Raw genomic sequence first — 57,671 nt, 5'->3', positions numbered from 1 at the left:
CAAACCATTCCAGTAAGCGGTCTGCCCAGCGCGGCGGTTGATTTTGATTCATAGTTTATGAGGCTAAAGTGTAGAGTTGAAAGTAAAATGGTACTTTGCACTCTACACTTTCAACTTTACACTTCTTTCTATTCGCTGCGAAGGCTTTTTACGGGGTTTAATAAAGCTGCTTTGATACTTTGATAACTCACTGTCATTAAAGTGATTATCAATGCACCTAAACCTGCCAAGGCAAATATCCACCACGACAGCTCTGTACGAAACTCGTATTTGGTCAACCAATCCTGAAGAAAATAATAGGCAATAGGCGTAGCAATGACGAAGGCGATAAGTACTAAATACACAAATTCCTTCGATAATAAACCCCAAACATTGAGCACCGATGCTCCCAAGACTTTGCGTACGCCGATTTCTTTGGTGCGTTGTTCGGCCGTAAACGTAGCCAAGCCAAACAATCCGAAACAGGCAATCAAGACGGCCAGAAATGTGGAAACCTGAATGAGCTTTGCGGTTCGTGTTTCGGATTCATACGCCTGCGCCAGAGTTTCATCCAGAAAATTGTACTCAAATACGTGATCCGGATACGTGGCAGTCCAAGCCTTTTCAATGTGCGCCAACGCCGCCTGCATGGTTTCGAGTTTTTCACTTGGCAATTTGATCCCTGCCTGATAAAAATTATTGGGCACCACCTGAAGGATTGTCGGGTCAATTTTCTGGTGTAAGGAGTTCACATTAAAGTTTTTCATCACACCGACAATCGTAGCAAACTGCTGACCGTCACCGTAATATACTTTCTGTCCGATGGCGTCTGCCGGTCGGTTGATCCCCATTCGATTCAGAAATATTTCGTTGGCAATGACTTTGAAGGAAGTTGATGAAGTGTCACTGTCACGAAGGCCTTCCCCGGCCAATAATTGAATACCGTAAGTAGCCAGATAGTGAGAATCGGCCATTTTCATTTGTGTTTTGATCGGAATGGCTTTCTCACTTTTTCGGTATTCCATGGCCTGCATCCAATTGCTTTCTGCCGACGCGCTGTTGAAGGAAAAACTGACGTCCTTAATTTGCGGAGATTGCGAGAGACGATGGCGCAGCATTTGCAGTTTTGCCGGGCTGTTGTCCGGCAGTCCTACCGTAACGATGGCCGATTTATTAAAACCCAAATCTGCATTTCGGAAGAAAACCAGTTGGCGATTAATGAGTAAAGCGCTGCTGATAAGAACCAATGAGATGGTAAACTGCACCACCACCAACCCCTGACGTAATGTAAAGAGCGGTTTTCCCTGTGCAAACGGATTGTTTTTCAGCGCCCAGATAGGGGCCATGCCTGATAAGCGAAAAGCGGGATAAACACCCGACAATAACGTTGTCATTCCCATCAGTCCCGCCACAAACACGCCCGTTTGCCAAGTAAATAAATCCGATACCGTGAGGGGAATCGCCAGTGTATCACTGACCAACGGCAGAGAAAGTTGAGCCAACAATACAGCGATGAGTACCGCAAAAAAGGTAATCAGCCCTGCTTCTGTTAAAAATTGATAGACCAACGAGAGGCGATTGCTGCCCACGGCCTTGCGAATACCTACCTCTTTTGCTCGTTTAAAGGCCTGAGCAGTAGTTAGATTGATGAAATTAAAACAGGCAATGAGCAACACAAATAAGCCAATGAATGACAGCGTTTTGAGTAATTCTATATTGGCCGTTCGCCCGCTCATGTTACCGGTGTAATGGAACTTAGCCAAAGGATTCAGGAAAAAGCGTTTATCAGGCAGCGCTTCTTTTCCTATGTACTTTACCACGATGTTTGAAAACCGTTTGGTTAATTGCTCGGGGCGAAGTCCGTTCTTCAGCAGTACATACACTTGGAAATTATCGCCCCAGCCATTCCACTTATTGAGGTCAAAATTCGGATCTGAATTTTTAATGGTCGGGAATGAAACCAACATATTAAAAGGGAAACTTGTGGTAGTGGGGTAGTTTTCCAGCACACCGGCCACTTGCAGGTCTTGCTTACTGTCCAGTTGGAGAGTTTTGCCGATCACATCGGTGGTGCCAAAATACTTTTCGGCGTAGGCTCGGGTCAGCACAACGGTATTCGGTTGCGACAGAGCCGTGCGGGCATCACCCGCTACCCATTGATAGTCAAGCAGATGAAACAGGCCATTGTCGGCAAATACAAACGACTCTTTGAATCGTTTGTCGGAAGCAGGAACGGCAACCGTCTTTCCCCAAACCTTAAACAGCGGAACTACTGATTCAATCTCGGGAACGTCATTGTGCAGGGCGTTGACCATGCCGGTATACGTGCCGGGGTAGGTCTGTTTTTCCTTCGTATTTTCAGTTTCTACCCGATAAATACGACTGCCATTGGCGTGATTTTGGTCATAACTCGTTTCGTGTTTGATGACTAAAAACAGCACAACGGTACACGCCATACCTGCTGCCAGACCGGCAACATTAATGAAAGAATACCCCTTGCTTTTGGAGAGGTTTCGGAAAGCGATTTTTAAATAATTACGTATCATGGCCGGAGTTAAAAAAAAAGGTTGAGGATATTCAGTATTGCGGCGAACCACAGGTTTTCGTTTGAAAAAGAAAGGCGTCAGATAATGAAGCACCGCCCAAATGTACTCCCGTTTAGCACGGGAAAGGCCGACCTCCGACACCCGTTTTTGAAAGATTTCGTACAAATCGCCCTGCAAATCTTCCCGCAGGTGAGTCGTCACGAACCATTCCAAGAGTCGGTCAGCCCAACGCGGCGGCTTGTGTTTCTCTTTATGGGTAGCCATGCGCTTTATAGGGGTTGATTATTGACCGATCAACTGCAATTTTCCCTGTGGAATGGCTTGCCATAACTGGTCGCGCAGCACCTGAATTTCCTGCAAAGCTCGACTGCCCAAGGCAGTGACGGTAAAGAATCGCTTGCGTCGCCCGCCGCGTTCGGCCGTGGCACCGCCCATTTGGGAACTTAAAAACCCCTTTTCTTCCAATCGGTACAACGTGGCATGTACCGCACTGATGGTAATGCTGCGGCCCGTTTGCTGCTGCAACTGTTCCCAAATAACAACCCCGTATGCCTCATCGGAACAGCCGGCCACCACCAGCAAAACAATTTCTTCAAACTCACCCAGAAAAGTTCTTTTCATTGGATTAACGGAGGGAAATGATTAGTTATAATTATGCAAATCAAATCCTGTGCCAAGGGCAAAAAAATACATTTCTACGCTGTTTAGGCACATTTGAGAAAGTGTAGGTGTCCAAAAACGGACAATAGATGTACTATACCGTACAAGGTATAAGCGAAAATGGTTACCTTTAGTCGGTTACTTCATAGGTCAGAAATGCTCTCCAAAGCCTCGCAGACAATCCGGCAAAGTCTGTCTGTGCCACGCTGTTGAAACGATGTGAGTAATTTAGGCCTGTAAGTATGCTTTATGAACTGAGAAACCACCGAAATTGTATGAAAAACTTCTTTTTTACCCTGTTTATTTCCCTGCTCTCAGGCGCTTTTGTTACGCTTACGGCACAGGAATTGGTCAGCAACGGTCAACGCGAAATCGTTTTCAAATCGGTGAATGTTATCCCGATGGATCAGGAACGAGTGATCGAAAACCAGACAGTGGTGGTTAAAAACGGAAGGATAACAGCATTGGGCGATGATGCCAAAGTGAAATTCAATAAAGACGCTTTGGTGATCAATGCAAAGGGAAAATACCTTACTCCGGGTTGGGCTGAGATCCACGCGCATGTTCCTCCCATCGACGACATTGAGCCCATGAAAGAGGTATTAATTCTTTACTTAGTTAACGGAATTACCACGATTCGAGGCATGCTGGGGCATCCAAAACACCTTGAATTACGCAGTAAGATCAACAGCGGAGCCATTCTCGGACCCCATTTTTATACCACCGGCCCATCCTTCAACGGCCAAACCGTCAAGAATGCAGAGCGCGGCGCAGAAATGGTACGCGAGCAGAAAGCAGCAGGGTACGATTACCTCAAATTACACCCCGGCCTGACAAAAGAGACATTTCCCGCCATTGCCAAAACGGCGCACGAAGTGGGCATTCCCTTCGTCGGTCACGTCTCCTTTAACGTGGGTGTGTGGCGGGCCATTGATGCCAAGTATTCGACCATTGACCATATGGATGGTTTTGTGGAAGCCCTTACGCCCGGCATTGATACGTTGGTTGAACAGGAAACCGGTTTGTTTGGCAGTTGGATCGGCGCGCGCGCGGAGACGACGCTCATTCCAAAACTGATGGAAGGCTTACGCAAAAATAATATTCGCGTAGTAGCTACGCAGGCATTGGCCGAACGGTGGCTTTCTCCCTTACCGGCCGAGGAATATACCGACGACCCTGAAATGAAGTACATGAAGCCGGAGCAGGTGCAGGGTTGGACAAATACGAAAAATACGTACCTCAGCAATCCTAACTTTTCGAAAGTGGGAGCCGAAAAACTGATTCAAATCCGTCGGAAATTGATCTATGAATGCCAGAAAAACGGGGTTGAACTGTTGTTAGGTTCTGATGCTCCCCAAATCTTCAATGTGCCGGGTTTCTCTATTCATCACGAAATGAAATACATGGTCGATGCCGGCTTGACGCCTTACCAAACCCTTCGTACAGGAACAGTCAATGTGGCTTCCTATTTGAATAAAACGGACTCGGGAACCATCAAGACCGGAAACGTTTCGGACTTGGTTCTGTTAAGCGGCAACCCCCTGAAAGACATCAATCAAACCCGCAACATTGAAGGCGTAATGATCGGTACAAACTGGCTTTCGAAGGACTATTTGGCAAATGAATTAAAAAAACTTGAAAAAAAATGACCCAATATTTCCCCATTCTTCGGGGAGAATGTTGCTTAGGTTGATTTTCAGAATCACAATGCGAACGGAGTAGTGCGTCAATGCATGATTTCGTTCGCATTATTATTTTCATTCTTATGGTATTCGCGAGTATTACTGTCCTGTAAATCTACTTACCTCTTACCGAAATAGGTTATTTTTTTTAGTTTTATTATGTTGAAAATCAAATAGTTAAAAATACATCCTCTTCATTTCAAGCACTCAAATAAAGCGCTTTTACGTATCACTACCGGCATAATTTTTTAAGATTTTCCTTCTTTCACTCATCTTCCTCAGCGATCAACATCACTGTAAAGAAGATTGTGTGGACTCGCTTACCATTCCATTATTTGTTTTTCATCAATCCGACTACCCATTATGATTGACCATGAACAACCCGAAAATCAGGGCAAAACGCCAAGTTCCTCCCGCCGTGATTTCCTCAAACAGTCGTCGGTAATAGCCGCTATGGCGGTAGCTCCTCCCGCCACGGTAGACGCTGTAGAAAAAGGATTAAAAGAGAAAATTGTAAGATTTGAGCAAATGCCGCTTCAGGTTGAGATCAACGGCACATTGCAACGCTTGAAGATCGAACCGCGCGTAACGTTGCTGGACCTGCTTCGTGAACAACTCCATTTGACCGGTACTAAAAAAGGATGCGATCACGGTCAATGCGGAGCCTGTACCGTACACGTTGATGGGCAGCGCGTAAATGCCTGTCTGACATTGGCAATGACCACCGAAGGCGCCAAAGTAACGACCATTGAAGGATTGGCCGAGGGGGAAAAACTGCATCCGATGCAGGAAGCCTTTATAAAGTACGACGGCTTTCAATGCGGCTACTGCACGCCCGGGCAGATCATGTCGGCGGTAGCGTGCATCCGCGAAGGCCACGCCAATACACCCGATGAAATTCGGGAATACATGAGTGGTAACATTTGCCGTTGCGGGGCTTACTCAAACATTGTGGAAGCGATCACGGAAGTAAAACAGAAAGGAGCCAAGGTATGAACCAGTTTCAGTACGTACGGGTCACGACCCCGAAAGCAGCCGTAGCGGCCGTAACGAAGGACAATTCCACCGTATTTTTGGCGGGCGGAACCAACCTCATTGATCTCATGAAGCGTGAGGTAACAGTTCCTGAAAAGTTGGTTGATATTACGAAGATTCCTCTCAACACCATTGAGAAAACCGATAAAGGGCTGCGCATCGGAGCATTGGCTAAAAATACGGCTGTTGCAGAACATGAACTCGTCAGGAAGCATTTTCCGCTGCTGTCAATGGCCATTAATGCCGGTGCTTCGCCGCAATTGCGCAACATGGCAACGGTGGGCGGCAACATGATGCAGCGAACCAGATGCTCTTATTTTTATGATACAGCCATGCCCTGCAACAAGCGGGAAGCGGCAACGGGTTGCGGCGCTATTGGTGGATACAATCGAATGCACGCCATTTTTGGGGCGAACGATCAATGCATTGCCGTTCATCCCAGCGATATGTGCATTGCCATGGCTGCGCTTGATGCAGCGGTGACGGTCGCCGGGCCGAAAGGCGAGCGCAAAATACTTTTTGCTGATTTTCACCGCCTTCCCGGAGATACCCCTTGGAAAGACAATACGCTGCAACCGGGCGAGCTGATTCTGTCAGTAGAGTTACCGATGAATAATTTTGCTACTAATTCACATTACCTGAAAGTCCGTGATCGCGCTTCGTATGCCTTTGCGTTGGTATCGGTCGGCGCGGCTTTGAGTATGAATGGCAGTACGATCCAAGACGTTCGATTGGCGATGGGCGGAGTAGCGCACAAACCTTGGCGGTTGATGGAAACGGAGCAGTTTCTGCGCGGCAAATCGGCTACAGAAGCTACGTTTCGACAAGCTGCCGAATTGGCAATGAAACAGGCAAAAGGGTACGGTGAAAACGACTTTAAGTTGACATTGGCTCCGAATACGATTGTTGAAGCACTCAAATCGGCGGCAAAAATCGCCTAATTCCTGAACATGGAGAATAATACAAAAAATCCCCCCATTGACCGGGTCGATGGAAGGATGAAAGTGACCGGTGGTGCCAAGTATTTTGCGGAGTTCGAACTGCCGAATGTAGCTCACTGCGTGGTGGTTACCGCTGATATTGCCAAAGGCACCATTGCCGGACTTGATACTAAAAAAGCCGAAGGCGCTTCGGGAGTATTGGGCGTTTTTACGCATTTAACTATGCCCTCGGTTCCGGGTTGGGATGCTCCTCCAAGCGGCAATGCCCCGACCGGACCGCCCTCAGGAGGGCAAAAATACCGGATCTTGGGCAGCGATCAGGTCTTGTTTGCAGGACAGCCTATTGCGTTAGTAGTGGCGGATTCACTTGAGCGGGCACAATATGCGGCTACCCTTGTGAAAGCAACTTACAAAAAACAAACGCACCGCACCGACTTGACAAAAAACCGTGACAAAGGGGTTACGCCAACCAATGAGCGATTCAAAGATTATACGCGGGGCGAAGCAGACGGATATAAATCAGCCCCAATAACGCTGGAAGCCGATTATACAATTCCGGTAGAAGTACATCATCCAATGGAGTTACACGGTGTTTTGGTTCATTGGACCGAGGCTGATAAGGTGATGGTCTATGCCAAAACGCAGGGTGTGAAAACGACCCAAAAAGCAATCGCACAGGCATTTAAACTGGATGAGAAAAATGTCCACGTTCATACCGAATTCATGGGCGGAGGTTTTGGGATGGCACTGCGTACTTGGCCGCAGGAAATCGCCGTGGCAGCGATCGCCAAAAAAATAGGCCGCCCGATAAAGATGGTCATCACTCGTAATCAGATGTTTACGATGGTGGGTTATCGACCAAATACGCTCCAAACTATTGGAATGGGGGCTACGAATGAGGGAAAATTGGTTGGCATTGCTCACAATGCCATTGCCGAGACCGCCAGCTACGAGGATTTTACCGAAGGCACCGTCAGCATGACCAAATTTATGTACGATTGTCCTAACATAAGTACTCGCTATAAAATCGTGCCGCTTGATCGATCTGTACCCATTTGGATGCGCGGCCCCGGCGAAGCCACCGGTGCGTTTGCTCTGGAATCAGCGATGGACGAAATGGCCCATAAACTGAAACTTGACCCTATCGAATTTAGGCTCCGAAACTATGCCGAAACAGACCCCGAACGCAATCGCCCTTTTTCGAGCAAAAACTTAAAAGAAGCCTATCAAAAAGGAGCCGATGCCATCGGTTGGGCAAATCGCAAATCCGAACCCGGCAGCGTGCGCGAAGGAAATTGGTTAATTGGCTACGGCATGAGTTCCGGTACTTTCAACGCCAGTCGTGGGCAGGCTACGGCGCGGGCCGTTGTTTCTAACGATGGTAAACTCTTGATCCAAAGCGCGGTTACGGACATTGGTCCCGGCACGGGCACCGCTATGGTCGCCATCGCCCATCAGGTATTGGGCATTCCGCTCAAACAAATCAACTATGAACTTGGTGATTCATTGCTACCTAATGCTCCCAATCAGGGTGGTTCTACCATCACTTCTACCGTAGGTTCGGCAATACATGATGTTTGCAGTAGCTTAAAAAATGCATTGGCTGAATTGGCTCTTAAACCGGATGCGCCGTTGTCCGGCAGCCGGCAGGACGAACTGGTATTTGACGGCGGGTTCGTTTATGATAATACACGTAGTAAGAAAGTAGCCATCGTCGACCTGCTGAAAGCAAACAATATGCCTTTGCTGGAAAAAACGCAGGAATCAAAAGGCGGAGCTGAGCAACAACAATATTCAATGTACTCGTTTTCGGTGCACTTTGTGCAGGTGCGGGTAAATCCTGCGACGGGCAGTGTACGGGTATCGAAAGCCGTAAGCGTTGCCGATTCCGGACGGATTGTCAGCCCAAAAACGGCGGCAAGTCAGATGATCGGCGGTGTGGCAGGTGGAATTGGTATGGCATTAACCGAAGAAGCGGTCATGGATCACCGTTTTGGACGCTTCGTTAACAACAATCTGGCGGATTACCACGTAGCCGTGAGCGCTGATGTGCCGCACGTTGAAACGATCTTTATTGATAAGCCCGATCCTTACATCAATCCCATGGGGTCAAAAGGAATGGGTGAAATCGCGTTGATCGGTTTTGCGGCAGCCGTTGCCAATGCCGTTTTTAACGCCACCGGCAAGCGTGTTCGGGATTTACCCATTACGCCGGACAAGCTGTTGAACAAAGCCGTCTGAGTGTTACATTTTGGTGAATTTCGTTAGTAATATTCGACAGTTTGCTTCCCCTAAAAATGGGGAAGCAAACTGTCATTTTCAACTACTTCACTCACACTATCTCTCCATATCCTATGTTTAAGTAACGCCCGGTTTACACCATCTATTTATCAGGTGGGGGTCATTACGTCCTTTGAACTTTACTTTAATGGTGACCTGTTGTAGCCGCATCAAACACGCGACAGAAGTTGCCACCGCCTATCTTACTGATCTCATCCGCCGTAAAGCCGGTCTTTAACATTGCGTCCACAACGGTATAATAAAAGCCCAACTTCTGATCCTGCCAAGCTTGGTTGGTGCGCTCGCCGATTCTGCCGCCGGATTGGGGAGCGGATTCACCGGGTTTAGGAGCACCTCTGTAAGCCGGGGTCAACTTGGTATCTGTGCCAATACAGACATGATCAATGCCAATAATATCGACCAAGGCCCGAATATTTTGGGCATATTCCAACGATGTATCAGATAAGTGCCTCCACACGCCAATGATCCCCCCTGCGTCGGCGACAACTTTAGCTTGCTCATTACTGATGAGCCTTGGTCGCATGATGCGAGCCATGGCCGGATTCTGACCCGTGCGAGAATCCAGACCGGTATGCGAGAAAACCATCGGCTTAGTGGATGTCTTGAGCGCAGCGGCCACCGTCTCTGCGTTGGCGTGCGTCAGGTCGATGAGAATACCCAGTCTATTACATTCCTTAATGACCTCCGTCCCAAAAGCGGTCATTCCGCCCCATTGTGGAGGTTTCGTATAAATATCGCCCAACGGCACAGATGCATCATTATCGTGTAGCAGCCCGAGGTGTCGCAAGCCTCGCTTGTAGGCCTCCGTGAGTCGCTCCAACCGCCCTTCCAGAAAGTGACCGCCCTCCACCGATTGGATAACAGTCGGCTGATGCTTCTTATGGGCTGCTTTGAGGTCTTTCAGATCCAATGAACGCTTCATGCCGTTATTAATCAACTGTTGATCCATGGCAGCCAACCCGTTAATGAACCGTTCGTAGGCGTCTCCGGGATTGCGTAGTGGTTGATAGTCAACGGCAAAGGTCATACAGATGGCCGATAAGCCCGACTTTTTCATCTCGCCAATTAAATCAATGTTCGGACCCGGAACTTCTGCGGCGATAATGGGAACATCGATATGATTATGCGTGTCGATGCCGATTGTGTCGGCTACGATCTTGGCTACCTTTGGGTCAATTTCGTCATCCATAGCCCACGCCGCCATTGGGTTCAGCATTATTGCTGCACCGGCAACGGCGGTAAGGAGTTCACGACGGGAGTATTTTGTTTGAGATTGAATCATGAATTTACAATTAAGGGGAAATTTAGCAGGCGATCATTGCCATTTACTTACGCGTAGATGCAATGCTATGTTTCACTCATCCATTAAATCTTTACTTAAGGAAGTCGTCAAGTAAAAAATGCTTTGCTCATGACCATAAAGGAAATCGGATTGTTTTATTTTTATAATCCCCTGAAAGAAATTACATTTATAAAACAATATGTCACTTTATGGCACTACATTACGGCATTCCAAAAGTGATGCGATGAAAGATCAGCATTTTATATGATAATAGGACCGGTCATTGATTCCGTAGCGACCTTTACAGGAGCAATTTTGGGGGCAACTTTCAGCACAAAAATTCCTGAACGTTTAAAAACAATGCTCCCGCTTACGTTTGGTGCGGTATCTATGGCGATGGGAGTCGTAATGATTGCCAAAGTAAATCTTCTTCCACCCGTCGTTTTGTCTTTATTGATCGGCAGTACAATTGGTGAACTTTTAAAAATTGAACAGGGGATTGAACGCATTGCCCTAAACGTAAACAATCAGGTATCCCCCCTTTTTCCTGCCAAATTAAGCCAAAAAAACGACAAAAATTTTCTTACGGGTTTCGTAAGTGTACTCGTTTTGTTCAGTGCCAGTGGTACCGGGATTTTCGGAGCGATGAATGAAGGCATCACGCACAACAACTCCATTTTGATCTCAAAGGCTTTTCTTGATTTTTTTACCGCGATCATTTTTGCCACTTCTTTAGGTATCATGGTTGCCACAACGGTTATACCTCAGTTTATAATCCTTATCAGCCTATACTTTTTGGGAGGGGTCATTATGCCCTATACAACTCCTGAATTAACAGCAGACTTTTCTGCCTGCGGCGGCGTGATCATGTTGGCAACGGGTTTGAGAATTACCAATATAAAAGTATTCCCCATTGCTAATATGTTACCTGCCTTATTGATTGTAATGACGATATCCCACTATTGGCGGATCATTTTTCTTTGATACTAATTCACCAACTTCCGGGCTCCACTCCTATCCCGTTCCGTTTATAGCGTAAAGCAACCCTACTCCCTCTTTTATAAAAGGACTGAAATGTACGATCAAACTATAGGAATAATTTTAAAAGAAGGCAATTGGAATCCCGGCATTGATGTAGGTCGTTAGGCAAAGCACGCCCCCAAAGTTATCGGCGCCAAAAGCACCAGCAATGGCACCAAGTGTTCCCGAAGAAATTTGACCGACTTATATACCAGATTGACCACCGCCTGGTAAGTCAGTTTCATAATTTCTGCAATTTCATCGTAACTCAGTTGAGCATAAAACCGGAGATAGATGGCTTCCTGTTGTCTTCCGGTAAGCTGTCCCATAAAGTGAGTCAATCGCTCTTTCTGTTCTGAATCCGTTTGTTGCTCTATCAACCAGCTTTCATGGCTTACTTCAAACCATTCGTTAGGCTCCTCTTCTATTTCACCAAAACGATTTTCTTTTCTTACTTCTCGGGTTAGCTTGAATTTAAGGGCTTTGAACAGATAGCCTTTAACCGAAGTAACTTCACCCAGACGCTCTTTGTTAGTCCAGAGATCCAAAAAAAGATCCTGAATACAGTCGTCCAAAAGCTGCCTGTTACGGACAATTTTGTACCCGTACAGATATAACAGCTTATAGTACTTCCTAAAAAGAGCTTCGAACGCTTTTTGATCGGCATTTAGAAAACCCTTCCACAATTGAGCTTCATCCATCTAACCGAAAATTATCTCTACCATTATACAAAAGCAAAGCAAAATTAGACTATTCAAAGTCTATACAAAGTGAAATTTTAATTAATAAAAAAAAAAGAAGAAAAAAAATGATTATCCCGTGACGGTTTGGTGCACTTGTCTACGAAAGGATCAAAAACTTGCTATGAAGCCGGAACAATTGCTTACTGACGAAACTTTTCTGGCCTGGTATTTCAGGACCGATGAAGTCTCGATGAATAAATGGGAGCGCCTAATCAGTGAAGAGCCCAATTTGAAAGCCAACGTTGAAGAAGCCATTTACTTACTGCAATTAATGCAGAGCGAAGAAGAGCTGACAATGGATGAGCACCAAGTAGACGATGCAGCCAATCGACTGATGGCTGAAGTGAGAAATCGGGAAGAAGTACTGCCTTTGAAGTCCTCATTTCAGAGGATCATTGTACGGTGGCTGTTGCCGGTAGCTGCGTGTCTTTTGGTCGCGGTGGGGATTGTTTGGCAGGTGCGCCAAGCACCGGGCAATAATGTGTATGTAGCTGCGGACCAAATGCAGGAACTGAAGTTGGCCGACGGAACAACCGTCAAACTCAACAAAGGCTCAGAACTCAAAGTGGCCGGCATGGAGAAAGAAGAAACCGGCAACCGGGAAGTGTGGCTCAAAGGCGAAGCATTTTTCGACGTGAGCCATCTGCCGAATAACCGAGGGTTTGTGGTGCATTCGGGTGATGTCACGGTGGCGGTTTTGGGAACACGCTTCAATGTCCGGAATTCATCCGGTAAAACGGCGGTAGCGCTCGAATCCGGCAAAGTAGAGTTGTCACTAAATACTGCACGCTCTCAAAAACTGGTAATGAAGCCCGGTGAATTAGTGGAATATTCGCCCTCTTCGGGAGATCCGGTAAAAACGGAAATAAACGTTCGCAACTACTCTGCTTGGCAGTCGGGTAAAGTTATTTTCGAAAATGCCGGATTGTCGGAAATTCAAAAAGTGCTTGAGGAGCGCTTTGGGCTGAAAATAGAAGTAGAACAGGGCAGTGAACTCGGTGAATTCAACGGAGCATTTCCCTCTGATGACCCGACAGTACTTATTCAGGCGCTGGAAAAAGCGTATCCGGGTCAGATAATCCGCGTTGAGGATGGACTGCGCTTTAGAAAAACTGACAATAATTGATGAACACTTTTTGAATACCAAACCTTAATTTATATGAAAAAACTCTGCATCCAGAAATCACGGTATCAGGTAATATGCCTGCTGTTTTGCTGCTTTGCTTATCAGGCGTCGGGGCAATTGTTTGCTTCACGTGCGGCAACCGGGTTTCAAAAACGGCATCAGCTGTCCGGCACAACCAAATCCCTTAAAAGCGCTTTACAGGACCTTCAGAGCCGGTACAAGGTCTCCTTTTCTTATGACCGACGAACCATTGAGAATAAAAGCATTGATTATGGTTTGCAAAAATTCGGCTCGTTGGAAAAAGAATTGGAGTTCATTTCATCTTCTCTTGATCTGCAATACGAAAAACTTGATAAGAATCTGTATTTATTGACCCCCATCATGAAGCGGACCGGTCTTGTACAGGAACCCTTGCCGACGACGGCTCCTGCACCCATAACCCGAATCTCTGAAGTGCAAACGCTAAGCACGCCGCAAAATTTGGCAAAGCCGATTTCGGGAAAGATCACCTCAAAGGTCGACGGAAGTGCTTTGCCCGGCGTCAACGTGATCATTAAAGGAACTCAAACAGGTACCATTTCAAAAAATGACGGATCATTCAGCATTGATGTGCCAACGTCAGCCACAGTGTTGGTGTTCTCGTTTATCGGTTATCAGACCAAAGAAATTCAATTGGGTGACAGAACATCCATTCAGGTCGAACTGGAGGAAAGTGCCATTATGCTGAACGAAGCAGTAGTTACCGCCTTGGGTATCAAGCGGGAAAAACGCTCGTTGGGTTATTCTGTCGGCAACGTAGAAGGAACGGCACTTACGCAAACACCCCAAAACAACGTGCTGAATACGCTGGCCGGTAAAGTAGCCGGTGTTCAGATCTCGCAAATGGGAGGAACGGTAGGCTCTTCGGTGAGTATGGTTATTCGCGGTGCTAACTCACTCAACAGCGAAAATCAGCCCTTGTTCGTCATTGACGGTGTGCCGGTGGCTAATAAGATGACCAACTCTTTTGCGGGTGCAGACATGGGAAATCCGATTTCTGACATCAACCCCAACGACATTGCCAATATCTCCATTTTGAAGGGGCCGAGTGCCGCCGCATTGTACGGCTCTCGGGCGGGTAGCGGCGTTGTTTTGATCACCACCAAATCAGGGGCAGGTGGAAAAAAAGGCATTGGTGTTTCGTTGAATACGTCGGTGGTAATGGATAAGCCATTGGAATATGTTCAGGTTCAGAATAAATTCGGCTCGGGAAAAACAGGGGCGCACGTATTGGAAGAAGCGGAAAATGAGAGCTGGGGAGCTGCATTGGATGCCGGCGAAAACTGGGTTTTGTGGAATAGCAATGGACAAAAAGCGCCATTGGTCTCATACCCAAATCGCTTTAAAGATTTCTTTCAGACCGGCGTCACCAATACCAATAACGTGTCGGTAAGTGGGAACTATGAAAAAGGCAACTTCCGTTTGTCGGCAGGAAATATGACCAATAGTGGAATTATCCCCAATACCGACCTCTCCCGTTTCACCATCGCGTTGAATTCTGCCTATAATATTACGGACAAGTTTCGCACTTCCGTCAGTTTGAATATAACGCAATCCGGCTCAAACAATCGCCCATTGATCGATGCCAGCCGGAATGATCCTGTTAGAAGTGTCTATGAGATCGGCTCTCAGGTGAATATCAATGATTTGCGGGATTACTGGTTGCCGGGACAGGAAGGAATTGCCCAACGCAAGTACAAAGACAAACAAAATAACCCGTTCTTTTTGGTCTATGAAAACCTGACGGGTTTTACCAGAGACCGTACTGTTGCCAAAATTCAGATGGATTATGATTTCACCAAGGAACTGACGTTGACCGGAAAATATGCCCGGGATTCCTACAGTGAAATATTTGAGTCGAAGAAAGCGTACAGCAATTATGAAGCGTTAAAAGGTGGCTATACGATCTCCAATGACTATCGGAAGGAGCAGAATTTCGACTTGATGCTCAATTATAAAAAGAGTTTCAATACCGATTGGAGCCTCAATGCCATGGTAGGGGCGAACCGTTTGCAACAATATTACCGGTCATTCTATAATGCAACGACCGAGTTGGTGATTCCCGGACTGTACACCATCGCCAACGGCGCTCCCGGAACCTTCAATCCGCTCAGTGCTTTGTCGCAAAAATTGCTTTATGGGGTTTACGGCTCGGCGTCCATCGGATACAAGGATATGATCTATCTTGATCTGACCGCTCGGAACGACTGGACCAGCACGCTGAAAAAAGGCAACAACTCTTATTTCTATCCGTCAGCGTCGTTGAGTGTACTTGTGTCTGAAATGGTAAAAATGCCTTCTTGGGTTGATTACGCGAAAGTGCGGGCCGGTTTCGCACAGGTGGGTAACGATGTAGACCCCTACAGCCGCTCACAAACCTACAGCACTGCGTTGGATTGGGGCTCTGCCAAACGCATGTACATGGCCGGAATTCTCCGAAATCCTGATTTAAAACCCGAAATATCAACCTCTTACGAAATTGGCGCTGATTTCAAGTTCTTTAAGAACAGACTCGGATTGGAAGCTACGTATTATAAGCGAGGCAATAAAAACCAAGTGCTTTCCATTACAACTCCTATCGAATCAGGAGCGAGCAACAAGCAAATCAACGCCGGTTTGGTTGAAAGTCAGGGTTTTGAACTTGGCATAACTACTACGCCGATAAAAACGAAGGATTTTTCGTGGGACATGAACTTTACGCTGACGCGCAACCGCACCTACATTCGTAGGCTTGCCGAAGGAATCAAATATTTCTCATTTACATCCTACAGCGGTGCCGAAGTGCGTACTTACGAAGGAGGCCAGATCGGTGATATTTACATGGCTCCCATGTTGAGAGTCAAAGACAAAGCGTCGCCTTATTACAACTACCCCATCGTGACCAGCGGCGGTCTTTACCAAACCGATAATGACCCGAACAATCTGGTGAAGATCGGTAATTTCAATCATGCCTTCCTGATGGGTATACAACCCACGATCCGATACAAGAATCTTAGCCTGTTTGCCAATATCGACTGGCGCCAGGGTGGACAGTTTTATTCCAATACTATGATGTTCCTTGGCAATAACGGGATGTTGGATGAGACGTTATCCGGTGTACCTTATGATCCTTCACGAAGCCTTGCCGAGCAGATCAAAGCGAATCCGGATATGTATTTGGGTGATTGGGTCGGCGGAAGAAATGCCGCTTACGGTGGTTTTGCCTGGCCGGAAGGAAGCGCAGAAGCCGCTAAACGCCTAAAAGATGCCAGCCTAAACCCGGGCGTACTTGCTACCAAAGATGCTGCCGGTAATACCGTTTATACAGAAAACCTGGGCGGAGCCGGAAGCAAGTGGATCGACCCATTCAGCGCTTATCGGTACGCGAACCGACCATTCCCCGACCGCAACCTATATAGCGCTACCTACGTTAAGTTACGGGAAATCTCCATCACCTATTTCCTTCCCAAAAGCTTTATCAACCGTTTCGGAGTACAGAACGCTTCCCTGTCAGTGGTTGGAAACAATTTGTACACTTGGACGCGCCACGGAATCAAAGGTTTAGATCCTGAAAGAGCGTTTCGCCCTACCGGAACCAGTTGGTCGCAGGGAGTTGAATATTACAACGTGATGCCAATGACCGGTTCTATAGGTTTCAAATTGAATGTTGACTTTTAAAATTGAGTAATCATGAAATTCATACAAAATAAAAATTGGATACTTGCCTTAACCTTGGGCTGTTTACTCTTTTCCTGCCAAGATCTGACCGAAATTGACAAGAACCCCAACAGTCCGGAAGATGTTTCTTCCAACTATATCATGACGTACGTGCTTTCCAATACCGGTAAAACCTTCTTTAGTTTGGGGAGAGACGGGTCTAAGATCGGAGCGGCGATGCAGTACATGCAGGCCGGTACCAACGAAGGTGCGGCGGTAATCAACCAATATGCCTGGACGCAGGAAGCGTGGGACGGCTACTACGACATCCTTCGCAACAATCAGTTGATCTATGACAAAGGAATAAGAGACAACAACCGCTTTTTTCAGGCCATTTCCCTTACCATGAAGTCGTTGATCTGGGGGTTGTTGACCGATCTGTACGGAGACGTTCCTTATTCGGATGCCCTCAAAGCTTCATCCGGAACATTTTTTCCGAAATACGATGAACAAGCCACCGTATACAAAGGAATCATGACCGATCTGAAGCAGGCGGTGACGTTGCTGAACAGTTTGGAAACCAAAGATGCTGTAAGCGCCACCTCAGATATTTTATACAAAGGAGACGGAGCCAAATGGAGAAAATTTGCCAACTCCCTTCGTTTGCGCTATGCACTGCGTTTGGCCGACAAACGTTCAGAGATGAGTACTTTGGGAGTCAATATTCAAACCGAATTTACCGAAGCTGCGGCAGATGCATTTACCGCCATCGGCGACGATGCTTCCATGGCGTTTCCGGGCATTAATGCCGACAATTCCGCTCCGGGCGGTCCACTTAATGCCTCTAATCCAAACTATTTGCTCAAACCCGGCAAACCCTTTGTGGACAAATTGATCGCTTTAAATGACCCTCGTCTTCAGCGTTGGATTCAGCCTGTGTTGCGTAAATGGGATACCAAAGTGACCAAAGAAACGACCGTTACGGTAAAGAATATTTATGGCGAAAGTTATTCGGTGGTATATGTCCCCACTACGGCAACCAATCTGGATACTTCGCTCTATGTTGGCTTGCCTATCGGGTTGCCTATTACTCAGGCGGTTACCTATAATAAAGGAAACGACGCAACGGCATATAACAACGAACGCAGCCCCTACATTTCCTTTCTTCACGAAAGGTACCGTAAGAATACCGATACCTATGTTCCAATGAACTTTATTACCTACAATGAGGTAGAGTTTATCTTGGCGGAAGCCGCTTTGGCCGGTAATTTTGGTGCCACCGATGCCGAAGGACATTACAAAAAAGCGATCAGGGGATCAATGGACAAGGCCGGAGTATTTACTGTAACGTATGATTTTGACAAATACTATGCACAGCCAACGGTAAGTTATGCTTCTGCGACCAACAAATTGGAGCGTATCATGGAGCAAAAATGGCTTTCGTCGTGGTTCAGTATTCAATCATGGTTCGACTGGAGACGCACCGGATTCCCTGCCTTGAAAGCGGGAGAAGTGGCGCAGTACGGCAAAGCATTGCCTATCCGTTTTATGTACCCCGTTCCTAATCAGGACCCATCGTACCTAACCAATTACAATTCAGCCGTCGAGCGATTGACAAGTACCAATTTTATCCCGACGGGCCAAAGTAAAGATCACCCTTACGCCAAAATGTGGTTAATACAAGGCACAGGTAAACCTTGGAATTAAGAATAGACTTTCCAAGTTTCGATAGTCAGAACTTGGAAAGTCCAGTATATACTGTAGAGACGCAACATCTTCGGTCCGCCGATGCGGCGTCTCTACTAATTTAAAGAGCAATGAAGATTATTTTAAAGGCACTTTTTTTTTGTATAGTTTCCAATAGTTGTTTTGCTACGGCATGGGTGGATCTCGCTCATGCCGGCATTTATCGCCGACAGGCCGATGCCAATGAGTTTAAAGAAACCGTCACTGTTTTGCAGGAAGAAATAGTCAAACGCTCCGGGATTTTGCCCCAAGTTTCTTCGAATCTTGAGAAAGCATCAGGCGCGGCTATTTATTTGGTGTTGGACAAAAACATGGGTGAATTACCGGCAGAGTTTAAAGCCGCCGTCCTTCGTTTACCACAACCTTCACAGGAAGGGTTTCGGTTGGTTTCGATAGCCGAAAAGAATGCCGTAATCATTGTTGGAAAAGATGTGAGAGGGCTATTTTACGGGGTAGGCCGATTGCTCAGAAAAGCCGAAATAACCAAGGGACAAATTCGTTTTCCGGCAGATTTTCGTATTTCTACAAGTCCCAAATACCCAATAAGGGGCCATCAACTCGGTTATCGGCCGAAGACCAATTCTTACGATGCCTTTACAGTAGCTCAATTCGATCAATATATCAGGGAGTTAGCACTGTTTGGGGCCAACAGCATCGAAATAATGCCCTCCGGTACAGACGACGATTCCATTAGCCGTCACATGAAAATGCCGACGATGGACATGGTCAGGGAGCAGTCGCGTATCTGTCAACGTTACGGATTGGATGCGTGGATGTGGTACCCCAATATCGGAAAAGACTTTTCCAATCCGGATAAAATAAAAAGAGAATTGCTCGTCCGGGAGCAGGTGTTTAAAACCGTCCCTAAAATAGATGCCGTTTTTATTCCGGGAGGTGATCCGGGCGACTTGGAGCCGGATGAACTCTTTGAATGGCTGGGAAAGATGGCGGTGGTTTTAAAAAAATATCACCCCAAAGCCAAGCTCTGGGTTTCTCCGCAATCCTTCAAGCCTGAAAATGCGTGGTTCGATGCTTTTTTCCGCCATGTAAACAAAGGTTATCCTTGGTTGGGTGGAATTGTTTTCGGGCCTTGGGTAAAAGTGCCTATTGAGGAGATCCGAAAAATTGTAAAACCCTCTATTCCCATCCGAAACTACCCTGATATTACGCACTCCATTGCGAGTCAATATCCTGAAACGGACTGGGATCCGACTTGGGCTGTTACCCTCGGAAGAGAGGCCGTCAACCCTCGGCCGAAAGACCAAAAGCTTTTCCACAATGCGGTAGCCCCTTATTGCATCGGCAGTATAAGTTATTCGGAAGGGACAAACGACGACGTGAATAAATTTATCTGGAGCGATCAGGATTGGGATCCTAAAACAAATGTTTGGGAAACCCTGAAAGATTACAGCCGCTTGTTTTTTGGTGCGGATGCGGCAGTGGATGGTGCGCTGGGGTTGGCCGAGCTTGAGAATAATATAAAAGGTCCGGCGATTGCGGCCACACAAATTGATCGAACCTTGCTCAGGTGGCAAAAACTGGAACAATCGGCTTCACCGACTCTTTTAGCTAACCCACGTTTTCAGATGGGACTGATCCGGGCGTATTTTGATGCGTATATCAGGGAAAGAAGTATTTATGAAACCCAACTGGAAAGACAGGCGTATGAAATCCTGAACGATACAGAAGCAACTCCGAAAAAGAAAGTACAGAAAGCAATGGAAGTGTTAAGCAAGGCTTGGAAGGAACCAATTGCCAATCATTTGAAAGATAAATGCCTCGCCTTGGCGGATTCTTTGTTTCGGAGCATCGGTGCACAATTGACCGTGGCTAAGCATGGAGCTATGCCGGGACGCGGCAATTTTATTGATAATCTGGACTATCCGGTCAATGATGCCCCTTGGTTGTTGAATGAACTCAAAAAAATCGAAAAGATGGATGACGTTCAGGGAAAGCAGGCTTTAACTAAGTTGCTCAGCAGAGGCTACGCGGGTAAAGGCGGAATCTATGATCACTTTTCAGATCCCGTAAGTCGTGCAAGGATTGTGAGTAAATTCTCTTGGACAAAAGATCCGGGCAGTCTTCGATCGCCGCGCATTGGCTACGGAATGAATCTTCCCGGAAAAGAATATTACGGAGAGTTTCCCGGTGTAAGTACACCGGTGCCGCTGGTGCCTAAGGCTTGGAACAGCCAGATCGAAGTTTTATACGAAACTCCTTTGCAAATCAAGTATGATCAACTGGAGCCGGGAACAAAATACAAGGTCAGGGTTGTCTACAGTGGCAGGTTCAAGTCGAACATTCGAATGATGACGGTAGAAGGAATTTTGATCCACGATTACATCAAAACCGGCCAACAACCGGAATATGAATTTGAAATACCGGCCAATGCCATTAAAAACGGTGAAGTAGTGTTTCAGTGGAATTGTAAGGAAGGTGAACGGGGGCTGCAAGTTTCCGAAATATCACTGATCTGTGTGAAATAGCTGTTTGACCCCATCCGGGGTCACATGTATATAGCTAATGATCCAATTCTACAAATATGTGACCCCGGATGGGGTCAAACTTCCCGGCAGAGCAATTGTACCCAGAAATTTACTCAACGTTATCCTATACCGGTTACAAGAAAAGCCCCTAAAAAGGGGCTTTTCTATTTATGAGTCAAGCCGATTATTGTTTTCTTTGAATCATAACCGGCTATAGTACCCATTACTTCATCGTGTAGCGTTTGATACTGATTTTAGCGCTCTTTCCGGTATTATCAATCGAATTTATGTATATATAGGCTCTGTATTTACCGTCGGCAGTTTCAACCCATACGCCGGATTCCGCTTTCAAATTGATGGCATAATCGGGAAACCCAGTTAGATCAAGTTGTTGAAAATCAACATCGTCGATGTAAATACCGTACTGCAATCGTGCCAGATGAAAATCCCGCAAAGCCCAAACCTTATTGAGTTTCGCACTTCGGTTAACTCCTGCGGGGAGCGTTACGCCGGGAAGGTAGGTCTTTGCAGAAGGAGCCACCAGCGCATGAAGGAACGTTGTGTTCGGAATAACACGGTACAGATACACCAAGTCAATTTTAGCGGCATTGGCAGCGGCGGCAGTGGGCCCGTACACAGCCATATCCTCTATGGAAATATAGGCTGCATCGTTATCCTTCACTGCAAGGTCAAGCACCATGTCCATCTCAGCGATTTTATAAGGCCCCATCATGTAGGATACCGTTTGGCCGTTGCTGGCAGTGGCCGAAAATTTAAAACTCACTTCCTTACCTTTTGCTGCGGCCGGAATCCGATAAAAATACCGCAGTGTAGCAGCGATTGTATCTTTGGTAAAAGTTACGGTGGTTTTATTTCCGCTGTTGACGGATTTGCTTCCCACTTCAACCCCTACGTCCTGACCACTGCCGTTGGTAGAATAGGATTTATTATCCAGATAGGTCGCTTCAGCGCCACCAATGGAAGCCTCCACCTCGGCCGACACAAGTTTGCCCAATGATTTTGGAATGGCAATACCATACGCAAACTCAATATTTAAACCAACCAAGTTAGGGCCGAGCGTCCTTTTTATGACGTCGTTCCGAAGTTCTTGCGGCAAAGTAGGGATTGCGTATTTCTCATCTTCACATGCTGAAAACAAAAGCACCGGCAATAGAAGCGTAAGGCAAGACAATAATTTATGTTTCATGATATTCATTGAATTAAAGGATTACGGTTTCTGAACAGTCACATTTACTGTGTATTCTTTCCTGATCTTACGATTCCCTGACACGACCGTAAATTTTTTCGGATTTGCCAAATCTGAAAAATCCACTCTGCCGGTAATTTTCGGGTCAAGTTTCGCATCCGTTACGAGAGAGAACTGAGGATACAGGTTTTTAAGGTCTGTACCGTAGAACAGCTCCACGTTTACTGTTTGGGCTACAGTATCTATCACCGCGGCTTTGGTTCTTACCGTTTGAAAATCAGAACCAAGCATTTCAAAACTACTCACATAGCATTGTGTTCTGGTCGTGATGATCAGCCCGTCTTCGTCAATGGGGAAGTCTTCCTTACAGGCTACCAATGCCACTGTAAGAAGGATAGTGCTCATTATTTTGATATATCTTACCATTGTATTTCTTATTATTGGTTTTAAAATCCAAGGTTTGAATTATAACCAAGGTTTATTTTGGCTCAGGTTCGGGTTACGATCACGCTCAGCCGTCGGAATTCGGAAAATGTATGCCTGCTGATAAGCCAACTCCGAAGCATTCTGAAAGTATTGGCTGATATTCGCCCCGTGGGTATCAATGGTCCATACACCTAAGCCCTGAGGAGGTCCCCATACTCTTTCCAACGCTCTCCAGCGACGAAGATCAAATCCGCGTTGTCCTTCTGCCAAGAGTTCAACAATCCGTTCCTGCTCAATAGCTGCAAAAAAGGCAGTGGCATTGGCTGTTTTGTCGGCCTTCAACGGCGGAAGATTACCGCGACGGCGAACCCGATTAACAAGAGCAATAGCATCTGCCTGCGGTCCTTTTGCAAAATTTGTGGCTTCAGCATACATTAAAAATACATCTGCAAGGCGCATAACGGGATAATTATAATCTCCGTCGCTTCTTCCCTGTCCGGCATAGTTTCTCAGAAATTTACGGAACACGTATCCGGAATTACTGCCGTCTGTATTATAGGTTATATAAGATACACCGTCAATGACCACGGGTACGTTCCAGGTCTTGTAAATAAAAGGACACCATCCCGTCGATTTCAGAGAGGTCATACCCACACTCACCTCATAATCCCACATGATGGAAGATTTCATTCTGAAGTCCCGGTTTTTGTAACTGTTGGGGTTTACGGCAGAGTTCAACGTTGTTCTGGCTCCGGCATTGGCCGCATTGATCGGAATCAATTTAGGCGCAAAATCTCCGGTGATCGTAGACTGGTATCGGTCGGCAATTTCGTATCGTGGTGATACCCAGCACTGCGAGCCTTCGTGAGAGCGCCCGGCCACATCGCGCATCAGTTCTTCTCCCTGACCGGTACCTGTTCCTCCATGGGTAAAGCCCATGATTATTTCCGGGTCATTATTGGCAATAGGCGTAAACAGGTAATAATAGTTAGGCAGTTTATCTGCTTTTCCTAAAGAATCAATTTCTCCGGGATCGCCGTTACGGAAAAGAGTCAATCCGTAATTGTTTATTACAGCCTTGAAATCATCAGCCGCCGCATTATAGGCAGTAATGGCAGCATTTGGATCCGGCTTGAACGTATCCAACTCCGGCCACCCGAATTTATTCCAACTGGCCCAGTAAAGTTGTAATTTACCACGAAATGCCAAAGCAGCCGGTTTGCCCGCACGGCCGGTTGCGGAAGCTTTCACGGGAAGTTTTTCGAACGCATATGTAAAATCAGCCATGATAGAATCCTTCACCTGCGCAATCGGCAACCGTGATAACGTAGAAACTTCCGAATTATCGTTAATGACCTTGCTGATGTAAGGCACATCTCCCCACATAGAGATAAGTCTGAAATAGACCATTCCGCGCAGAAGTTTCGCTTCGCCTACAATGGTTTCCAGTTTAGGTTTAGAAGCCGGACTCGCAGTGAGGAGCATTTTATTTACGTTTTCGATCACGTAGTTGGCGCGGTTAACACCGCCGTACAGATAGCGCCACATTTTAACGAAGGCACCGCCATAACCTGATGGATTGAAGTTGCCATCCTGATAAGCATCTCCCAAGCGTAAGTTTCCGCTGGTAGCACTTGTTCCTCTTGTCCGGACGTATTCACCATGGCCGTCCATGTAATAATCACGGTCAAATACGGGGCGAATGGAGGAATAGGCACCCTGCAAAGCGAACGTAGCGTCGTCTTCTGTTTTCCAGAAAACATTTGCGCCCAATTCTGTGGTCGGCTCCAGTTCAAGCAAATCTGTGGTACATGAGCTTGCAATTGTCATTACAACCGCAAGCGCCGACACAGTAGCTATTTTTGAGATCATTTTTTTCATCTTCATAAAGTTTTAAATACCAATATTGACACCGGCTGAATAAGATTTGGTCAAAGGATATGCATCGCTTTTATTGCCCTGCATTTCAGGATCCAAACCACGGTATTTCGTGAAGGTTTTCAGGTTTTCAGTTGAGAGGTAGAAACGGAAACTACTCAAACCGATTTTTCTAAGCAGCGATGGCGGCAGTGTATAACCTACCTGAAGGTTTTTTACGCGCAGATAATTCAGGTTGTCCAGCCAGTAAGTAGTTTCTTCCCGGTTGCCGCCACTTCCGTTCAATCGGGGCCAGCCTCCGGTACGATTCTCCGGCGACCAGGGATTGGTTATGTGCAACTCGTTGAAAGCATAGCGTTGCGCACCGATACTGGTGTTGTTGTAGGCATTGATCCAGAAATCTTTTCTTCCGGCGGCACCTTGCAGCAACAATGAAAGGTCAAATCCTCTCCACGCCACATTCGCGTTCAACGAGAAGTTGGTCGTAGGTCTGAGGCGTTGAATGTTTGGATAGGCTACTTTGTCATTGTCATCAATTCTGCCGTCACCGTTAATGTCTTTCCGAAGAATATCGCCCGGAGAAGCGCCCTGAGGCGTTGCATTGTATACATCCTGCCAAGTCTGGGCTATGCCAATGTCCTGATAGGTATATAAAAACCCATAAGGCATACCAATAAAAGCCTGATTTCCTGAGTTTTGTGATGTTCTGCTCAGAAACTCATTCCATTCTTCGAGTTTGGTGCGGTTATACGACGCATTGACACTCACGGCATAATTGATATCTCCTCTTCTGTCTCTCCAGGTAAGGTTACCCTCAATACCTTTGTTGCGAAGATTACCGATGTTTTTACGAGGGGCATCGTAAGCTCCGGTAAGCAGAAGCGACATATCAGAAGGTCGGTTCATACCGGTTGTTAAGCGATTGTAATAATCAATTTCAGCACTTAACCGATTGTTAAGAAATGCCAGATCAAGCCCTAAGTTAAAGACGCTGGTGTTTTCCCACGAGAGATTTTTGTTAACCAGTTTTCGGTTGACAAAACCTTTCACAATGCTTCCGCCGATCATGTAATTACTGGCACCCAATGTAGATTGTTGCTCGTATCTCCCAACACCGCTGTTGTTACCGAGGCTTCCGTAAGATAAACGAAGTTTACCGCTGTTGAGGAACCGGCTTGTGAAAGTACTGATGGCGGCTTCTTCCGTAAAGCGCCATCCGATGGCTGCGGAGGGGAAAAATCCAAACTGGTTGCCCGGAAGGAATTTCGAAGAACCGTCAGAACGGAAGTTAAGTTCTAACAGGTATTTATCGTAAGCGGTATAATTAACGCGTCCAATGAACGACTTAAGTCCTTCCGTACTGGAATTTCCACCGGTCGACTGAATATCCGTTAGGGCAGCATCAATTTCATGCAGTGAAGGATACAGGCGGTCGTTTCTTGAAGAACTTTGTGAGCGATCATACCAGAACTCCTCGCTGTAAACAAACATCGCACCCAACTCATGATTCTTAGCGATTGTTTTAGTGTAGTTCAACCGTCCGTTTAACATCGTTTTGTAACCGGTTTCCGTAAAGTTACCAACCCCTGCGTTTGCACCCACAAACACCCGGCTACCGAACGATTTGGTCTGGAAGTTGTACGACTGGTTCGGGGTATTTGCGTTCCAACGGAATTGGTTATAATAATTCAAGGCATAATCAACCCTCGCCGTCAAACCCGGGATCGGTGACCAGTCCAGGTACAAACTGGTGTTTGCTTCCTGCCGGTCCATGCGGTTCAGGTTATTCTGGTAAACCGTGTATGGGTTATACGCCTGAGGGTCTTCATTATACGCCATTACACCGCCATAATAGCCGGTGACCGGGTCAAATGGAAGAATCCCCGAAATAGCATATTGCATATCAAAGCCTGCGGTGTTCGCCGGATCGTCATCGGTAAATCCATCTTCCAACGCATACGTCAGCTTAGACCAGTTACCGTTGAATTTGATACCCGTATTTATATTTTTACGGATCTTATAATCGTAGTTGAAGCGGGCGTTGTAGCGTTTAAAATCATTGTTGATCTGAAGTCCTTTCTCGTTCATCATCCCGATAGATACGAAGAAATTTGACTTCTCACCGCCACCGGATGCCGACAAATTGTGATTTTGAATGGCTCCGTTCCGCATGATGATGTCCCACCAATCGGTATTTGGATAGGCCACCGGATCGATCAAACCCATGGCAAGCCATTGGTCAATGGTACCATCTTTGAAGGTGGAGTTTGACCGAAGCGTATTCACGGCGGCCGCTTGCTGGTGCAGCGTCAGCGCACGCGGATAATCCGCCAAAAAGTCAAATGCCTTGGTAGGTACCTGAACCGCATAGTTGCTTGAGAAATTGATGCTGGCTTTTTCCTGTCCTTTACCTGATTTGGTGGTGATCAGAATTACCCCGTTTGCCGCTCTGGAACCGTATACGGAAGAAGAAGTGGCATCTTTAAGCACCGAGATCGTTTCGATATCATTGATGTTGATACGGTTGATATCTACGTCGGGCATTCCATCAACGACCACCAAAGGACTGGCGTTGTTTACGGTACCCAAACCACGAATGATCAATGCGGCACCGTTGCGTCCGGCCATCCCCGTACCTTGCGTTACGGCGAGGCCCGGAACAAGCCCTGATAATCCGGAAGAAACGTTGGAAAGAGAACGTCCGGTAATTTTGTCATCAATTTTGATGGCCGAAACCGCGCCGGTCAGGTTTACCTTTTTCTGCGTGCCGTATCCTACAACAACCACTTCTTCCAATACTTTGTTGTCGGCACCCAATTGAACGACTATATCGGTTTGATTACCAACCGCAACTTCCTTCTGGAGATACCCTACATAACTGAAAACCAGTATTGCTGACTTGTCCGGAACATTAAAATTAAATGCACCATTGGCATCGGTGACCGTACCGCGCTGTGTTCCTTTGAGGATAATGCTTACCCCGGGCAGGCTCTCTCCTTTTTCGTCAGTAACTTTACCGGTAACGGTTATATCCGTTATCTTCTGAACATTGCTTTTTAACTCTAACATTGACGATTTTGGTGCCGCGTCAAGTTTTTTAAGAATTATAAACTCCCCATTTGTTTGATAACCAATGCCGTATGGAGCCAAAAGTTGTTGAAGAACGTTTGCCAGCGGTTCGTTCTTAAATTTAAGAGAAACTTTGGTCTCGGGCGGGAATATGCCCGGCAAATACGTGAATCGTACATTCGCCTTATGCTCTACGGTAGTCAGTACTTTTGCAATCTCTTTATTACTAAATTGAATTGTAACCGTACGTTTCATTAACTCCGGAGCATCTCCTTCTCTTGCAAAGGTCTGTGTTGCAAGCACGCAAATGCTGATAACAGAAACACATAAGAGTTTCATTATCAGCATTATTTTAGGGCTGTTGTTGAAAATTTTTTTCATATTTTACACTTTTTTTAAGGGTTCTGAAATAGAACATGCATCTCCCGCTTTCTTTTTCTGTTGAAGTATCGTAACTCAATTTTTGTGGGAGAATTTTAGGCCGTGCGCAGTATGCGCTTCCGATGGTTTGTTTGTAGGGTCAACTTTTTATCATATTTTTTTAGGGGGTTTTAGGTTAATAGATTGGTTAGTTAGAGATTACATCCTCCTCCGGAGATCACGATTTCTGTTCCGAACACCTCATAGGTTGCGCCGATGGTTTGGCATATAATATCAAGTTTTCGAAATAAAGGCAGATCGCCCAATGGCGCAGTGATCCTGCAGGATTCAAATAAGGCAGTATTCCGGCGAATGCTGACACCATAGGCCGTTTCGAGATCGTTTAGAATGTTGTTTACCGAGGTATTGCTATAATAAAACTCCTTTGGATTTTCGGTTTCTGTAAGCAGAGCAGGTTGTGTCACAAGGCCTTTTTCAAAGATTTTGGTAGTGGCGTCGAAAACAACTTTTTGATTAGGATATAGGTAGATCGCCTGATTTGCCTTTTGATCTTCCGAATTATCGGTAGCGTATACCATCACTTTTCCGGAAGTGACCGAGACATTACCTGTAGCTTTTCCGGTAGTTGACACTACGTTAAATTTGGTCCCAATTACCCGCACGATGATGTGGCCGGCATACACCATGAAAGGCCTTGTGCTGTCTTTTGCAACATCGAAATATCCCTCTCCTTTGAGGTAAACAATCCTTTTGTTTGCAGAAAAGTCAGAATAACTTAATTTACTTCCGGGCTTTAACTTTACAGTAGTACCGTCTTTCAACAAAATCGTTTGCTGTGTTTTCGTAGTATTCACCTTTTCGTTCAGGGAAATTTCAGCCCGACTTACCTGCTTTTCGTACTCTAACGGTACGTCATTAAACGTTGATCGACCACTCCAAACTAATCCACCAACAAGGAGCAACGTTGCCGCTGCCAGCCACCACCGGTACAAAGTCCACGGCGCACGGTAGAATTCAGCTTCCGGATCGGTGTCATCAACCGCTTCCTGCACTTGTGTCCAGATTTTATCTTTTATCTTCTTATCGCCCTGAACCTGAAGCCGGTGCAAAGACATGAACAGACTACGGGCAAGGGTAAGATCATTGATCTTTTCCGGAAATTGTTCCTTAAAGTCTTCCCAGAACAACGACTCTTCCCGGCCCTCGGACAGCATCCATTTTCGGAAGCGCTCATCAGTAAGAAAATCTTCCGGTTTATAATTGTTGTAATTTTTCAAAGTCTAAATAAATATACCCAATGTTTATTGCATTATATATATACAAAGGAGGATTTATTTAGTTTGACCCAAAGAAATTTTATATTTTTTTTTGAAAAACTTACAAATGATCTTTTGGCAGAGTGAAGTGTTATGTTATTGCCAGAGATAAACCAGAACCAGCTGAATAAACGAGTAAAGCAGGTTTGAATTTTTACGAAGTAAGGTGAGCGAATTGTGCAATGTATTTCGGACTGTTTTTTCGGAAACATCCATGATGGAAGCAATTTCAGGAATGCTGAAATTTTCATAATACCGAAGCGTAATAGCTTCCAATTGACGTTTGGGGAGGTTTTTAAGAATGGCGACCAATTTATGGGTTAATTCCTTATCGGTCTCATCCGTACTGTATTCATAAGCCGGATGGTTGTCTGTGATCAAAAAAGACTCAAAATCTATTTTATCAACTGCCTTTTCCTTTTCATTAATACGACGAATATCTCTTCTAAGACTGAGAAAGAGGTAGAACTTGATATTGTCGACTGCTGAGAGCCTTTCACGGGTACGCCACAGCCTGATAAACAAATCCTGAATAACATCCTCTACCTGTGTTTGATCCACCATAAATTTCTTTCCGTAGGAATACAACGAATCGAAGTATAGCTCATATATCTCGGCATAGGCACTTTTATCCCCTAGCCGAAAGGCATTCCATATTGCTATATCATGAAGTGAATCCTGTATCACACTAGCCGGGGGTTTGACTTAATAAAAGTAGCACTTTTCAGTAAATAATACATTCCGGGCCTTGTTTCATCTTTTCTATTTATCATAAAATATATCTCTCCTTGTTTAATTAAGTTCACCATTTGCATGTACTCAGTTCCGTGGTGGCCTATCGGTGGGAGGGGTATTTCAAAGATGGCAGTTTACCAATAAATATACCTTATTTGTATATTATTTTTGTAATTGACTACTAAGATTAGATTACTGAGGAAAGCTCAAAACTGTTGCAGTTTTGAGCTTTGATTATAAAAAACCCATTCTCAGAGCTTTTTTATGTCTTGAAGCTTAAGGATTGATCAAGGCAAAAACCTTCAGAATGAAGTATTTCTTACTTTCTTCCAAAGTGATAACTTTTGTGAACGTAATGAAGAGTCCCGTTTGGAGTACACCCTGTTTTTTGCTGACCCGGAGCGGTGGGCAGATGTGTGGCAGGCCGTACAAAGTGCTGAGATAATACAACTGCTTAAAAAGGCGAAGACCTTAATCAAAGGTAGGTCAAAATCTAATTGATAATGAAACAGGGCCCTTACAAAGAGGGTGTGTTTGGTCAAGGGTTCATTTGCAGGGTAAGTGTATATCTTAAAAAAAAATATGGCCATACCTCATTAAGATATGGCCATACGGTACACTTTACCCTACTTAAAATATTATTCAATAATCACCGGAGTGATTGAACATACATTTTAATAACTATACAAATTTAAGGTATAAAGTCAACTTTAAGGTACCATTGAAGGCCTGACAACCGCGAAACCTACCTATTGGCAGGTGAAATCACCGGAATCTAAGGCGAAGTGTTGAAAATTATCAATGGTATACTCTCGCGTCATTGCTTTGAATGTGATTTAGCGAATGATGTCTAACCAATAATCGGGACCTAATACCCGGAACATAAAAAAGCCATGCGGTTATCACATGGCTTGTACAATCTTATAAGGTTAGGAAAGGGATGCTAATTATAGTAGGGGAAAGTGCCTTTTTCTTGGTACAAAGAAAGCGAACATTTGCTTCCCCGGAACCTGAAATGAACAGAATAGGTACCTTAATGAGTGAACGCATTGAAAAATAAACAAATCGTCGCTTTCTCTAAATCAAAGGATTAACGACGCATCCCTGAGGTGGCTCCAAAAAGCGGCACACATTTTTGCACAACATAATGCGAAATGGGAATTCAGAAAGGGATTAAGACTCGAAAGAGTTATGATGTTGATTTTAAGCAGGAAGAAGCGCGAAAGAAATCTCTGCGACGTTTGGAATTGTCGAAAAACGGATCGATTTCTATAGTACATTTGAACTCTGTTGTAATAAATACTCAAAATGGCCGTAATTAAACTGTCAGTTGAGCAACCCGTGTAGGGAAATCCGCGATTTCTATAGCCAACCCTGTGAATCATGTTCCGATCTGCACGGGTGAATTTTTAAAGCCTCGACAGTTCAATTGGTTTTGAAACCGTGTATGCTATGCCAGGGTCTAAAAATTCACTGCTCGCTTCTTCATTGTTTGCTAAACGTTTATTAAACCGATTTATTTATGAAAAAGTACATTGGGATTGATGTAGCTAAAACTACCTTAGCAGTGGCCTTGCCAACAATGAGCGGAGGCTGGACTATTAACACTTATCATAATACACCGGAGGGTATCCATTCCTTATTAAGCCATTTACCTAATGGATCTCACTGTATTTTGGAAGCTACGGGTTCTTATTCCGTTTTGGTGACATACATGCTTTGTCAGGCAAAAATTAATGTATCGGTCATTAATCCTAAACAGAGCCATAATTTCGCTAAGATGCAATTGTCAGTCACTAAGACTGATCCAAGAGATGCTGTTTTATTGGCCGAATACGGTCGATTAATACAACCGCCTCTATATCAAATGACTACTGATAGTCTGTTGCGTCTTCGACAAAAGAGAACACTATTGCGCCAATATCACAAGCAACGCACCATACTTCTAAATTTACAACATTCGTTTGCTCCCCTACCGGTTAAAGATTTATCAACTGAGCAAAGTTTACAGGAAATGATTGATCGCTTTGAGGCTGCTATTGCCAGCCTCCAACAGGAGGTATGCCAAATATGTCAGGATGATTTTAAAGAACAGTATAATCGATTAACATCAATAAAAGGCATTTCGCATAAAGTTGCTACGGCACTGATTGAGACTACAAATGGCTTTCAGGATTTCCGTTCGGCTAAAGCATTAGCCAAATTTATTGGCCTTGCCCCTACTACTTATCAATCAGGTAAAATGGCTACTCATCGCGGTATTTGTCGAACGGGAGATCCTCATTTGCGTGGTTTATTATATGTTGCCAGTTGGTCAGCAATCCGTTATAATAAAGCGTGTCGAGAGTTTTATCAGCGTCTGAAAGCTGCCGGTAAAGCATCTAAATTAGCTCTGATTGCTGTTGCCAACAAGTTACTCCGCCAAGCTTTCGCATTAGTTCGATTTGATGAAGATTATAATGATAATTATCAACCAAAATTTCGATTGAATGCTTGCATTTGAACACAGTTCATGATTCATGCAAGCGCATGTTTATAGTTTTCGTCATAATTTCGATCATCTCGAACGCAAGCGAATATTCGAAGCACTAGCTTATTGCGAACGTTGTTAATCACGAGCCGCATCGGCCTTTAGATTGAAAGTTCTGCCGGATATTTAGATGATAAATTCAACGGAGTAGTTTGGCAGGATAATGCCTCTAATGAGATGGGTTATTTTATTGAACGCTCTTTATCTGTCAATTCAGGATTTGTGCCTGTTGGGGGTGTTAAACCGAATACCGCCACCTTCATGGATGCGACTGTGCTTTTAAATACGCCCTATTATTATCGGATTCGGCCTTCCAATACCACCACGGGGCACCTAAGCAACGTGTCCGGTGTCTTTACCGGGGTATGTACAACGATGTATACGCTCAAAGAAGGCAATTGGAATGATCCAAGCGTTTGGTCCTGTGGCCGCTTACCAACTCAGAATGACAAAGTGGAAATCAATCATACAGTGACTGTTCCTGAAAATTACGAGGCGATGGCTTCTGATCTACTGTTTAATGCTTCCGCACGGTTGATATGACAAAGCGGTTCACGATTGCAATTAGGCAAACCGGATTAATTTACTGTTTTATGAAAGGATCATTGAAGTACGGATGATATTAAAAGTATATATAAACCAAAACCTGCGTTGCACAAAATGGTAAAGTAAAGTGGCAATAGTGTAGGTATGACAGGGGGGATTTATATTCTGTATTTGCAAGGCAATAGTAAGCCTCATTTAATTAAATAACGCGGTGAGTTGAATCAGGAGGTATTTTGCAATAATTTAGGGCCTTCTTTTATTTACTCAACGATGCCACGCCTTTCTTTATTCATTCTCGTTCTTTTCTATTCCTCCTGCCTTTATGGCCAGACTACCTATACTACCAATGTTAACTGCCGTCTGTCGGCCCGAAAATTTATTAATGGAGAGTCCGGTACTGCTTTTGATCTTATAAGTGATTCTCAATATAATATCTATTATATTCCGGCTTACTACAAAGATGATATTGCCATTAATTATAATGTTCATGGTTGTGGAGGACAGGCCTCTGACCTGTGGGATGCTCGCTGGGTAAATGAAACAAACAGAGGAGAGTTTATTAAACCCGTTGAATTTACCTGGACAGGCCCTAATATATACGAGAAGGGATTTATTCAATTTTATGATCAAAACTGTATCTATGGCGGGCGAGGCTGTACGAAAGAGGCATTCTCGATTCCTAATCCCTACACCCCTGAGGAGGGTGACGATTTTTTCCATCCTTATTTAAAAATAAAAGCCCCGACAAAAACGACCGAATATACCTTGACTTACAGTAAGCGCTATACAGACCCTAACGGGAATGTAAGTATCTATACCGCCACCGGCAAAGTAGTCCTTGTAATAGGTCAATCGGTCCCGACAGGTATAACACATTATCAGCAGCTCATTGACAACCCTACCTTCAGCACCCCGACCTTTCTCAGTAAAAATGATTTCAGCGTGTGCGCCGATGCTTCAGAGGCTTCCCTGTTTGGCATGAAGTTGAATGATGAAGGACTGAAAAAGGAAAACTTGGGAATTCGTATCAAAGAGAATACAACCGGTAATGAGGAATTGTACGGTAAACTTTCTCCTCTCATATATATTGGGGCAGATTCCATGACAGTGCGCTATAAACACCCCAACCACCTTGAAAACCCAACAAACAGCCTTAAACTGACCCTTGAAATATATTTATTGGATGATCCTTCCTTTGCGGTTGAATCCTTCCCGTTGACGGTCTATCGCGCCCCGCTTCTGATGGTTCATGGTCTGTGGTCAAATCCGGATGTTTTTACCAAACTTGAAAGCCAATTGCAGTATGCTGACATCTATCCCTACCCTTATTACACTTCAGCGCCAATTCTGACCAAACGTGCTGATTACTCGGGCACAAACAGTGCCTCCTTTGCCGAAAATGTACCGAAAATCAAAGTTGAAATAGACGAATTGATTCAGGAACTGGCTCAAACCCATGTTGCAGCAGGTGCCGTTGATTACATCGGACACAGCATGGGAGGGGTTTTGGGCAGAATGTATTTGCAGGGAGATACCTACCAAACGAGAATTCACAAACTCATCACCTTAAATACCCCCCACTCCGGCTCTCAAATAGCCAATATCATGGCTGATGCTAAAATCGTGCTGCCTACCTCCATGCACTACCTGTGCAATACGCTGATTCCGTTGTTCTCTGAAGCGGCAACCCAAGCCTGTGAAGGTGGGGCACTGGATAATTTACGCGTAGACAGCCCGGAAATTACCGGAACACTCAACGGCATACGGCGCAACTATCGAACGGTGCCGTCTCATACCGTTGTCACGGTCGAATACCAAACTCCCAAGGAGATTTTGGAGGGATTGTTTGAAGCCATAGCTGATGAAGTTAACCCGTTGAGTCCCGGTGCAAAAAATATCATCAAAGGCATCGGAAAGTATACTTTTAAAGATGTATTGCCCCATATGATGTTGGATGTGGGTACGTCACTGATCTTTGACGGGCTGAATGATGCAATTGTCTCTCAGGTCAGTCAACAGGGTGGCATGACCGGCAGTTGTACAAGCCTGATCGAAAATCAGGGCCATTGCGGCTCTCCTGAAAATGATGAGGTCATTGAGCAAATCAAAGCACTATTGCTCTCGGCACCCGGCAGTAGTTCATTTTGCCAATATTTTAACCCCATAAATATCGGAAAACCGACGGTTCCCCTTAAGATTCCTTCCGGAACTGTTGCAGTTACTTCCCCCAAACCGGGACAATTCATACGGGGAGGAGCGACTACTGCCGTCAGAGTTTCGGGTACCAATTTAACAGATATCAAAGTATTGGTTGAATACAGTTCAGCAGAGATCGTTACTGCTCGGTCGGTTGGTACTGCGGGCATTTATACCACTCCGGTCAGCAGTGAGGAAGGCAGGAGAAAGGTGATTGTTATTGGAAAAACTACCGCAGGCGGATATGTGGCCGATACCTCTTGGTTTTACATCAACAATCATTTATGTGAGTCCATTCGATCCGGCGATTGGTCGGCGTCTGCTACCTGGTCGTGCGGCCACGAGCCAACGGTCACAGACATCGTTATCATACAGGCAGGGCATACAATCACTGTTTCGACCGACGCTGCACAAGCCCTGCAGATCAATTACTATGGAGGAATACTCAAATTTTCCAACCCCAATGCCAAGATATTTATAAAGGGAAACGACTGATTGGCCTGCAGCCAAACGCTATTTTTTTTCTAAAATGCTTAATCGTTTCTTCAATTCGCTGATTTCTTCCGATTGTTTTGCGCTGTAAATGGTCAATTCTTCCACTTTTTCCAGCAGTTTAGCCACGATCATATTAATTTCAACACCGTTTTCAACCACTTCTTTGGCAGAAGGAACGTCAGGCAATCGTTTGTTTTCGTTGGCAAACTTCATCACCTCTTCAATGGGCGCAAGTTTGTAGCCGGACTCAAATACCCGATCAGACCATTGATTTTGGTTGTCATATTTGATCTTGAAATTGGAAACCAAAAATTTGCCCTCCGAATCCAATCCCAAAAAATCACGGCCATTGATTTTTAAGGAAGGAGAATTAAAACCTATGCGCATATTCACTACGCCTTTAACATCAAGTCGGTAAGCCGGTGCAGCCGTCCCGATGCCTACTTTGATGCCGGCATTTGCGGTATCTCCCAGAATAATGGCGTTATTGATCGCTACTTTAGCGTTGGTACCGATGGCCACAGAATTGGTAATAGCAGATGCCGTACTGTTTGAGTTGCTGCCCAGAAAAATATTATTTTGTCCTGTCACGATAGTATTGCCACTGCTGAATCCCAAGAGAATATTGGACATATTTTTTATTTTAAGAATCGAGGAACCATTGATTCGATAGGAGCTGGTATCGGGAATCGTAATGCCGCTTTTAACCGTTAGAATGCTGTTGGCAGGAGTTTCAATGATTTGTGCCTGAGCATAAGCTATAATGATTAAAAAGAATGGAAGAATTGTAAGCTTTTTCATAAGTAGTTTATTTTCAGATCCTTATTAATTCATACTGCTCCATCTAAAGGGTATACTTTATAAATGTATATTGTTTTCACGAAGCAATATAACTACAGGATGTTTCAAAGATAATCAGGAAAAATGTGATTCATACGGTTAATTCTTTCACCTTTAAATTTTCTGAGTATTTGCTTTTAATTCCCTAGTGGCTGATTACTAAAGGGAGCCCGCTTCAGTAATCAGCCATTTGCTGTTATTAGAACTTATTGGGGAATTTTAAGCACTGATTTACAGAATTTTATATTGTAGTTGATTGGCAATGAGTTGAATTGATCAAGTTAATTATTTATGAAAACCATAGCTGCTTTTGCTAATTGACAGCTTGAAGCATCCTTTCAGGGATTCGTTCGGCTAAACCTCGCAAAACCAAAGAAAATTTCCCAACACGCTCTTAATCTATGATTTTTCCTTCTTGGATACATCGGCTTCAACGAGACCTTTACAAATATTGACATTATGATTGACACACAGTATAGATGAGTTGAATCGTCAAGAAGAACACTAGTCACATTGGAACTGCTCTGTGAGCGTTAAATTTCTGTCAAAACTAAAACATCGCTTTTCGGTGCTTAAAGCTCCTGATGCATCTTTAATGCTGTATTTCAAGCTTATCTGAATGTATTCTTTGGGTGCTCCATATTGTACAAAATACTTCTGCTCCTCCAATTCCCGGTAATCGGCTTGGTGGTTGAGGCTTTCTTTCAAAATTCGTTTTGCTTCTTCACAGCATTTAATCAGACTGTCCTGTGGAGTATAGGCTTGAGTGTTTTTAGCGCTGAATGGCTTTAAATAGTCAGTTAGTACAATGATCACCGCAATAGCAATGATAATGATCCCCGTTCCAATAATCTGTCTTTTTTTAAACGTCATTATTCCTACTGAAAATTTAGATTGCTTTGACAACTCATTGCAAATTTATGCCTTTTTTACCTCCATCCGCCCGGTAAACGTATTCTTTCAATTTTCTTCCTGCTTTCAGGAAGTTATTTTACATAAAAAGGCCTTTCCTGCACATTGAACGAATATTTTGCAGAATCAATGTATCAGTAATGCACATACTGAACGTTTAAACAAAAGCGTAGTATTCATACTGCCTTTCCCGACCTAAACTACACTGATCTACAGCCATGCGTAAACTTCTCCTTTTGGCCTTGCTATGGCCATGCCTGAGTATATTACACGCCCAAACCCCCAATCGTTTTTTAATCCAAGGCATTACTGCCGACACCTCCTCCAATCCGCTGGGTTCGGCTACTGTTATGCTTTTGCAGCGCAAAGATTCCTCATTGGTCAATTATACCCGCTCCAACGAAAAGGGTGCCTTTGCAATGCGCAATGTCAAACGTGGCGATTATTTACTTAAGATCTCTTACGTTGGCTACATTCCGTTCCAACAGGATATTGTCTTTGCCGACAATGAAGTTGTTGATATGGGAACGCTCAAAATGAAAGCCATTACCAAAGAACTCTTTGAAGTAGTCATCAAAACAGCACGTGCACCGCTGACCATAAAAGGAGATACCATCGAATACAATGCGTCTTCGTTTAAAGTACCGGTCGGCTCAACGGTGGAAGATCTGCTTCGAAAACTTCCCGGTGTGCAGGTAGACGCCAACGGAAAAATCACCGCTCAAGGACAGCAAGTGCAGAAAGTAACCGTGGACGGCAAGCGCTTTTTTGGCAATGACCCCAAAATGGCGACCCAAAATCTACCGGCGGAAGCGATCACAAAAGTGCAGATATTCAACGATAAAAGTGAGCAATCGAAAGTAACGGGGGTAGATGACGGCAAGCAGGAAAAAACAATAAATCTGGAGTTGAAGGATGAATTCAAAAAAGGAGGGTTTGGAAAACTGACGGCCGGTGGCGGTACCGATGGCAACAGCAGCGCAGGCCCGCGCGGAGAGCTGAAGGCAAACTACAACAAGTTTGATGATAAGCACCAACTTTCGCTCATTGCGATAACCAACAATACCAACCAAACAGGCATGTCATGGAATGATTATGAGGACTTTAAGGGCAGCAGTTCGTACAACGGCTGGGACGATAACGGCAATTTCGGCTTTGGTGACGATGGATATAATTCCGACGAGAACGAAGATGGCGGCCTTAGTCTTCCCGTGGGCGGCAATGGCGAAGGCTATTCAAACAATATATCCGGGGGCGCCAATTACAACTACAACACAAAAAAAATAAAGACGAACGTAAGTTATTATTATAACTCGACCCGAAAGGTACTGGATGCTCTCCGAAACCGTGAGACCTTTCTCGAAACCGGCTCTTTCAAAACAACGGAAGAAAGCAGTCAGATCAATTTTCTGGGCAATCACCGCTTGTCTTTTCGCCATGAGCAAACCCTTGACTCGCTCAATACTTTTATTTTCACCAATAACAGCCGTTATAACGTAGGCAATGCCCGATTGAATAGTTTGCAGGCCAATTTTAAGAACAATGATGTTAAATCAAACGAAAGCGCCATCAACAACTTAACCAAAACAAACAAGTTTGAAATGGCCAATACGTTGATCTATCGCCTAAAGTTTAAACCTAAAAAAGGACGCAGTTTTGCGGCAAGTCTTTCCTATAACTTTACCAACAACGATGGCAGTGCCGACCAACAATCACTTAATTCATTTTACAATGCCACAAACCCTACCGATGTGATTCGTCAGTTGTTGGACCTGACCAATACCACGGGCGGAAAAACAAGCCAGATCAAAGCCGGTCTGTTATTTGTCGAGCCGTTTGCCAAGCGTTATTTCTGGGAAAGTTTTATCAATGTCAGTCACCGTTCCAACACCATTGACCGAGATGTATTTGATCTGGCCAAAGACGCCGGCCGTCGCACACCCGTAGACAGTTTGAGCGGTTATTATAACAATAATTATGACTATGCCCGCATTGGAAGCAGCCTCCGTTACTCATTCAAAGGATTGAATCTTTCGGCAGGATTGGCGGTACAGCGTTTCGATATTAACGGAAGTTTTACGAGAGGTGTCAATCCGGCCGCTTCGTCAAGCCTCGGCAATGTATCAACCATCCATCGTACGTTTACCGCGTTGATACCCAATGCCACCTTTAGCTATGACCTTAAGAATAACCGTTATATGTCGGCAAACTACAGTGTAGGTGTCACCCAACCAAGCACCCGCGATCTGCAACCCGTCATCAACAACAGCAACCCATTGTTTATCAGTCAGGGTAATCCCGATCTGTTGCCGGAAGTCAATCATAACATCAGTTTTGGGTACAATATGTTCAATCCGGCGAGTTTTACAAACATTTACGGCCATTTGTACTACGCCTACCGACTAAATCAAGTAGTTTATAATCAACAGGTTGACCCTTCTACATTGGTTACCTTTACAAAACCGGTCAATATTTCGGGCGGACAAAGCACGGGAGCCTATATAGGTTTTGGATTTCCGTTAAAAAAGACCAAAGCCAGCATGAGCTTTAACCTTAATCCCGGTTTCAGCAAAAGCCTTACGCCCATCAACGGAGTCATGAACCAAACCAATAGCGTCAACTATCACTTCGGTGCCCGTCTGGATTTGACGCCAAGCGACAATTTCACCTTCTTTACCAATGCAAGCTGGAGTATCAATAACACTAAATATTCTATCAATACCACTCAAAATCAGCAAATTATAAATCACAGCTACGAAAGCACCATGAACATTCGGTTGCCGAAAGATTTCTTTATTACTTCGAGCCTCAATTATCAAATATACATCAACAATCGCTATGGTTTTAACCGACAGATACCGATTCTAAATGCATCGATCTACAAGATTTTGGGTAAATCGAAGAAAGCTGAAGTTCGCCTTTCCCTTTACGATGCTTTCAACCGTAACTTGGGAGTCAGTCAAACGGCTTATCAAAATTACGTTTCGCAGGAGCGTGTGCAGACGTTGGCGCGTTATTTCATGCTGAGTTTTACGTACAACATGCGCGGAATCAAGACCACCATCAAGCGCGGAGACAGCTTTTTCTAAGCTATTGAGAGGCAGATGCTCTACTTTATTACTGAAAAACGGGCTATAAACAGGGTGAGTCATATCTCCCCTACTCCGCCTGTTTTTCCATAAACTCTTCCGCTACTCTGTCTTCTTTCCGGTAGAAAGGGCGGATAATGATGCGTGTGCCGCGTTCGTAAGTGAAAAACCGATATATCCAATTGCTGAGCACGACCAACTTGTTACGGAATCCGATCAAATAATAAATGTGCACAAACAGCCAAGCCACCCAAGCCACAAACCCACTCAAATGCAAATTTCCGGGAAGATCGGCGACGGCCCTGCTGCGACCAATGATGGCCAATGAGCCTTTATCAAAATATTCAAATGGCTTTAAAGCTTCTCCTTCATGCATTCGTTTCAGGTTTTTAGCCAAGTGAACTCCCTGTTGAATGGCAGGTTGCGCCACGCCGGGATGACCTTTGGGGTATTTCTCCGTTTTCATTAACGCAATATCGCCAATGGCAAAAATGTCAGAAAAGCCCTGAACTTGGTTAAATTCATTGACCAAATAACGCCCTTTTTCAATGGTGGCATCGGGCAGGCCTTCTATCGTTGAGCCCATCACCCCGGCTGCCCAAATGAGCGTACGGGTTTTAATCTGCTCACCGCCCTTGAATGTTACCACCTCGCCATCGTAGGATTCTACCATGGTTTTGAGCTTGATGATGATGCCCATTTTCTCCAAATTTTTCTGCGTACTGCGGCTCGCCTCGGGCGACATGGGCGGCAACACCCGCTCCAGCCCTTCTACCAGATAAATATTCATTGTCTTGAAATTCATTCCCGGATAGTCGCCCGGCAATACATGCTTACGCATTTCGGCCAACGAACCCGCCAACTCTACCCCGGTAGGGCCGGCACCAACAATGACGACATTGAGCAAACTTTGGCGAATGGTTTCGTCTTTGGTCATATTGGCCTGCTCAAACGATTGCAGCAATTGGCTGCGCAGATTGAGCGCGTCGGGAAGGCGCTTCAGCGGGAACGAGAAATGCTTGATCTGTTCATTACCAAAATAATTGGTCTTAGTGCCCGTCGCGATGATGAGGTAATCGTACGAAAGATCTCCCACGAGCGTAGAGATCATCTTATTTTTGGGGTCAATGTACGTGACGCGCACCGGACGAAAATGGAAATCTTCGTACTCTTCATCAAACATTTTTCTAAGTGGCTCCGCAATGGCATCCGGCTCTAATCCTGCTGTAGCAACCTGATACAACAACGGCCAAAAACCATGATAATTCTGACGGTCAAACAAGACCACCTGAAAGTGCGTATTCGACAGCTTTTTGGCTAAGTTGATACCGCCAAACCCTCCTCCTACAATGACAACTCTTGCCTTGGTGGAATCGGGAATATTTAGAGAAAGTTCCTGTAAGTCAAGCATAGAGACATGAGGATTTTTAAACCCTTTTATGATCTTATGCCATTTCTTTTCTAAAAAATTGAACCACCGGAAACAGGCGCTTATGACATTGACAATGGTTAAAATGGGGAGCTATTTTCCGGAAATCAGCCCAATTTGGGACATATTTCATCAAACTTGTCCAATAATTTACCCATCTACTCCAATTCAGGAAAGGTAATTCATTGGACAAATTTCGGTCGGTCGGGTTGTGAGCAACCCTCTACACACGAACACACTTGCCGTGTAGCGGGTTGCTCACAACCCGACCGGCTGTTAACCGAGAAACCACTTATCATTACCGATGGTGTCTTCTTCCATACTGTCCGTAAATAGCAGTCGCTTGTCCGTATGCGGACAATTTAGAAATTTAACTTTGCTGATTATCAACATTTTAAACTACCGGTATAGAGTTTGATTGTTTATTATGCAGTTCCAGTTGCTATCTATTCAGTCATTGAAAAAAGAAATTGGAAATTTAGTTTAGGTTAAGAAAACGGAAAGCACCCGAGTAATATTCGGGTGCTTTTTTATTAACATTCTTTAAAATTCTGTTTATCAGTGCATTCTATCTCCGCGTACGTCGAGTGTTTGCATAATGTTGGCTTCGGCGGCCAAGAGTTCTTTCCAACGGGCTCGCACTTTTTCGGCAGGTAGGTATTCTTCAGCGAGTTCGATGAAATTGCGATAATGCCCCGCTTCCGAGATCATGAGTTCGTGGTAAAATGTACGCAGGCTTTCATCGGCAATGTGTTGGGAAAGAAGTTTGAATCGTTCGCAGCTTCGGGCTTCGATCAACGCACACACCAACAGCCGATCAAGAAAGACTTCATCGCGGTCGCCTTTTTTCTTCACGATTTCCTGTAAACGATTTACGTATTCGTCTTTTCGCGCTCTTCCCAACTTAAAACCGCGCTTATTGAGTTCTTTGAGCACCATTCTGAAATGCGCCCATTCTTCCGCCACCACGGGCGTCATGACTTCTACAAGCTTTTCTTTTTCGGGAAAATGCACGATCATGGAAATACAGGCCGAAGCCGCTTTTTGTTCGCAATACGCATGGTCTATCAGAATATCTTCCAGTTGCATTTCGGCAATGTTGACCCAACGCGGATCAGTGGGAAGTTCCAGGCCAAGAGTAGTTAATGAAGGCATGACGTTTGTTATTCCGGAATTAGTAAGAAATAAGGGGTTAAAAGGTGCTTTAGCGGTGAATGTATGTGTTATTTAAGCAGTGAAATGAGTGATCAAAATGGCAGTTTTCCCAGATCAACGTTTCCGCCGGTGAGAATAATACCTACTTTTTTACCTTCAAAACGCTCTTTGTTTCGGAGCAATGCCGCAAAAGGAACCGCAGAGGACGGTTCAATGACGATCTTCATACGCTCCCAGATCAAGCGCATCGCTGCGATGATCTCGGGGTCGCTCACAAGCAAAATATCTTTGACGTGCAAACGAATGATCTCCAACGTTTTAGTGCCCAAACTCGTCAATAATCCATCGGCGATGGTGTCGATGTAGGGTGCTTTTTCGATGTTGCCCGTTTTGAAAGAAAGTACCGCATCGCCGGCGCCTTCGGGCTCGCCCGCAATGATCTCGGCTTTAGGATTCATATAATGAGCGCTCAGGGCCGTCCCGCTCAACAATCCTCCCCCACCCACGGGTGCCATAATAATGTCAAATTCACCATGATCTTCGATAAGCTCTTTGGTCGCGGTAGCCTGACCTGCAATAACCCGATAATCATCAAATGGATGGATCATGGTTGCTCCGTATTCGGCAATCACTTGCTCTACAGTGCTTTCGCGAGCGTCGAGCGTTGGTTCGCATTCGATCACTTCGGCACCATAACCGCGTACAGCATCCTTTTTTACCTGCGGCGCGGTGCGTGGCATTACAATATACGCTTTGGCTCCAACCAATCCTGCGGCATAGGCAAGGGCTTGTGCATGATTACCCGATGAGTGCGTTGTTACCCCATTTTGCAACTCTTCCGGCGTCAGCGACAAAACCGCATTTACGCCGCCCCGGGCCTTAAATGCGCCTATTTTCTGAAAATTTTCGCACTTAAAATACACATCAGCTCCACTGATCCGATTCAGCGTTTGACACGTCATCGTGGGTGTGTGATGGACATAAGGCCGAATGCGTTCGTGCGCCGCCGTAATAGTGGATAGAGTTGGAATCATTTTGCCGAATTTTGGGAGCGAATATGGCACAAAAAGTCGAAACCGAGCAAAACAACTTCATTTTTTTGCGGAATAAAAATAGCCGGAAAGCAAGGTAGATACTTTACCGGCAACCATTTACCGTAAAAAGCCGAGCAACATTATTATTTGCGCAAAAAGGGCGGACGTAAACCCCGCCCCTACAAGTATAGGTATTTCTTTTATGAATTAAACTACACTGCTTTCCAGGTCATGATTGCTTTTACCTTTACGCCGTCTTCCATATCTTCTACCTCTACTTTCAGAAGCTTTGATGACGATTCCACTACTTTCCATTCTGAAATATCGTTTTTATCATTGGCCGCCTTTTGCAAAAATGATGATGTTGTCTTTGTCACATTCACGTAATAAGAACATCAGGTCAGGATCCGCGTCGAAGTCCACAGGAGGGTCCATAACGAAGGAAGAAAGCATGAGGCGTTTGCCCATAAATGGTAAGTTACTGCCGGCGGGTTCTGCTTCGATATCGTTTTTCTTGCAACCGGACACAGTCAGTACGATGACAGCTACAAGGGCTATCATAAAAGCGTTAATTCGTTTCATGGCTTAAAATTTTTATTGTTTAAAATGGTTGTATACGTCGGCAGGAAGTAAATGGAAACCTTAAAAACCGCCTGTCGATGTTGCAAATATGGCATTTGCACAAGAGCCGTATCAATCGAAAGTCGACTGAAATGTTATTTTCCGTTACCGAACCGGTGAAAGAAACGCTAAATAGGCCGGGAAATGGCAAAGCCGAAAAGGCTATCCGGTACAGCAGGCACCCCTATGTCAACCCATTTATGCGGCGGCCTTAAAACGGAGCGTCACTGCCGTTCCTTTTGAAAGTTCGCCGGTCACTTGGATCGTTCCCTGATTGGCTTCCACAAGTTCTTTCACCAGCACCAACCCCAAACCGGTTCCTTTCTCGCGGGCAGTGCCGATTTTAGAAGTCGTTTTACTCGGGTTGAATAATTGCGTAAGTTGTTCCGGCGTCATGCCAACGCCCGTATCCTGCACTACAATATGGCTGTGTTTGTCTTTTTCAAAATAGGTAAAAGTGATCTTGCTGCCCGGTGAAGAAAACTTCAGCGCATTTTGAAGCAGGTTTCGCACAATCACCGCCAAGTGATTTTTGTCGGTAAGAAGCCGTACCTCAGCGTTTATTTTATTGATGATCTGTATATTTTTTGCTTCACCTATCGGCAACATCACCTCAATTTCATCTTCAATGATGGGCAAAATATTTACTTTTTCCATGTTGGGATGGATACCTCTCATTTGTGAAACAGACCAGTTCAGTACGTTATCAAGCATGGTATGTACATTATTGAGCTGAACCGCCAGCGTTTGGGCCGAATCCGCGAATTCGGCCTGACTCAGTGCACCCCACTGAATGAGCATAAGGTAATTTTTAAGACCGGCCACAGGCGAGCGCAGATCGTGCGAAAGAATGGCAAAAAGCTTATCTTTTGTGTGGTTCAAGACAGTCAATTCTGTTTTTTGCCGCTCAATGCGTTTTTTATTTCGTTGGAGTATCACCAAAAAACCAACAAGCAGCCCTGCCACTACCACAGCCCCTATGAGCAAAATCTGCTGTTTTCTTTTTTGTTCAGCTAAAAAAGCTATTTGGTTTTCTTTTTTTTCAAGGTCCAGTGATGCTTTCAGCTGGGTCATTTGGAGTTTGCTGTCTCCTATTTGGCGTTTTTGCTGCAACCAAAGTTTTATCTCATTAAACTTAATTTCCCCTTCATACGCTTTTTTGAAAGTTCCCTGCTCCACGTACAAATTGGTTAAATTTTGATAGAAATAATACAAATGCAGCGAGTCCGGCTTTGATTTTTTATGTTCAGCTTCCACTCCGCTCAACAGTAGGCGTTCGGCTTCGGTGTAGTTTCGCAGCATGGTCTCCACTCTTGCCGCATCATTTAAATAGATCCATGCTCCTTTAGCCCGAGGCAGTTTATGTTCCACCATCGCCAATTTGCGATACACAGCCATCGCCTGTGCATTCTTCCCCATTTTTTGGAGCAAATCCGCGTAGTCTATTCCGTGAGTAAACCAACTGTCAAGGTCATGCTTTTCATAAATGAGCATACTCTGACGAAAATATTTTTCAGCTTCTTTATAGTTTTGAGTACGCATATTTACATCACCAATGAATCCATATGACTCCGCCACCACTCCCCAATCATTGGATTTAGTTGCGTAATTCAAGGCCCGATGGGCCAACTCAAGGGCATTGCCGGTATTTTGGTGTATTGAGATGGCCGTCAATAAATGATAACATTTTGACAAGTGCAGGTTATCATCCGCTTTTTTAGCTATGGCCACCCCACGGTTAAGCCATTTTAAGGCATTGGATTCGTCACGTGTTATATACAAAAAAGTATATGCCATACGGAACATGGCTCGGACCACCGCAAATGTGTCTCGACTGTGTTGGGCAACTTGCAGCGATTGGTCTAAAAAATACAGGCATGAGTCGCTGTTCAACTGTTCATATTCTATGCCTAACTTCAACAGTAACCGACTTCGGCTGCTGTCTGTCTTTACAATGGCCAGTTGTTTTTTGAGCGCAGGGATGTTCGTTTGAGCGTGAGCAAAAAAGCAGGTTGTCCAAAACACCGAAACCAAGCACAACAAATTCCTAATGGCTGAAAAACACATGATTAAATAAATCAGGTTAGAATGGTAGGATACAAATTTGGGGCACTGCCCCCGTCAATAAAATTTATATATATTGAAAACGGGGATTCACGTACAAAATCAACCTTTTCACAAACTTCTCCTTTTTACATTTTAGTATATAAAAGAATATGCTTTTTTTTGCAAAATTTACTTTTGGTCTCGGATAAAGATTTCGGTATTCATTTTATCTTTTTCCCGAATTTATTGAAAGGAAACACTTTACCCTACGTGAACTTATTTAATCAGTATCTTCTGCGCCACCTACAGATATCTGTTGCTGACTCAGCCTTTATTGCTTCTTTTTTTCGGAAAGAAGTTTTGAAAGCCGGCGATTATTTTGTGCGCCAAGGCAATGCCTGTGCTAAGTTGGCCTTTGTCGCTGATGGGGTTTTGAAAACCTATTATACTACCTACTCCAACCAAGAAAGCATCCGTTATTTTAGTGAAAAACAACAATGGGTAGGGCACTTGGAAAGCTTTGTGGGCCAAAAGGTCGCCCCAAACTCGGTAATTGCTGTTTTAGAATGCCACTTGGTCACCATCACCTATCATTCGTTTCAACAACTGCAACGTGATTTTTCTCTCATGAGCGCTCTCCCGGAAAAAATCCGTGAAGAAACAACCTCTGCCTCAGTTAACCTGTACAAAGACATCCAGGATTATAAAGCGCGCTATGAGGAATTCATCCGTTCAGAACCCGAGTTGGCATTTCAACTTTCTACGGAGGATATTGCCGGCTATCTGCACATCCCGCATGAAAAGCTGCTCCGGATACTGTGTGAAACGCTGTTCTTCTTCTGAAACAAACCAATTTGTATACATCTATCTGTTTTATGCTTACAGTTACTTTAGGGCGTTACAGCGACTTACAGCACAATGAGTTAGCTATTCGCCAACTGACGGGATTAAAAAGTGATGAATTTGATTTGCTGCATTGCTTTTTCGAAAGTGACTTGACCGACTACTTTGCTCAATATACCCTTGAAGGTACTCCCAGAAACCGCAAAGTATTCTTCCGTAAAAATACCATATTTGCTGACACACAGGATGCTCTTCTCTTTGTGCTTATTTATTTGAAAGGCCATGTTCGGCAAGAACAACTGGCACTGTTCTTTGGCATTGATCAACCCAAGGTCAGTAAATACATAAAATTTCTACGCCGAATTTTGTTTCAAGTCATCAAGGCCTATCCTGAAGCAATTTCAAGGTATAAAAAAGAACGAATTTTGAACAACAGAAATAAAAATGACAAAAGCAGAATTAGTTACCGCTATATCTCGGAAAACAGACTTTGAGAAACTCGATGTAGAAACTACAATCGAGGCATTGTTCAGCGTTGTCAAAAAGTCTTTAGAGCAGAGAAAAACCATCTATTTGAGGGGGTTTGGTAATTTTTATAACAAAAAACGGGCGAAACGAACAGCGCGTAATATCAAGCGAAACATCACTTTAACCGTGCCGGAACACGATTTTCCTTCGTTCAAACCTTCAAAACTGTTTATTGAGGACCTAAAGGAAAGACGCGGGTAATTTGGCGAAACCTATCAACCATTTCTACTTACCAGATAGCCGTTAATGTGTTTGCCGCTGATCTGTGTACGGTATTGATCCCCAATTGGAATAATGGCTCCGGAGGTCAGAACAATGTCGTTTTTAGCAATAGATTGAATGGCTTCGCGGTGTACCATGTACGAGCGATGTACCCTCAAAAATACATCGCCTTTGAGCTGTTCTTCCATTTTAGAAATCGACATGATGGGCAAATAACTTTGCCGGTTCGTGACGATCTCTAAAAAATTGTCTTGTGCTTTCATGTACAGTACATCTTTGTAAGCAATCTGCACATAGATATGATTTTCCCGTATAAAGAAATAAGGTTCTACGCCCGCAGCTCCGGGCAGAACGGATAATCGTTGGCGTACTTTTTCGATACTCTGAAGAAAGCGGTTCAGATCAAGCGGTTTGAGCAGGAAATCAATCGGCGATACATCATAACAATCCAAGGCGTAATCACGGTGCGCCGTTACAAAAATAACGCAGGGTGCAAAGCGAATGCTTTTCACAAAGGCCAAACCCGACATATCAGGCAGTTCAATATCACAGATCAACAGATCTACTTCCAATTCCGCCATTTTGGCGTAGCCTTCCATGGCCGAACCGCACGTTCCTACCAATTCCAGCAACGGATTCATCTGCACAAATTTTGTCAGGATCTTTTGCCAGTCGGCATCATCATCAATGATCAGCGTGTTAATTTTCATGAATCGTATCCGACTTTAATGGGTGGCGTTCTTTTCTACGTACTATTAAAGGAGCTTGGCTTACAAAAAGAGAACATTCACCCTTTTTTTATCTTTATCCTTGTTTTAGTTGGCATCAATGTGTGCTTTTAAAAATAATATTTATGTCGATTAATAATGTACAAATCTAACAATCCTTGCTAAAAAATGAACAAACCCCTTTGCTTTTTATCAAAAGGACAGGAAGTATTTATCCTTCCACCCGCCAACCCGCAGGTAATGTGCTGACCTATCAGGAATATTGGTTTCGGATCCAGTCTCAAAACGGCATTGGAATTGGCGGAGCGAGACTCGCTGCGGATAACGGACAACAGATAACGGAGCTTTTGCCCAAGTGTGCCTAATCCAGTCACTAAAACCTTACGCCTAAAAGTGTCTGAGGCCAAAGGTGAAAAAGTCAATGTAAATCTGACGGATGCTTCGGGAAGATTGCTGTTGCAACGCGCTTTTGTGCCCGAAACCAATCAACATCAGGAAGAATTTGAAGTCAGTGATTTGGCCAATGGAATGTATTTTATGCGCATCAATACAAATGACAAACAGACCACTATCAAAGTAGTTAAAGTGCAGTAAAATAGTGCTGGTTTTTTCTCAAAAGCTATTGCAACAAGTTGCAGTAGCCTTTTTTAGCGGTAAGAATGAAGCAATAACGACCGTTTTTTTTCTTTTCTATGCCTAAAAGAAATTATCTAACCTCCCTTCTGAAGTAGTGGAAAACTTTTCCCGGTACGAAATTTATTTGCTGCTACGGCGCATAAAATATCCGTTTTTCAACCAATATTTGTTGAAAAATGGGCATTTTATGTTTTTAATGTACCAAAATGAAATATTGGCTTCTATCTACTTTGTTGTTTATCAGCGGAATTCTAAACGCACAATACGAGAAACTGCTGCACAAAAATTACCAAGAAAGAGCCAAACTGCTGGGTAATTTTTGGGAAACAAAAACAGTCAATAACCAATACGATTCCACCAAATTCTTTGATGAAGTAATGGGCATCCGAAAAATGGCCGCTCAACACCACGACGATGGCTTGGAGATGGATACGTATATGATGGAGTTGAGTTTTTTTCTTTACCGAAAAAAATACCGAAAAAACACCGCTTTAGGGCTTGAGAAATTAGAAAAGGTATTAAAAATTGCTCACGATAAAAAGTTACTGACCGAGGCATCGGTCGAAAAACATTTTGGCTCGTATTATTTTTATCGTGTCAAAAATTACGAATTGGCTTTTGAGCATTTCCTGCGGATGTATGATCTCATTAAGGACAAAAACCAGGAGGAATTTCCCGATAAAGTAAACTGTATCAATGAATTAGTGTATTGTTATTATTATTTTTCGGATTATCCCAAATCCATTGAGTACGCCAAAGCAGCGATCAAAAGCGAACATGAAAACCACAGTCAGCATTTTTTATCTGCCAACTATTCGCTGATTGGTACCTGTTTCAGGCAAATGAATCAATTGGACTCTTCCGATCATTACTTCAAAGCCTCCTTAGAAACGGCTCAAAATCAATACGATACCCTTTGGGTAGGTCGATCCAACGGTCAGCTGGGCTACAACTGTTTTCTGAGAAAACAATACCCGCAAGCCGAACTCCTGCTGAAAAAGGCAGTGGCAATGACGAAACAAAAGCAGGATGCCCGCGGTGCCGCCAACGCCTTGATTCCTTTGGGTGCCATCGCCTTGTTGAACAACCATTTTCCTGAAGCCAATGCGCTGCTGATCGACGCCAAAAAGCAAGCGGCCTTCGCCCACAAATTGGAAGTATACGAAAAGCTATACCCTTGGCTCTCAAAGCTATACATCCGACTGAACCGCCCCGAATTGGCCACGATGTATGCCGATTCGGCCGCTTGGACCACCGACAGTCTTCATCGACAATTCAATGCCCGCAAAATGGTAAAAGCGTTGCAGGAAAAAGAACTGCGCCAACACCGGGCGGAACTGAACGAAGTAGAAAACCAAAAGCGAATCAAAGAGTTGGAACGAAATGGGGTCATTGTTTTACTGGCGGCAGGTCTATTTTTAGCCCTATACATTTATACCAACCAACGGCGCAAATACCTACAAAAGCAACTCATCATCAGTCAAGAGCTCAAACTGAAGGAGCAGGAGTTGGCGTTGGCCGTTCAGGAGTTACAACAGTTTGCCCTGAATATCTCCGAGAAGAACAAAATGGTGGAAGAATTACAACAGAAATTGGGCGATTCTGTCACCTACGAAACCCTCGAACGTTTACAGCGCTCCACGATCCTGACCGATGAGCAATGGGAAAGTTTCAGGCAGTTGTTTGAAAAAGTCCACGGCGGTTATCTCCACCGCGTCAAAGAAAAACTACCGGGTCTGACGCCCGCCGAGATTCGGTTTATGGCCTTGGCCAAACTTCAATTTTCCAACAAAGAAATGGCCGCCGTTTTGGGCGTATCGTCCAACGGCATCCGTTCGATTTGGTTTCGCTTACGAAAAAAACTGAACCTGTCCGAAGAAGGCAGCGTAGAGGAACTCCTCGAAACCATCGGCTGAATCAAGTACAAGGGTGAAAGTGGAGAGGTGAAAGGCTTTTTTGTCTTTCATTTCCAATTACCTTGCCCTTGCCGGTGTCTCCACCGGCAATCGTTATCCTGCTCCGTTTCTTAAAAAATCCGCAAGATCGCCTCAAAACAGTAAAATAACTCACTCATTTTCAATTATTTATAAATTGAAACGTTTTTGCAACGCTCCTAATTTGCCTTTCACAGACCGGGTCATGTAGCTTTGGCTCATGCTTGACAAAGAACCCATACCACCTCTGTATCGAAAAAAGTGGATGGCCATTTTGGCTATCGTTCTGGTCTTTGGTCTGCTCATTTTTCTGTGTTGGTATTGGTATCACAACCAACTGGAAGAGTTAGAAAAAAGTATTCAAAAACATCAAAATCTCCGATTATGAAAAATCTCTTTACCCTTCTCGTTATGTCTTTATTGACCGTCCCAAGTTTTGCCGCCAGGTATCACGTAAAAACAACAGGCTCAGACGTCGCCGCAGGCACCAATTGGACTGCGGCCTTTGCCACCCTGCAAAAAGCCCTCGCCACCGCCACAAGCGGTGATGAAATTTGGGTAGCCGCCGGCACCTATTACCCGGACGAAGGCGGTGCGTTTTCCAACAATGACCGCAATGCCCATTTTACGATGAAAAACGGAGTTGCCATTTACGGAGGTTTCCCAGCCACAGGTAATCCCACCATGACCGACCGCAATTGGGTAAATAACCCGACGATTCTCAGCGGCGAGATTCAGCAGGACAACGATATTTCCAACAATACGTATAACATCATCTATAATTTTTTCAACAATTTGGACGCCACCTCTTTGTTGGACGGATTTACCGTTTCAGGCGGTTATGCCTACGGAATTGATTACCGTACTCTACATGGAGGCGGGGTACATAACCGCAACACGGCCCCCGCTTTTCAAAATTGTACTTTTTCAGGCAATCGCTCTATCGCTTTTGGCGGTGGGATGTTTAACGAAGAGTCTTCTCCAACCTTGGTCAATTGTTCCTTTCAGGCCAATGAGGCGCTTCAAGACGGGGGGGGGATATGTAATTTTAATGTTCCTCATTTTACCCTCACCAATTGCTCTTTCTCAGGAAATAAGGCCAGAACAGGCGGAGGCGTGTATGTGTATAGTCCTATTGTTTCTACTTTTATCTTAACCAATTGTTCTTTCTCGGGAAATAAAGCAGAAACAGGCGGAGCGCTGGATAACGATCGGTTTTCTTCTCTTACCCTGACCAATTGTATTGTCTGGGGTAACAGTACACCACAAATACGTAATTCAGGTGGAGCTTCGGTCTATACCCATTGCCTGATTGAAGGCCTGAACCCCGCCGGAACCGGCAACTTGGATGGCACTCAACCGGCAAATAATCCCCTCTTTGTGAGCCAACCTGATTTTAATGCTGCCCCCACTACGACAGGGAACCTGAGGTTGCAACCCTGCTCTCCCGCCATCAACGCAGGCACCAACGGCACTTTCACCAATGCCGACAAGGACTTGGACGGCAATGCCCGCCTTGTGAATACCGCCGTAGATTTAGGTGCCTATGAAGCTCCAGCTACCGTTTTTCATGTTAAACCAACAGGCAGTGATGCCAACGACGGCCTGAGTTGGAACACCGCCTTTCGTACCCTCCAAAAAGCACTTCAATCTACCTGTAGCGGCACTTCGATTTGGGTAGCCGCCGGAACGTATTACCCGGACGAAGGCGGTGCGTTTTCCAACAATGACCGCTATGCCTATTTTACCATGAAAAATGGCGTTGCCATTTACGGAGGTTTCCCTGCCTTAGGTAACCCGGTCATAACCGACCGCGATTGGGTAAACCATCCCACGATTCTCAGCGGCGAGATTCAGCAGGACAACGATATTTCCAACAATACGTATAACATCATCTATAATTTTTTCAACAATTTGGACGCCACCTCTCTGTTGGATGGATTTACCGTTTCAGGCGGTTATGCCGACGGAAGTGAGTACCGTACTAAAATTGGCGGCGGGGTACATAACCGTAACACGGCCCCCGCTTTTCAAAATTGTACTTTTTCCAACAATCAATCTCTATTTTATGGCGGTGGGATGTACAACGAAGAGTCTTCTCCAACCCTGATTAATTGCTCCTTTTCGGAAAATCAGGCTTTTCGAGGCGGGGGAATGTATACTACTAATAACTCCTCTCTTACCCTCACCAATTGCTCCTTCTCAGGAAATAAGGCCGAAGCGGGTGAGGGGGGCGGAGTATATAGTAGAATTGTCTCTTCTTTTACCCTAACCAATTGTTCTTTCTCGGGAAATAAGGCAAGATTTGGTGGGGGAATATTTACTTCTGTTACCCCCTCTCTTACCTTGATTAATTGCTCCTTCTCAGCAAATCAGGCTAATGCAGGCGGAGTGTTGTATAACGATGCGTTTTCTTCTCTTACCCTGACCAATTGTATTCTCTGGGGTAACAGCAACCCACAAATAAATCATTCAGGCGGAACTCCGGTCTATTCCCATTGCCTGATTGAAGGGCTGAACCCGGCCGGAACCGGTAATTTGGACGGTACTCAATCAGACAATAACCCACTCTTTGTGAGCCAACCTGATTTGAATGCTGCTCCCACTACGACAGGTAATCTGAGGTTACAGCTCTGTTCTCCCGCCATCAACGCGGGCACCAACGGTACTTTCACCAATGCTGACAAAGACCTCGACAGAAACTCCCGCATTGCCTTCACCACCATAGATTTGGGGGCATACGAATCTCAATCCGCACCGACTGCCGCCATTACTCCTACCATCAGCAGCACCAACCCCTCCACCTGCGGCGGCAGCAATGGCAGCATCACGCTGAGCGGGTTTTCTCCCAATACCACTTACGCTGTCACCTATACCAAAGGCGTAACGAACGTTCCTGCGGCTGACTTTACGGCAGATGCCAACGGGGACATCACACTGACCGGCCAATCGGCGGGGGTTTACACCCACATTGAAGCCACTTATGGGGCTTGCGTCAGCAATGCCGCCACTGCTACGCTCAACGACCCCGTCAAACCTTTGCTTACGTTGAGTACCATCCCCGCCATCTGCGTGGGTGCGACATCGTTTAGCATTCCCTACACCAACCCCACTCAATCGCCCAACACCTATTCCATTTCGGGAACGGGCATTACCGGCGTCACCAACGGAGGTTTGACCAATCCCATCAATGTCACTTTGAACATGGGTGCTTCGGGCAGTTCGATTCCATTTACCTTGACAGTTAAAAATTCGACTACCAATTGTGAGTCGGCTCCTATTATGGGCAGCGTGGCGGTCACGGCCAATACGGCAGGGGCGGCCTCTTCTTCGCCCACCCTGTGTATCAATACCCGGCTGACCAACATTACCCATATCACAACGGGAGCCACGGGCATCGGAACGCCAACGAACCTGCCTGCGGGGGTGAGTGCGGCATGGGCGGCCAACACCATTACTATCAGCGGTACACCAACGGCCTCAGGTACTTTTAACTACAGCATTCCCCTCACGGGAGGCTGCGGCACGGTCAATGCCACGGGTTCCATCACGGTCAAATCCCTGCCCACGGCCGTCATCAGCGGCGGCGGAACCGCCTGCGCGGGAGCCACCTTGCCCAACGTTTCCATCGTTATGACGGGTATAGCCCCCTGGAGCGTTACTTACTCCAACGGCTCCACCCCAACGACGGTCAATAACATTATGACAAGTCCCTACGTGATCACGGGTGCAGCCGCCGGCACGTACAGCGTAACGAGCGTCAGTGATGTCAATTGCACGGGGACTTCCATGACAGGAACGGCCACGGTCACGGTCAATCCCGCCGGCGTGGGCGGAACAGTGGACAACGCCCAAACCATCTGCGCCAATACGTCCCCCGCTGATTTGAGCCTGAACGGCCAGACGGGCGATGTCGTCAAGTGGCAAAAATCAACCGATTTGGCTTTCACTTCACCCACTGATATTGAAGTGACCACCACGACCCTGACCGGTGCAACCATCGGCAATCTGACGGCCAATACGTATTTCCGCGCCGTGGTCAAAAGCGGGGTCTGCGCCGAAGTATTTTCAAGTGCTGTTTTGATAACGGTTCTGAGTCCTGTTGCACCCGTTACCCAACCCGACACCCTTGTTACGTCCGATGTACCCTTTACGCTGCGTGCTACGGGTTGCACAGGCAGCGATCTTGCCACCAGATGGTTCACAAGCAGCGACAACAGCCCCGTTTTGATGCCCGCCACCCTCGCCGCCAACGGTAGCTTCTACGCCCGTTGTGAGCAAACTGCCGCTGCAACCGTTTGTTTGTCACCTTATTCCAACAACGTTAATGTTACTGTTATAAAACGTATCTTTGTCAATGCCGCCAATAACAACCCTACCCAAAATGGTGCCTCATGGGCCACGGCATTTAGCCAACTGACCGCCGGCCTTACCGCTGCCGCTTTGGCTTCCGCTGTCCCCGTCGAAGTCTGGGTCGCAAAAGGTACCTACAAACCCGGTACCCTGCGCCGAGATGTGTTCACCCTTCCTTCGGGCGTGAAGGTCTACGGCGGATTTGAGGCCACCGAAACCCTGCTCAATCAGCGCAATCCCAAAAACAACCTCACCATTCTGAGCGGTGAAATCGCAACCCCCGCCCACAACGACAATACACACCACGTCGTCGTATTCAATGCCGCCAACGACCAAACCCGACTCGACGGATTCCGAATCGAAAAAGGTTACGCCGAGTTTTTCGCCGATAACCAAAATACCAACCTAACGGTCGCTCAGGCCCTGACCTCCGGCGGCGGAATCCTGGCCCTAAATAAAAGCAAAGGCACCGTCACTAACTGCATCATCTCCGACAATAAGGCTACCTTCGGAGGGGGCATCTTTCTGGGCGACAGCAGCCAACTGATCATTTCCCAAACCGTCATTTGGGCCAACGAAGCCACTTTCGGCGGTGGGCTCTACATCCACGACGGCAGCCGACCACGGCTCGAAAATGTATCCATTGTCTCCAATAAGGGCCTCGGCGGCGGGCTTTACGTCAACGCAAGTCAGCCCACGCTCATTCACTGCACCATCGCTTCCAATCTGGGCACTAACGGCACCGCCGGCGGTATTTTCAACACCAATGCCGCGACCACCCTCAAAAATGCCATCCTCTGGGGTAATTCCATGCCCCAATCCACCAACGGAAGCAGCATCTTCTACAGCATCGTTGAGGGCGGATTTGTCGGAACGGGTAACCTCAACCAAAACCCCCGGTTCGTCAGTGCCTCACCGGCCGGCCTGGCCCCGCTCACGGCATTGGGTGATTATCACCTGCTGCCCTGCTCGCCGGCCATCGACGCCGCCCATAACGCCGACGGTCTGCCGCAAGACCTCGACGGCAATCCCCGACCGTTCCCCTCGGCGGCGGGCATCGTTGACATGGGTGCCTATGAAAGCTCAGGATCAGCAGGCTCCGGCCCCGCCACGCTCACGGTCACTGAGCCCATCACCTCGGGCACGGTCCTGAAAACCGCCGGTCAGATCACCGCCGCTAATCAGGTCTCAGGGGCAACCGTCGTCTATCAAGGCAGTCAGTCTGTGATGCTCCTGCCCGGTTTCTCCGCCGGCGGAAATACTTTTCAGGCCCTCATCAGTGATTGTCAGACAAGCGCCG

Annotated in this window: 40 protein-coding genes (2 of these 40 cut by a window edge); 20 read left to right on the top strand and 20 right to left on the bottom strand. The window is 45.4% G+C overall.

Annotated elements, in window-relative coordinates; genetic code table 11:
- The 3 genes from ACQY73_RS28375 to ACQY73_RS28365 all read right to left on the bottom strand — a co-directional run.
- Nucleotides 1-52: the 5' end (the start) of an ABC transporter permease gene (locus ACQY73_RS28375; protein ID WP_428657553.1), read on the bottom strand. Its footprint begins 2,567 nt before the window's first position; 52 of the gene's 2,619 nt are visible here — the first part of the coding sequence; its start codon is at nt 50-52; the stop codon falls past the left edge of the window.
- Between the two features lie 76 nt (nt 53-128).
- Nucleotides 129-2,789 carry an ABC transporter permease gene (locus ACQY73_RS28370; RefSeq protein WP_428657552.1) on the bottom strand — a complete coding sequence of 887 codons (2,661 nt, stop codon included), beginning with the start codon at nt 2,787-2,789 and terminating at the stop codon, nt 129-131.
- A gap of 18 nt (nt 2,790-2,807) precedes the next feature.
- Nucleotides 2,808-3,146, bottom strand: a complete 339-nt coding sequence (locus ACQY73_RS28365) for a PadR family transcriptional regulator (protein ID WP_428657551.1) — start codon at nt 3,144-3,146, stop codon at nt 2,808-2,810.
- A 314-nt stretch (nt 3,147-3,460) separates the two neighbouring features.
- Between ACQY73_RS28365 and ACQY73_RS28360 the strand changes: the two genes are divergently transcribed.
- From ACQY73_RS28360 to ACQY73_RS28345, 4 genes are all read left to right on the top strand, one after another.
- On the top strand, nt 3,461-4,834 hold the full coding sequence (locus tag ACQY73_RS28360; protein WP_428657550.1) for an amidohydrolase family protein: 1,374 nt from the start codon (nt 3,461-3,463) through the stop codon (nt 4,832-4,834).
- A 396-nt stretch (nt 4,835-5,230) separates the two neighbouring features.
- Nucleotides 5,231-5,863, top strand: a complete 633-nt coding sequence (locus ACQY73_RS28355) for a 2Fe-2S iron-sulfur cluster-binding protein (RefSeq protein ID WP_428657549.1) — start codon at nt 5,231-5,233, stop codon at nt 5,861-5,863.
- A complete protein-coding gene (locus tag ACQY73_RS28350; RefSeq protein ID WP_428657548.1) occupies nt 5,860-6,843 on the top strand; it encodes an FAD binding domain-containing protein in 984 nt (327 codons plus the stop codon). Before ACQY73_RS28355 ends, ACQY73_RS28350 begins: the two co-directional genes overlap by 4 nt.
- Nucleotides 6,844-6,852: 9 nt before the next feature.
- Nucleotides 6,853-9,084 carry a xanthine dehydrogenase family protein molybdopterin-binding subunit gene (locus ACQY73_RS28345; RefSeq protein ID WP_428657547.1) on the top strand — a complete coding sequence of 744 codons (2,232 nt, stop codon included), beginning with the start codon at nt 6,853-6,855 and terminating at the stop codon, nt 9,082-9,084.
- Between the two features lie 184 nt (nt 9,085-9,268).
- On the opposite strand, the gene ACQY73_RS28340 is transcribed toward ACQY73_RS28345, so the two are convergent.
- A complete protein-coding gene (locus tag ACQY73_RS28340; RefSeq protein ID WP_428668552.1) occupies nt 9,269-10,333 on the bottom strand; it encodes a dipeptidase in 1,065 nt (354 codons plus the stop codon).
- Between the two features lie 357 nt (nt 10,334-10,690).
- On the opposite strand from ACQY73_RS28340, the gene ACQY73_RS28335 reads away from it, so the two are divergent.
- On the top strand, nt 10,691-11,410 hold the full coding sequence (locus ACQY73_RS28335; protein ID WP_428657546.1) for a DUF554 domain-containing protein: 720 nt from the start codon (nt 10,691-10,693) through the stop codon (nt 11,408-11,410).
- A 158-nt stretch (nt 11,411-11,568) separates the two neighbouring features.
- On the opposite strand, the gene ACQY73_RS28330 is transcribed toward ACQY73_RS28335, so the two are convergent.
- The gene (locus ACQY73_RS28330) at nt 11,569-12,147 is read right to left on the bottom strand and encodes an RNA polymerase sigma factor (RefSeq protein ID WP_428657545.1); all 579 of its coding nucleotides are present in this window, start codon (nt 12,145-12,147) and stop codon (nt 11,569-11,571) included.
- Between the two features lie 163 nt (nt 12,148-12,310).
- On the opposite strand from ACQY73_RS28330, the gene ACQY73_RS28325 reads away from it, so the two are divergent.
- The 4 genes from ACQY73_RS28325 to ACQY73_RS28310 all read left to right on the top strand — a co-directional run bounded on the left by ACQY73_RS28325 (nt 12,311) and on the right by ACQY73_RS28310 (nt 21,222).
- Nucleotides 12,311-13,315: a FecR family protein gene (locus tag ACQY73_RS28325; protein ID WP_428657544.1), complete on the top strand. Its 1,005-nt coding sequence runs from the start codon at nt 12,311-12,313 to the stop codon at nt 13,313-13,315.
- Between the two features lie 33 nt (nt 13,316-13,348).
- Nucleotides 13,349-17,011: a SusC/RagA family TonB-linked outer membrane protein gene (locus tag ACQY73_RS28320; RefSeq protein WP_428657543.1), complete on the top strand. Its 3,663-nt coding sequence runs from the start codon at nt 13,349-13,351 to the stop codon at nt 17,009-17,011.
- Between the two features lie 12 nt (nt 17,012-17,023).
- Nucleotides 17,024-18,697, top strand: a complete 1,674-nt coding sequence (locus ACQY73_RS28315; protein WP_428657542.1) for a SusD/RagB family nutrient-binding outer membrane lipoprotein — start codon at nt 17,024-17,026, stop codon at nt 18,695-18,697.
- 110 nt (nt 18,698-18,807) lie between these two features.
- Nucleotides 18,808-21,222 carry a hypothetical protein gene (locus ACQY73_RS28310; RefSeq protein WP_428657541.1) on the top strand — a complete coding sequence of 805 codons (2,415 nt, stop codon included), beginning with the start codon at nt 18,808-18,810 and terminating at the stop codon, nt 21,220-21,222.
- A gap of 223 nt (nt 21,223-21,445) precedes the next feature.
- Here the strand turns inward: ACQY73_RS28310 and ACQY73_RS28305 are convergent, their stop codons facing one another.
- From ACQY73_RS28305 to ACQY73_RS28280, 6 genes are all read right to left on the bottom strand, one after another.
- The gene (locus ACQY73_RS28305; protein ID WP_428657540.1) at nt 21,446-22,429 is read right to left on the bottom strand and encodes a DUF4466 family protein; all 984 of its coding nucleotides are present in this window, start codon (nt 22,427-22,429) and stop codon (nt 21,446-21,448) included.
- Nucleotides 22,430-22,450: 21 nt separating this feature from the next.
- A complete protein-coding gene (locus ACQY73_RS28300; RefSeq protein WP_428657539.1) occupies nt 22,451-22,834 on the bottom strand; it encodes a hypothetical protein in 384 nt (127 codons plus the stop codon).
- A gap of 60 nt (nt 22,835-22,894) precedes the next feature.
- Nucleotides 22,895-24,736 (bottom strand): RagB/SusD family nutrient uptake outer membrane protein, encoded by a 1,842-nt coding sequence (locus ACQY73_RS28295; RefSeq protein ID WP_428657538.1) that lies wholly within the window; start codon nt 24,734-24,736, stop codon nt 22,895-22,897.
- A gap of 12 nt (nt 24,737-24,748) precedes the next feature.
- Nucleotides 24,749-28,183 (bottom strand): TonB-dependent receptor, encoded by a 3,435-nt coding sequence (locus ACQY73_RS28290; RefSeq protein ID WP_428657537.1) that lies wholly within the window; start codon nt 28,181-28,183, stop codon nt 24,749-24,751.
- Nucleotides 28,184-28,374: 191 nt separating this feature from the next.
- Nucleotides 28,375-29,460 carry a FecR family protein gene (locus ACQY73_RS28285; protein WP_428657536.1) on the bottom strand — a complete coding sequence of 362 codons (1,086 nt, stop codon included), beginning with the start codon at nt 29,458-29,460 and terminating at the stop codon, nt 28,375-28,377.
- A 135-nt stretch (nt 29,461-29,595) separates the two neighbouring features.
- Entirely contained in the window at nt 29,596-30,186 is a 591-nt protein-coding gene (locus ACQY73_RS28280) for an RNA polymerase sigma factor (protein ID WP_428657535.1), read from the bottom strand.
- A gap of 1,570 nt (nt 30,187-31,756) precedes the next feature.
- Here ACQY73_RS28280 and ACQY73_RS28275 point away from each other — a divergent pair.
- The 3 genes from ACQY73_RS28275 (at nt 31,757) to ACQY73_RS28265 (ending at nt 36,001) form a co-directional block, all read left to right on the top strand.
- The gene (locus ACQY73_RS28275; protein ID WP_428657534.1) at nt 31,757-32,737 is read left to right on the top strand and encodes an IS110 family transposase; all 981 of its coding nucleotides are present in this window, start codon (nt 31,757-31,759) and stop codon (nt 32,735-32,737) included.
- A 204-nt stretch (nt 32,738-32,941) separates the two neighbouring features.
- A complete protein-coding gene (locus ACQY73_RS28270; RefSeq protein ID WP_428657533.1) occupies nt 32,942-33,307 on the top strand; it encodes a hypothetical protein in 366 nt (121 codons plus the stop codon).
- Between the two features lie 273 nt (nt 33,308-33,580).
- The gene (locus ACQY73_RS28265) at nt 33,581-36,001 is read left to right on the top strand and encodes an esterase/lipase family protein (protein WP_428657532.1); all 2,421 of its coding nucleotides are present in this window, start codon (nt 33,581-33,583) and stop codon (nt 35,999-36,001) included.
- 18 nt (nt 36,002-36,019) lie between these two features.
- Here the strand turns inward: ACQY73_RS28265 and ACQY73_RS28260 are convergent, their stop codons facing one another.
- Nucleotides 36,020-36,802, bottom strand: coding sequence for a hypothetical protein (locus ACQY73_RS28260; protein ID WP_428657531.1), 783 nt, complete (start codon nt 36,800-36,802; stop codon nt 36,020-36,022).
- Nucleotides 36,803-37,345: 543 nt separating this feature from the next.
- On the bottom strand, nt 37,346-37,714 hold the full coding sequence (locus tag ACQY73_RS28255) for a hypothetical protein (RefSeq protein ID WP_428657530.1): 369 nt from the start codon (nt 37,712-37,714) through the stop codon (nt 37,346-37,348).
- A 257-nt stretch (nt 37,715-37,971) separates the two neighbouring features.
- On the opposite strand from ACQY73_RS28255, the gene ACQY73_RS28250 reads away from it, so the two are divergent.
- A complete protein-coding gene (locus tag ACQY73_RS28250; protein ID WP_428657529.1) occupies nt 37,972-40,842 on the top strand; it encodes an outer membrane beta-barrel protein in 2,871 nt (956 codons plus the stop codon).
- A 70-nt stretch (nt 40,843-40,912) separates the two neighbouring features.
- Here ACQY73_RS28250 and ACQY73_RS28245 read toward each other — a convergent pair whose 3' ends face one another.
- The 6 genes from ACQY73_RS28245 to ACQY73_RS28220 form a co-directional block, all read right to left on the bottom strand.
- Nucleotides 40,913-42,253 (bottom strand): NAD(P)/FAD-dependent oxidoreductase, encoded by a 1,341-nt coding sequence (locus tag ACQY73_RS28245; protein WP_428657528.1) that lies wholly within the window; start codon nt 42,251-42,253, stop codon nt 40,913-40,915.
- 576 nt (nt 42,254-42,829) lie between these two features.
- Nucleotides 42,830-43,426, bottom strand: a complete 597-nt coding sequence (locus tag ACQY73_RS28240) for a tRNA-(ms[2]io[6]A)-hydroxylase (RefSeq protein WP_428657527.1) — start codon at nt 43,424-43,426, stop codon at nt 42,830-42,832.
- 92 nt (nt 43,427-43,518) lie between these two features.
- Nucleotides 43,519-44,460 (bottom strand): threonine ammonia-lyase, encoded by a 942-nt coding sequence (locus ACQY73_RS28235; RefSeq protein ID WP_428657526.1) that lies wholly within the window; start codon nt 44,458-44,460, stop codon nt 43,519-43,521.
- A gap of 212 nt (nt 44,461-44,672) precedes the next feature.
- Nucleotides 44,673-44,813: a hypothetical protein gene (locus tag ACQY73_RS28230; protein ID WP_428657525.1), complete on the bottom strand. Its 141-nt coding sequence runs from the start codon at nt 44,811-44,813 to the stop codon at nt 44,673-44,675.
- Nucleotides 44,794-45,042 (bottom strand): hypothetical protein, encoded by a 249-nt coding sequence (locus tag ACQY73_RS28225; protein ID WP_428657524.1) that lies wholly within the window; start codon nt 45,040-45,042, stop codon nt 44,794-44,796. The genes ACQY73_RS28230 and ACQY73_RS28225 overlap by 20 nt, the downstream gene beginning before the upstream one ends.
- A gap of 237 nt (nt 45,043-45,279) precedes the next feature.
- Nucleotides 45,280-47,148, bottom strand: a complete 1,869-nt coding sequence (locus ACQY73_RS28220) for a tetratricopeptide repeat-containing sensor histidine kinase (protein WP_428657523.1) — start codon at nt 47,146-47,148, stop codon at nt 45,280-45,282.
- 159 nt (nt 47,149-47,307) lie between these two features.
- Between ACQY73_RS28220 and ACQY73_RS28215 the strand changes: the two genes are divergently transcribed.
- From ACQY73_RS28215 to ACQY73_RS28205, 3 genes are read left to right on the top strand one after another with little or no spacing between them, the layout of a single operon-like run.
- Entirely contained in the window at nt 47,308-47,970 is a 663-nt protein-coding gene (locus ACQY73_RS28215) for a Crp/Fnr family transcriptional regulator (protein ID WP_428657522.1), read from the top strand.
- A 32-nt stretch (nt 47,971-48,002) separates the two neighbouring features.
- Nucleotides 48,003-48,464 (top strand): helix-turn-helix domain-containing protein, encoded by a 462-nt coding sequence (locus ACQY73_RS28210; protein ID WP_428657521.1) that lies wholly within the window; start codon nt 48,003-48,005, stop codon nt 48,462-48,464.
- On the top strand, nt 48,415-48,699 hold the full coding sequence (locus ACQY73_RS28205) for an HU family DNA-binding protein (protein ID WP_428657520.1): 285 nt from the start codon (nt 48,415-48,417) through the stop codon (nt 48,697-48,699). The genes ACQY73_RS28210 and ACQY73_RS28205 overlap by 50 nt, the downstream gene beginning before the upstream one ends.
- A 14-nt stretch (nt 48,700-48,713) precedes the next feature.
- Here the strand turns inward: ACQY73_RS28205 and ACQY73_RS28200 are convergent, their stop codons facing one another.
- A complete protein-coding gene (locus ACQY73_RS28200; RefSeq protein ID WP_428657519.1) occupies nt 48,714-49,430 on the bottom strand; it encodes a LytR/AlgR family response regulator transcription factor in 717 nt (238 codons plus the stop codon).
- Between the two features lie 176 nt (nt 49,431-49,606).
- Here ACQY73_RS28200 and ACQY73_RS28195 point away from each other — a divergent pair, with 176 nt between their 5' ends.
- The 4 genes from ACQY73_RS28195 to ACQY73_RS28180 form a co-directional block, all read left to right on the top strand.
- Entirely contained in the window at nt 49,607-49,813 is a 207-nt protein-coding gene (locus ACQY73_RS28195; RefSeq protein WP_428657518.1) for a hypothetical protein, read from the top strand.
- Between the two features lie 28 nt (nt 49,814-49,841).
- Nucleotides 49,842-50,042 carry a T9SS type A sorting domain-containing protein gene (locus tag ACQY73_RS28190; RefSeq protein WP_428657517.1) on the top strand — a complete coding sequence of 67 codons (201 nt, stop codon included), beginning with the start codon at nt 49,842-49,844 and terminating at the stop codon, nt 50,040-50,042.
- 248 nt (nt 50,043-50,290) lie between these two features.
- Nucleotides 50,291-52,000: a hypothetical protein gene (locus ACQY73_RS28185; RefSeq protein WP_428657516.1), complete on the top strand. Its 1,710-nt coding sequence runs from the start codon at nt 50,291-50,293 to the stop codon at nt 51,998-52,000.
- A gap of 402 nt (nt 52,001-52,402) precedes the next feature.
- A protein-coding gene (locus tag ACQY73_RS28180) for a right-handed parallel beta-helix repeat-containing protein (RefSeq protein WP_428657515.1) crosses the window boundary here: on the top strand, nt 52,403-57,671 show its 5' portion. Its footprint extends 26 nt past the window's final position; the window shows 5,269 of its 5,295 coding nt (coding positions 1-5,269); the start codon lies at nt 52,403-52,405; the stop codon falls past the right edge of the window.

Origin of the sequence: Runella sp. (assembly GCF_965279615.1) — a bacterium.
In the GTDB taxonomy this organism is placed as follows: domain Bacteria; phylum Bacteroidota; class Bacteroidia; order Cytophagales; family Spirosomataceae; genus Runella.
This window is presented reverse-complemented; position numbering and strand designations above follow the sequence as displayed.

Bases quoted from the DNA above. Each gene is read 5' to 3' on its own strand.
- ACQY73_RS28370 (WP_428657552.1), bottom strand. From the start codon at position 2,789: ATGGCTACCCATAAAGAGAAACACAAGCCGCCGCGTTGGGCTGACCGA.
- ACQY73_RS28365 (WP_428657551.1), bottom strand. From the start codon at position 3,146: ATGAAAAGAACTTTTCTGGGTGAGTTTGAAGAAATTGTTTTGCTGGTG.
- ACQY73_RS28360 (WP_428657550.1), top strand. From the start codon at position 3,461: ATGAAAAACTTCTTTTTTACCCTGTTTATTTCCCTGCTCTCAGGCGCT.
- ACQY73_RS28355 (WP_428657549.1), top strand. From the start codon at position 5,231: ATGATTGACCATGAACAACCCGAAAATCAGGGCAAAACGCCAAGTTCC.
- ACQY73_RS28350 (WP_428657548.1), top strand. From the start codon at position 5,860: ATGAACCAGTTTCAGTACGTACGGGTCACGACCCCGAAAGCAGCCGTA.
- ACQY73_RS28345 (WP_428657547.1), top strand. From the start codon at position 6,853: ATGGAGAATAATACAAAAAATCCCCCCATTGACCGGGTCGATGGAAGG.
- ACQY73_RS28340 (WP_428668552.1), bottom strand. From the start codon at position 10,333: ATGGATGACGAAATTGACCCAAAGGTAGCCAAGATCGTAGCCGACACA.
- ACQY73_RS28335 (WP_428657546.1), top strand. From the start codon at position 10,691: ATGATAATAGGACCGGTCATTGATTCCGTAGCGACCTTTACAGGAGCA.
- ACQY73_RS28330 (WP_428657545.1), bottom strand. From the start codon at position 12,147: ATGGATGAAGCTCAATTGTGGAAGGGTTTTCTAAATGCCGATCAAAAA.
- ACQY73_RS28325 (WP_428657544.1), top strand. From the start codon at position 12,311: ATGAAGCCGGAACAATTGCTTACTGACGAAACTTTTCTGGCCTGGTAT.
- ACQY73_RS28320 (WP_428657543.1), top strand. From the start codon at position 13,349: ATGAAAAAACTCTGCATCCAGAAATCACGGTATCAGGTAATATGCCTG.
- ACQY73_RS28315 (WP_428657542.1), top strand. From the start codon at position 17,024: ATGAAATTCATACAAAATAAAAATTGGATACTTGCCTTAACCTTGGGC.
- ACQY73_RS28310 (WP_428657541.1), top strand. From the start codon at position 18,808: ATGAAGATTATTTTAAAGGCACTTTTTTTTTGTATAGTTTCCAATAGT.
- ACQY73_RS28305 (WP_428657540.1), bottom strand. From the start codon at position 22,429: ATGAAACATAAATTATTGTCTTGCCTTACGCTTCTATTGCCGGTGCTT.
- ACQY73_RS28300 (WP_428657539.1), bottom strand. From the start codon at position 22,834: ATGAGCACTATCCTTCTTACAGTGGCATTGGTAGCCTGTAAGGAAGAC.
- ACQY73_RS28295 (WP_428657538.1), bottom strand. From the start codon at position 24,736: ATGAAAAAAATGATCTCAAAAATAGCTACTGTGTCGGCGCTTGCGGTT.
- ACQY73_RS28290 (WP_428657537.1), bottom strand. From the start codon at position 28,183: ATGAAAAAAATTTTCAACAACAGCCCTAAAATAATGCTGATAATGAAA.
- ACQY73_RS28275 (WP_428657534.1), top strand. From the start codon at position 31,757: ATGAAAAAGTACATTGGGATTGATGTAGCTAAAACTACCTTAGCAGTG.
- ACQY73_RS28270 (WP_428657533.1), top strand. From the start codon at position 32,942: ATGGGTTATTTTATTGAACGCTCTTTATCTGTCAATTCAGGATTTGTG.
- ACQY73_RS28265 (WP_428657532.1), top strand. From the start codon at position 33,581: ATGCCACGCCTTTCTTTATTCATTCTCGTTCTTTTCTATTCCTCCTGC.
- ACQY73_RS28260 (WP_428657531.1), bottom strand. From the start codon at position 36,802: ATGAAAAAGCTTACAATTCTTCCATTCTTTTTAATCATTATAGCTTAT.
- ACQY73_RS28255 (WP_428657530.1), bottom strand. From the start codon at position 37,714: ATGACGTTTAAAAAAAGACAGATTATTGGAACGGGGATCATTATCATT.
- ACQY73_RS28250 (WP_428657529.1), top strand. From the start codon at position 37,972: ATGCGTAAACTTCTCCTTTTGGCCTTGCTATGGCCATGCCTGAGTATA.
- ACQY73_RS28245 (WP_428657528.1), bottom strand. From the start codon at position 42,253: ATGCTTGACTTACAGGAACTTTCTCTAAATATTCCCGATTCCACCAAG.
- ACQY73_RS28240 (WP_428657527.1), bottom strand. From the start codon at position 43,426: ATGCCTTCATTAACTACTCTTGGCCTGGAACTTCCCACTGATCCGCGT.
- ACQY73_RS28235 (WP_428657526.1), bottom strand. From the start codon at position 44,460: ATGATTCCAACTCTATCCACTATTACGGCGGCGCACGAACGCATTCGG.
- ACQY73_RS28225 (WP_428657524.1), bottom strand. From the start codon at position 45,042: ATGAAACGAATTAACGCTTTTATGATAGCCCTTGTAGCTGTCATCGTA.
- ACQY73_RS28220 (WP_428657523.1), bottom strand. From the start codon at position 47,148: ATGTGTTTTTCAGCCATTAGGAATTTGTTGTGCTTGGTTTCGGTGTTT.
- ACQY73_RS28210 (WP_428657521.1), top strand. From the start codon at position 48,003: ATGCTTACAGTTACTTTAGGGCGTTACAGCGACTTACAGCACAATGAG.
- ACQY73_RS28205 (WP_428657520.1), top strand. From the start codon at position 48,415: ATGACAAAAGCAGAATTAGTTACCGCTATATCTCGGAAAACAGACTTT.
- ACQY73_RS28200 (WP_428657519.1), bottom strand. From the start codon at position 49,430: ATGAAAATTAACACGCTGATCATTGATGATGATGCCGACTGGCAAAAG.
- ACQY73_RS28185 (WP_428657516.1), top strand. From the start codon at position 50,291: ATGAAATATTGGCTTCTATCTACTTTGTTGTTTATCAGCGGAATTCTA.